This is a genomic window from Intestinibacillus massiliensis (assembly GCF_900155735.1).
In the GTDB taxonomy this organism is placed as follows: Bacteria; Bacillota; Clostridia; order Oscillospirales; family Butyricicoccaceae; genus Intestinibacillus; species Intestinibacillus massiliensis.
Genome location: NZ_LT707058.1, coordinates 8,755 through 55,884, shown reverse-complemented (window position 1 = coordinate 55,884; position 47,130 = coordinate 8,755). Strand labels below are relative to the sequence as shown.

40 protein-coding genes, 1 tRNA gene and 1 pseudogene are annotated in these 47,130 nt (G+C 61.4%); 15 read left to right on the top strand and 27 right to left on the bottom strand.

What is annotated here, in order from left to right:
- The first annotated feature begins 108 nt into the window (after positions 1-108).
- Both CZ203_RS07330 and CZ203_RS07325 read left to right on the top strand, forming a co-directional pair.
- Complete coding sequence (locus CZ203_RS07330) at positions 109-1,047, top strand: sugar phosphate isomerase/epimerase family protein (RefSeq protein ID WP_087065484.1); 939 nt, start codon at positions 109-111, stop codon at positions 1,045-1,047.
- 402 nt (positions 1,048-1,449) lie between these two features.
- Positions 1,450-2,496, top strand: a complete 1,047-nt coding sequence (locus CZ203_RS07325; protein WP_087065483.1) for a substrate-binding domain-containing protein — start codon at positions 1,450-1,452, stop codon at positions 2,494-2,496.
- Between the two features lie 110 nt (positions 2,497-2,606).
- Here the strand turns inward: CZ203_RS07325 and CZ203_RS07320 are convergent, their stop codons facing one another.
- Positions 2,607-3,455: an AraC family transcriptional regulator gene (locus CZ203_RS07320; protein ID WP_207651263.1), complete on the bottom strand. Its 849-nt coding sequence runs from the start codon at positions 3,453-3,455 to the stop codon at positions 2,607-2,609.
- A 150-nt stretch (positions 3,456-3,605) separates the two neighbouring features.
- Between CZ203_RS07320 and CZ203_RS07315 the strand changes: the two genes are divergently transcribed.
- Entirely contained in the window at positions 3,606-4,823 is a 1,218-nt protein-coding gene (locus CZ203_RS07315) for a uroporphyrinogen decarboxylase family protein (RefSeq protein ID WP_087065481.1), read from the top strand.
- A 279-nt stretch (positions 4,824-5,102) separates the two neighbouring features.
- Positions 5,103-6,128: a substrate-binding domain-containing protein gene (locus CZ203_RS07310; protein WP_087065296.1), complete on the top strand. Its 1,026-nt coding sequence runs from the start codon at positions 5,103-5,105 to the stop codon at positions 6,126-6,128.
- Positions 6,129-6,209: 81 nt separating this feature from the next.
- Here the strand turns inward: CZ203_RS07310 and CZ203_RS07305 are convergent, their stop codons facing one another.
- From CZ203_RS07305 to CZ203_RS07285, 5 genes are all read right to left on the bottom strand, one after another.
- Complete coding sequence (locus CZ203_RS07305; protein ID WP_087065480.1) at positions 6,210-6,569, bottom strand: VOC family protein; 360 nt, start codon at positions 6,567-6,569, stop codon at positions 6,210-6,212.
- Positions 6,570-6,842: 273 nt separating this feature from the next.
- Positions 6,843-7,853, bottom strand: a complete 1,011-nt coding sequence (iolG, locus tag CZ203_RS07300) for an inositol 2-dehydrogenase (protein WP_087065479.1) — start codon at positions 7,851-7,853, stop codon at positions 6,843-6,845.
- A gap of 48 nt (positions 7,854-7,901) precedes the next feature.
- Entirely contained in the window at positions 7,902-8,720 is an 819-nt protein-coding gene (locus tag CZ203_RS07295) for a sugar phosphate isomerase/epimerase family protein (protein WP_087065478.1), read from the bottom strand.
- A gap of 42 nt (positions 8,721-8,762) precedes the next feature.
- The gene (locus CZ203_RS07290) at positions 8,763-10,397 is read right to left on the bottom strand and encodes a solute:sodium symporter family transporter (protein ID WP_087065477.1); all 1,635 of its coding nucleotides are present in this window, start codon (positions 10,395-10,397) and stop codon (positions 8,763-8,765) included.
- A gap of 240 nt (positions 10,398-10,637) precedes the next feature.
- Positions 10,638-11,492, bottom strand: a complete 855-nt coding sequence (locus CZ203_RS07285; RefSeq protein ID WP_087065476.1) for a helix-turn-helix domain-containing protein — start codon at positions 11,490-11,492, stop codon at positions 10,638-10,640.
- Positions 11,493-11,689: 197 nt separating this feature from the next.
- Between CZ203_RS07285 and CZ203_RS07280 the strand changes: the two genes are divergently transcribed.
- The 3 genes from CZ203_RS07280 to CZ203_RS07265 all read left to right on the top strand — a co-directional run bounded on the left by CZ203_RS07280 (position 11,690) and on the right by CZ203_RS07265 (position 15,026).
- Positions 11,690-12,577, top strand: a complete 888-nt coding sequence (locus CZ203_RS07280; protein WP_087065475.1) for a helix-turn-helix domain-containing protein — start codon at positions 11,690-11,692, stop codon at positions 12,575-12,577.
- A gap of 346 nt (positions 12,578-12,923) precedes the next feature.
- Entirely contained in the window at positions 12,924-13,853 is a 930-nt protein-coding gene (locus tag CZ203_RS07270; RefSeq protein WP_087065473.1) for a sugar phosphate isomerase/epimerase family protein, read from the top strand.
- A gap of 39 nt (positions 13,854-13,892) precedes the next feature.
- Complete coding sequence (locus CZ203_RS07265) at positions 13,893-15,026, top strand: Gfo/Idh/MocA family protein (RefSeq protein ID WP_087065472.1); 1,134 nt, start codon at positions 13,893-13,895, stop codon at positions 15,024-15,026.
- 150 nt (positions 15,027-15,176) lie between these two features.
- Here the strand turns inward: CZ203_RS07265 and CZ203_RS07260 are convergent, their stop codons facing one another.
- The 6 genes from CZ203_RS07260 to spoVAC form a co-directional block, all read right to left on the bottom strand.
- Positions 15,177-15,599: a hypothetical protein gene (locus tag CZ203_RS07260; RefSeq protein ID WP_087065471.1), complete on the bottom strand. Its 423-nt coding sequence runs from the start codon at positions 15,597-15,599 to the stop codon at positions 15,177-15,179.
- Positions 15,600-15,912: 313 nt separating this feature from the next.
- Positions 15,913-15,999 (bottom strand) — tRNA-Leu (locus tag CZ203_RS07255).
- Between the two features lie 336 nt (positions 16,000-16,335).
- Positions 16,336-16,728 (bottom strand): thioesterase family protein, encoded by a 393-nt coding sequence (locus CZ203_RS07250; RefSeq protein WP_087065470.1) that lies wholly within the window; start codon positions 16,726-16,728, stop codon positions 16,336-16,338.
- Between the two features lie 89 nt (positions 16,729-16,817).
- Positions 16,818-17,174, bottom strand: a complete 357-nt coding sequence (gene spoVAE, locus CZ203_RS07245) for a stage V sporulation protein AE (protein ID WP_087065469.1) — start codon at positions 17,172-17,174, stop codon at positions 16,818-16,820.
- 4 nt (positions 17,175-17,178) lie between these two features.
- Positions 17,179-18,201 carry a stage V sporulation protein AD gene (locus CZ203_RS07240; RefSeq protein WP_087065468.1) on the bottom strand — a complete coding sequence of 341 codons (1,023 nt, stop codon included), beginning with the start codon at positions 18,199-18,201 and terminating at the stop codon, positions 17,179-17,181.
- Positions 18,202-18,231: 30 nt separating this feature from the next.
- A complete protein-coding gene (gene spoVAC, locus CZ203_RS07235; protein WP_087065467.1) occupies positions 18,232-18,675 on the bottom strand; it encodes a stage V sporulation protein AC in 444 nt (147 codons plus the stop codon).
- A gap of 179 nt (positions 18,676-18,854) precedes the next feature.
- Here spoVAC and CZ203_RS07230 point away from each other — a divergent pair, with 179 nt between their 5' ends.
- Positions 18,855-19,436 (top strand): ECF transporter S component, encoded by a 582-nt coding sequence (locus CZ203_RS07230; protein ID WP_159456413.1) that lies wholly within the window; start codon positions 18,855-18,857, stop codon positions 19,434-19,436.
- A gap of 100 nt (positions 19,437-19,536) precedes the next feature.
- On the opposite strand, the gene truA is transcribed toward CZ203_RS07230, so the two are convergent.
- The 5 genes from truA to CZ203_RS07205 form a co-directional block, all read right to left on the bottom strand.
- On the bottom strand, positions 19,537-20,274 hold the full coding sequence (gene truA / locus CZ203_RS07225; RefSeq protein ID WP_087065465.1) for a tRNA pseudouridine(38-40) synthase TruA: 738 nt from the start codon (positions 20,272-20,274) through the stop codon (positions 19,537-19,539).
- A gap of 165 nt (positions 20,275-20,439) precedes the next feature.
- Complete coding sequence (locus CZ203_RS07220) at positions 20,440-20,979, bottom strand: stage V sporulation T C-terminal domain-containing protein (RefSeq protein WP_087065464.1); 540 nt, start codon at positions 20,977-20,979, stop codon at positions 20,440-20,442.
- A 251-nt stretch (positions 20,980-21,230) separates the two neighbouring features.
- Positions 21,231-25,556 carry an InlB B-repeat-containing protein gene (locus CZ203_RS07215; protein WP_143436162.1) on the bottom strand — a complete coding sequence of 1,442 codons (4,326 nt, stop codon included), beginning with the start codon at positions 25,554-25,556 and terminating at the stop codon, positions 21,231-21,233.
- A 228-nt stretch (positions 25,557-25,784) separates the two neighbouring features.
- The gene (locus CZ203_RS07210; RefSeq protein WP_087065462.1) at positions 25,785-26,627 is read right to left on the bottom strand and encodes a patatin-like phospholipase family protein; all 843 of its coding nucleotides are present in this window, start codon (positions 26,625-26,627) and stop codon (positions 25,785-25,787) included.
- A 22-nt stretch (positions 26,628-26,649) separates the two neighbouring features.
- Positions 26,650-28,248, bottom strand: coding sequence for a ribonuclease R family protein (locus CZ203_RS07205; RefSeq protein ID WP_456236196.1), 1,599 nt, complete (start codon positions 28,246-28,248; stop codon positions 26,650-26,652).
- Here CZ203_RS07205 and CZ203_RS15610 point away from each other — a divergent pair.
- Both CZ203_RS15610 and CZ203_RS07195 read left to right on the top strand, forming a co-directional pair.
- Positions 28,144-28,680: a FeoB-associated Cys-rich membrane protein gene (locus CZ203_RS15610; protein WP_087065460.1), complete on the top strand. Its 537-nt coding sequence runs from the start codon at positions 28,144-28,146 to the stop codon at positions 28,678-28,680. The genes CZ203_RS07205 and CZ203_RS15610 overlap by 105 nt on opposite strands.
- On the top strand, positions 28,677-29,429 hold the full coding sequence (locus tag CZ203_RS07195) for an SDR family NAD(P)-dependent oxidoreductase (RefSeq protein ID WP_087065459.1): 753 nt from the start codon (positions 28,677-28,679) through the stop codon (positions 29,427-29,429). The genes CZ203_RS15610 and CZ203_RS07195 overlap by 4 nt, the downstream gene beginning before the upstream one ends.
- 55 nt (positions 29,430-29,484) lie before the next feature.
- Here the strand turns inward: CZ203_RS07195 and CZ203_RS07190 are convergent, their stop codons facing one another.
- From CZ203_RS07190 to CZ203_RS07175, 5 genes are all read right to left on the bottom strand, one after another.
- Entirely contained in the window at positions 29,485-30,393 is a 909-nt protein-coding gene (locus tag CZ203_RS07190; protein ID WP_143436160.1) for an asparaginase, read from the bottom strand.
- 27 nt (positions 30,394-30,420) lie between these two features.
- Positions 30,421-31,578 (bottom strand): iron-containing alcohol dehydrogenase, encoded by a 1,158-nt coding sequence (locus CZ203_RS07185; protein WP_087065457.1) that lies wholly within the window; start codon positions 31,576-31,578, stop codon positions 30,421-30,423.
- A 1,287-nt stretch (positions 31,579-32,865) separates the two neighbouring features.
- A complete protein-coding gene (locus CZ203_RS14915) occupies positions 32,866-33,039 on the bottom strand; it encodes a hypothetical protein (protein ID WP_200809451.1) in 174 nt (57 codons plus the stop codon).
- Between the two features lie 204 nt (positions 33,040-33,243).
- Positions 33,244-34,809, bottom strand: a complete 1,566-nt coding sequence (locus tag CZ203_RS07180) for a sensor histidine kinase (RefSeq protein WP_087065456.1) — start codon at positions 34,807-34,809, stop codon at positions 33,244-33,246.
- Entirely contained in the window at positions 34,806-35,489 is a 684-nt protein-coding gene (locus tag CZ203_RS07175) for a response regulator transcription factor (RefSeq protein ID WP_087065455.1), read from the bottom strand. The genes CZ203_RS07180 and CZ203_RS07175 overlap by 4 nt, the downstream gene beginning before the upstream one ends.
- Before the next feature lie 243 nt (positions 35,490-35,732).
- Between CZ203_RS07175 and CZ203_RS07170 the strand changes: the two genes are divergently transcribed.
- On the top strand, positions 35,733-36,233 hold the full coding sequence (locus CZ203_RS07170) for a DUF6530 family protein (RefSeq protein WP_087065454.1): 501 nt from the start codon (positions 35,733-35,735) through the stop codon (positions 36,231-36,233).
- Between the two features lie 74 nt (positions 36,234-36,307).
- Here CZ203_RS07170 and CZ203_RS07165 read toward each other — a convergent pair whose 3' ends face one another.
- On the bottom strand, positions 36,308-37,198 hold the full coding sequence (locus CZ203_RS07165; protein ID WP_159456411.1) for a DMT family transporter: 891 nt from the start codon (positions 37,196-37,198) through the stop codon (positions 36,308-36,310).
- 182 nt (positions 37,199-37,380) lie between these two features.
- On the opposite strand from CZ203_RS07165, the gene CZ203_RS07160 reads away from it, so the two are divergent.
- Positions 37,381-38,130: an N-acetyltransferase gene (locus CZ203_RS07160; RefSeq protein ID WP_087065452.1), complete on the top strand. Its 750-nt coding sequence runs from the start codon at positions 37,381-37,383 to the stop codon at positions 38,128-38,130.
- A gap of 410 nt (positions 38,131-38,540) precedes the next feature.
- Positions 38,541-39,917 (top strand): TrpB-like pyridoxal phosphate-dependent enzyme, encoded by a 1,377-nt coding sequence (locus CZ203_RS07155; protein WP_087065451.1) that lies wholly within the window; start codon positions 38,541-38,543, stop codon positions 39,915-39,917.
- A 157-nt stretch (positions 39,918-40,074) separates the two neighbouring features.
- Here the strand turns inward: CZ203_RS07155 and iolG (CZ203_RS07150) are convergent, their stop codons facing one another.
- Positions 40,075-41,100 (bottom strand): inositol 2-dehydrogenase, encoded by a 1,026-nt coding sequence (iolG, locus tag CZ203_RS07150; RefSeq protein ID WP_087065450.1) that lies wholly within the window; start codon positions 41,098-41,100, stop codon positions 40,075-40,077.
- 288 nt (positions 41,101-41,388) lie between these two features.
- Here iolG (CZ203_RS07150) and CZ203_RS07145 point away from each other — a divergent pair, with 288 nt between their 5' ends.
- Positions 41,389-42,414: a LacI family DNA-binding transcriptional regulator gene (locus CZ203_RS07145; RefSeq protein ID WP_087065449.1), complete on the top strand. Its 1,026-nt coding sequence runs from the start codon at positions 41,389-41,391 to the stop codon at positions 42,412-42,414.
- Between the two features lie 82 nt (positions 42,415-42,496).
- A complete protein-coding gene (locus tag CZ203_RS07140) occupies positions 42,497-44,071 on the top strand; it encodes an S-layer homology domain-containing protein (protein WP_087065448.1) in 1,575 nt (524 codons plus the stop codon).
- 60 nt (positions 44,072-44,131) lie between these two features.
- Here CZ203_RS07140 and CZ203_RS07135 read toward each other — a convergent pair whose 3' ends face one another.
- From CZ203_RS07135 to CZ203_RS14670, 3 genes and pseudogenes are all read right to left on the bottom strand, one after another.
- Positions 44,132-45,481 (bottom strand): copper amine oxidase N-terminal domain-containing protein, encoded by a 1,350-nt coding sequence (locus tag CZ203_RS07135; RefSeq protein WP_087065447.1) that lies wholly within the window; start codon positions 45,479-45,481, stop codon positions 44,132-44,134.
- 628 nt (positions 45,482-46,109) lie between these two features.
- Positions 46,110-46,847, bottom strand: a pseudogene (locus CZ203_RS07130) (P-loop NTPase); the annotation flags it as partial.
- Between the two features lie 101 nt (positions 46,848-46,948).
- Positions 46,949-47,130: hypothetical protein (locus tag CZ203_RS14670; protein WP_159456410.1), on the bottom strand; the 182-nt coding region annotated here is incomplete at its 5' end.

The window sequence follows — 47,130 nt, the reverse complement described above, 5'->3', positions numbered from 1 at the left end:
AAAAAAAACTCCCTCCCCCCCCTCCTTTTTTCTTCCCCCCCCGGGGGGGGGGGGCGCGGGGGGAGCGCCCCCCCGCCGCACCTAACCGATTTTTTGGAGGTAATATAGATGCAACTGGCTATCTGCACCGATGTATTCGCCGACCTGTCTTTCACGGACATGCTCGATAAGGTAAAGTCCCTCGGCATCGACGCGGTCGAGATGACCGCAGGCGGCTGGGGCGCGCGCAAGCACGTCGACACCGCCGCGCTGCTCGCCGACCCGGCCAAGCTCGAAGCCTTCCAGGGCGAGCTTGCAAAGCGCGGCATGCGCATTTCCGCGCTCAACACGTCCTGCAACCCGCTCTGGCCGTCCGCGACCGGCGAGGAGTATAAGAAATCCATGTACGACTGCGCCGTACTTGCCGGCAAGCTGGGCGTCAAGAAGCTCGTCGCCATGGCCGGCCTGCCCGCGGGCAACGAGACCGACACCACGCCGAACTGGATCACGTCCACCGTGTCCTGGCCGGACTTCATGGCGCCCGCCTACGAATACCAGTGGAAGGTCACGGTCGCTTTCTGGAAGGAATTTGCCGCGCACTGCAAGGCCTGCGGCGTAGAGCAGATCGCCATCGAGGAGTTCCCGGGCACCATGGTATGGAGCGCGGGGACCATGCTGAAGCTGCGCGACGCCGTCGGCCCGATGATCGGCATCAACCTCGACCCGTCCCACATGATGGTGCTGGGCGCCGACCCGATCGCCGCCGCCCGTGCGCTGCGCGGCTGCATCTTCCACGTGCACGGCAAGGACGCGCGCATCGAGCGCGGCCTGTCCGACGTGGACGGCATCCTGGAGCCGCGCCCGGTCACCGAATCGGCCGACCGCGTCTGGAACTACGTGGCCGTCGGCTGCGGCAAAGACCTGCAGTGGTGGAAGGAGTTCTTCTCCGTCGTCCATATGATGGGCTATGACGGCGACGTTTCCCTTGAGATGGAGGATCTGACCATGACGACCGAAGCGGGCGTCAACACCTCGATCGACGCGCTGCGCCAGACCATCAGCCAGTAAAACATGCTCTCTCCTTGCCCGCCGTAACCCGGCGCGGCAGCATCCATGGCCGCCCCCAAATGGGGGCGGCTGCCTTTTTATGCGGGAACACCCGCCGGGTACGGTACCCGGCGCAGGCGGGCGCAACTTTGTGGAAAAAACGGCGGGCGGAAAATAACGAAAAGATGCACAAATTCCGGCGCGGCGCATTGTGGATAACGATATTTTGCTGTACAATGAGCAAGATTTCTAAAAGACACAGCAAAAGAAATTATTTTAAAGCCCTTTCCGGCACGTTATGATAAAAGTACAAACACGGGACGGGAAATCCGATAAAACTGCGCAAAATGGCCGGAACGCAACATATTGGAGACGTTCGGATGGCACGTCCAAAACAGTGATGCTGGAAAGAGGAGAGCGATTATGAAAAAGAAGCTACTGGCAATGATCATCGCGGCAACCATGGCGTTTACCCTGTTCGGATGCGGCGGCCAGCCGTCCACCGATGACAATAACGCAGCGGGCGGCGCAGGCAGCGCCGCAGACGGCGCGGATACCGCGGACGGCGGCAAAATCAAGGTCGGCCTGGCGCTCGACAAGCGCGACCAGTTCACCACCTCGCTGGAATCCGCCGTGACCGCGAAGGCGGAAGAGCTCGGCGCGGACCTCCATGTCGTCGAGGCGAACAAGGACTTTGCAACCCAGCTTTCCCATGTGCAGACCTTCGCGGTCGACGGCTTTGACGCCGTCATCGTCAAGCTGATCAACACCGACGGCGCGCAGGAGATCATCAACGCGGCGGGTTCGATGCCGGTCGTATTCGTCAACATGAAGCCGGACGAAAGCCTGCTGGAGCAGGGCAAGAACATCTATGTCGGCTCCGACGAACACCTTGCGGGCGGCCTCCAGGCGCAGTACGTCGCAAACTATGCCAAGGCGCAGGGGCTTGACACCGTGCGCGCCGTCATCCTGACCGGCGAGCTGGGGCAGGACCCGACCGTTATCCGCACCCAGTCCTTCAAGGACAGCCTGACCGGCGAATACGGCCTGGGGCTCGACGTGGTCTACGAGGACACAGCCGAGTGGGACCGCGCCAAGGCGATGGACAAGTTCGTGCAGTTCATGGGCAGCGGCAAGGGGTACGACGTCGTGGTCTGCAATAACGACGATATGGCGCTCGGCGTGGTCGAAGCCATGAAGACCAGCGGCGACAAAAAGGTCGTGTGCCCGGTACTGGGCGTCGACGCGACCAACATCGGCTGCCAGTCCATCAAGGACGGCGAGCTTGCCTTTACGGTATACCAGTCCGCCAAGGGGCAAGGCGCCGCGGCGATTGAGAGCGCCATCTCCCTGGTCAAGGGCGAAAGCCTGCCCAAGATCGACAAGGGCACGGTAAATGACGACCAAACCATCATCTGGATCGACTTCGAGCCGGTCGACAAGGACAATGTCGACCAGTATATGGGGTAATCCTTCCTACTCTTCTTCTCTGGTGTGTCCCGACACACAAAAGCAGGGGGCCGGCACGCAGTAAAAGCGTGCCGGCCCCCTGCTTTTGCCTTCTCGCTTCCCCCCGGGGCTTACCACGGGCTTTCCCGGTAAGCCCCGGGGGAAAGCCCGACCTTTTCCGTAAAGGCGTTGGCGAACCCCGCCTCGCTCTGGTAGCCGACCGCAAACGCCACCTCGCGCACCGTGTACCCCGTGGTCTTGAGCAGGTATTTCGCAAGGTTGAAGCGCAGGTGTATCAGGTATCCGTACGGCGACATGCCGGTCTCCTTGCGGAACACGCGGGAAAAATGGAACCGGCTCATATGGACGGAATCGGCCAGCGCGTCCACGGAGATCGGGCGGTCGATATGCATCTTCATATATTCGATGGCGACCGCGACCGCCTGGTCGCTGCGGCTCGTGGGGGCGGCGGCGTGCTCGGGCGGGTAGGCGTAGTAGATCAGCTCGGTCAGCCGCAACGCCTGCCAGGCCATGGTGATCGGCTGTTCGTGGCGGTACGTGGTGACGAGGTTCTCCAGCCTGCGGTTGATGATGTCGCCGCCCGTGTGGCGCAGTACCGGGCCGTACAGCCGGATGATCTCCGCCACCATCGCGATCGCGGTATCCCCCAGGAAATGCGCCCAGATAAACTCCATGTGCTCGCCCGCCCAGAAATGGTGGTATTGGCGGCAGTCGAGCACGAGGATGCTCCCCGCCGGGGCCTCATAACGCTTGCCCCCATAAGTAAGGTGCATTACGCCCTCCCGGATGTAGGCGACCAGCCCATAGGCGTAATAGGCGCGGTCGATGCCGTAGCCCGCCACACAGTGGTAGTGCCCGCAAAGCATGACCGCGGGGTGCAGAGCAGGGTCGAACCGGGAATCCTGATGCCCGATGAAATACTCCGACCCCGGTAGCACGCCGGGTTCCCGGCAAACCATAACAATCACCGCCTTTTTCTTTATGATAGCACGATCCATATGTTTTTTGCAACAATTGAGCATTGGAAAAGCGGAAAGGCCAGGATATAATGGGTTCAACAAAAGGGCTTAAAAGTAATTAAAACGATTCGTTTTTGGAGGAAATATGCAATGAATGCTTTTGAACGTGAGGTTAAGACGCTTTCGTTTTCAAATGAGGGGCTCGACCGCGGCGTGGTCGAGGAGAGCATGTATCCTTGGGATAAGACGGTCGCCGCATGGGATGGGCAGGGGCTGAAGACCGGCTTCCTCGACAAGGTGCATTTCGCCACCCTGCCGACCGATAACCTTTACGCATACAACGCGCCCTACGAGCCGTGGGAAAACTACTATAACACCATGATGACCGAGCCGGTGTTCGAGCATGAAAGCCAGTTCGCCTTCGACCCGGTCAAGCGCATCTGCTTCCGCATCCCGTTCATCTCCTTTGAGGAGGAAATCCGGGAGGAAACCAGCAAATACACCATCCGCCGCGACCGTGACGGCTGGATCCGCAAATACCCCAAGGGCGGCGGCCTCGTCGAGGATATCCGCCCGGTCGTCACCGACGAGGCGGATTGGGAGGCGCTCAAGGCGCACGTCCGTGAGCAGATCAAGCTCCACCTGACGCCGGAAAACATGCACAAGGCGTTTGATAAATACGCGGAGGGCTGCAAACGGGGCGATTTCGTCGTCCGCCTGCGCCTGCAAGGCTTCTTCTGGTGCCCGCGCGACCTGTTCGGCATCGAGGAGCACCTGTACGCCTATTACGATTACCCGGAGGTCCTGAAGGACATCGGCCGTTTCCAGCTGGAAGTATACAAGGAACAGCTCGACGGCATCCTCAAGATCCTGACCCCGTCGCTCGTGTTCTTCGAGGAAGACTTCTCCGGCAAGAACGGCCCGATGATCTCGCCGGATACCTTCGACGAGTTCGTGGTGCCCTGCTACCAGGAAATCATCCCGTTCCTCAAGGCGCGCGGCGTCGCGAACGTATTCCTGGACACGGACGGCGATTTTACAAAAATGGTGCCCAATATGATGAAGGCCGGGCTGGACGGCATCCTGCCCGTGGACGTGAACGCGGGCGTGGACATCGTCGCGGTGCGCAAGGAGTTCCCGTCCCTCAAATTCTTCGGCGGCTTCAACAAGCTCGCGATCATCGACGGCAAGGAGGCCATCGAGGCCGAGATCAAGCGCCTTGAGCCGGTCATCCGGCAGGGCGGCTGCATCATCTGCACCGACCACCAGGCCGCGCCGCACACGCCGCTGGAAAACTACCGCTATTATGTGCAGCGCCTGCACGAGGTCATGTGCGAGTGGCGCGGCGAAAAAGCGCGTAAGGGCTGACAAATACCCGGGGCGGGCGGCACGGGGCAGGCCGGAACACGACTATGTTTATTTTGTACATAGAAAAANATTCCGTCGGCTTCGAACTGTACCCGGCAACCGACAGCGCGACTGCCGTCCAGGCGATCCGCGCCTGCTCGGAAGGTATCTGACCCTTTCCTATTTCTTCTCTTTCCTTCTTACTTGCCGCGATGGCCGGGCGCGCTGCAACGCGCGTCCCGGCTGTTTCGGCATCTGCCGCACACATAGGCTTCGGAAAACATATGGAGGTATTTACTTATGAAACGGAAAATCGCATTCGCGCTCGCACTGGCGCTATCCCTGGGGTTATTTGCAGGCTGCGGCGGGGGCACGCAGGCACAGGACGCCGCGCCGGCGGGTAACGGCGACAAGGCGGCGGCGCAGGACGGCGATGCGGGCGACGGCCACAAGCTGAAGGTCGGCCTGTCCATCTCCGCACGCGACCAGTGGGTCTCCAACATGGAGCAGGCGGCCATCGACAAGGCGGGCGAGCTGGGCGTGGACTTCTCTTCCTTTGACGCAAATACCGACCCGATCACCCAGATCAGCCATGTGCAGACCTGCGCGGCGGACGGCTATGACGCCATGGTCGTGCACATCGTCAACACCGACAACGCCCAGGAGATCCTGGACGCGGCGGGCGACATGAAGGTCGTCTTTGTCAACCGCGTCGTGGACGAAAACCTGTTCAAGGAAGGCCAGGTCGTCTATGTCGGCTCCAACGAGGAGGAGGCCGGCGGCTACCAGGGCGAATATATCGCCAAGAAACTCAAGGACGAGGGCAAGACCGAGGCGAACGTCGCCATCATGACCGGCACGCTGGGTATGCAGGCGATGGTGCTGCGCACCGATTCCGCCAAGAAGGCGCTCGAGGGTTCCGGCCTGGCGGTCAACTATGTGTTTGAGGACACCGGCGAGTGGGACCGCGCCAAGGCGATGGATAAGTTCACGCAGTTCCTGGGCTCCGGCAAGCCGGTCGACGCGGTCATCTGCAACAACGACGAGATGGCGCTCGGCGTGATCGAGGCGATGAAGACCTCCGGCGAGAAGAAGGTCGTCTGCCCGGTCGCGGGCATCGACGCGACCTCGGTCGCGCTGGAATCCATCGTCTCCGGCGACATGGCGTTCACCGTGTTCCAGAACGCGGTCGGCCAGGGCGGCGGCGCGGTCGAGGCGGCGGTCAAGCTTGCCAAGGGCGAGCCGTGCGAGCTTTACACCTGGATCCCGTTTGAGCCGGTCGATAAGGACAACGTTAACGACTATACCGGCGCAAACAAGAACTAAATCCCGGAATTGCAATGGGAAAAGGCCGGTGCGGCAGATGCCGCACCGGCCTTTTCTGCATGGTTGCGGGAAAGGGCGCGATCAGCGGTACTCGCGCACCTGCACGGAAACGCCGTCCGGGTCGTACGCGTAAAAATACCGCGCGTCCGGCTCGGGCTGGCGGATATCCGAGGGGTCCATCCCGGCAGATACCGCGCGCGCATGCGCGGCATCGAGTTCCCCCGTGCCAAAGCACAGGAACAGCCCCTTGCCCTCGAAGCACTGGCTACCCGGCATGGCGATCAGCTCGATCCGGGCGCCGCCCGCGGGGTCCTGCAGGTAGGCGACCTCGCCGGGGCCGGAAACAAAGCGTTCGCAGACCTTGAGCTGTACCAGGGTCTCATAAAAGCGGATGGATTCCTCCAGGTTTTTCACGCGGAGCGCCAGATGATGTATTTGCATTGTAAACACCTCAAAACCTTCAAAATACGGGCAGTCCCGCTTGCGTCTATCTTATCGGATCGCGTCGCGCCTGTCAAGCGGCCATGCATGCCCGGCGCTATACGGCGCCGCCGCCGAGGGGGCGCGCCCCGCGCGCATGGAAAAGGCGCCGGTTAAAACCGGCGCCTTTTCCGAAAGTTATGAGAGAAAGTTAAGAAAGGGGATCATTGTGAGAGGGGAACCATTTATTGTGAACCGTCAGGTCCTGCCGGCGGGGAGGCCGGCGGGATAAAGTCAGTTTTCCACTTCGGAAATCTTGACCGGGCGGCCTTCCTTGAGGGACTTGTTGGCCGCGGCGGCCATCAGGACGGGATACAGGCCGTCGAGGTCGGTGACCGGGGGCACCTTGTCGTTGACGACCGCGTCCGCGAACGCGCGCATCTCATTGATAAACGCCTGCGTGTAACGGTCCCACATGACCTTATAGGCCGTGCCGTAGTGCGTGCAGTCCGCGTTCGAGATGACGACGGTGCTCGGGATGTCGTTCTCATCCTGTACCGCGCCCTTGGAGCCGAAGACCTCGAGGCGCTGGTCGTAGCCATAAACCGCCTGGCGGCTGTTGTCGATCACGCCGATCGCGCCGTTTTCAAAGGTAAGGGTAACCAGGGCGGTGTCCACGTCGCCTTCCGCGCCGATCGCCGGGTCGACGAGCACGGCGCCCTTGGCGTACACCTCGGTGACCTCGCAGCCCGCCAGGAAGCGGATCATATCAAAATCGTGGATCATCATATCGTAGAAGATACCGCCGGAGCGCTTGACGTACTCGATGGAGGGCGGCTCGGGGTCGCGGGAGCTGATGCGCAGCAGGTGCGGCGTGCCGATCTCGCCGGCGCGCACGGCGTCGTATACCGCGCGGTGGTTGTGGTCAAAGCGGCGCACGAAGCCGATCTGCATCTTGACGCCCGCTTCCTTGACCGCCTTGAGCGCCATGCGGACGCGCGCCACGTCGTGGTCGACCGGCTTCTCGCAGAAGATGTGCTTGCCGGCCGCGGCGGCCTTGAGGATAAAGTCGGTGTGGGTGTCGGTGGAGGAGCAGATGAGCACCGCCTCGATCTCCGGGTCTGCAAAGGCCGCCTCCACGTCCTTCGTGATGACCGGGATGCCGAAGCTCTTGACAAATTCTTCGCCCTCCGGGGTGAAGAACGGGTCGGCGACGGTCTTGATCTCCATTTCGCGCACGCCTGCGCAGATGTTTTCGATGTGTACGCGGCCGATGCGGCCCGCGCCGATAACTGCTACTTTCATGGGTAATGTTCCTTTCGTTTATCGCTTTTGGGGGACGCGCCCCCGGGTTTAACCGATTGCCTTTTTGAGGATTTCGATATCCTGGCGCAGCAGGTCGTAGGGATTCTGCGCCTGCGCGCGCAGCGGGAGCTGGTCGTAATAGTTTTCCAGCAGGATGTAGCCGGAGAAGCCGTGCTGGTCAAGCCAGCGCATGGTGTCCCCGAAGCCGGAATCGCCGGTGCCGAGCAGGCCGCCGCTCATCGCGCCCGTGCCGTCCTTGACGTGGAGCTGGTTGCACATATAGGGGTACAGCCCCTCCAGGATATCCAGTTCGCGGTAGCCGCGGAACAGGTGATAGTTCTGGCTGTCGAAATAGAGGAAGAAGTTCTTCCGGCCGACCATTTCGTGCATCTTCTTGAACTCGTCCGGCGTCATGAGGTTTTCCCCCGCCACGCCGATGCCGTACGCGCCCGCCTCGTCGCAGAGGTACTGGAACGCGCGGGCGCTGTGCTCCATGTCCTCCTCGCTCTTGACCTCGCTCGCGGCAAAGCCGGGCACCTGGATAACCTGTACGCCGAGCGCCTTGGCCGTCCTGACCGCGCGCCGCAGCAGATCCCAGACGATGTCATATTCCTTCGTCCCCTTGCGGGCATGCATGGGGATGTTGTCAAAGTCGTTGAGCGCAATGGCGCAGTATTCCACGCCGTATTTCTGCTGCTCCGACAGGTAGACCTTCTGCAGCTCCGGCTGCGTGATCGGGTAATCGTTTTCGTACAGGCCGATCTTGAGGGAAAGCGCGTCCAGGCCTACCGCCGCCGCAATCTGCGTGGCGTACAGCCCCGCGCCGGGGAGCCCCCAGTCGCATGCGCCGATTTTAATGTCTTTCAAACCGTATTCCTCCTTGCTTGGATAAAGTCAGGCCGTGCGGCGTTACGCGCCGAGGCCGAGGGGCGAGAACGCCGCGTATACGACCAGTACGCCCACGACGACGATGCCGGCCGCGACCCAGCGGTATTTCCAGGGGGTCAGATCGACTGCATTTACGTCCTCCTGCACCCATGCCACCGCATGGTTCTTCGACTTGTTATAGCGGTCCATAATGAACATCGCCAGGATTTCCACCGGCAGGAGCACGGCGATCGCGTAAAGGTAGTGCACGCTGTTTGACATGAACATCAGGAACAGGCCGTAGACCACGATGTGGAACAGCAGTACAAACTTCGCCGCATATTTCGGCAGGTGCTTGAAGAAGAAGCCGCCGAACACCGCGGACAACACCGGCAGGCCGATCAGCATGACGAGGGAATCCAGGAAGGTCTTGAGGCCGGCCGGGAAAAAGTAGATCATCGGGCCGACGATAGTGGTCGCGACGGCAAAGATGACGCCGACCTTCTTGCCGACGGAGACCAGCTTCGCGTCGTTCGCTTCCTTGTCGATGAACTCCTTATAGATATCCATGGTGAACATGGTGTTGACCGAGTTCAGCACCGAGTTGAACGAGGACAGGATCGCGCCGAACATGACCGCGGCGAAGAAGCCCATCAGCGGCGCCGGGATAACCTGCGTCACGAGCTGCGGGTAGGCCTCGTCCATCATGGTGACCTGGTCGCCCTGTACCTGGAACAGCGCAAACGCGATGATGCCGGGCAGCGCGAGGTACATAAAGCCAAGGATTTTCATAAAGGCGCAGAACAGCGCGCCCTTCTGCGCTTCCTTCAGGTTCTTTGCGGCCAGCACACGCTGGATAAACGACTGGTGCGTGCACCAGGACTGGATGCAGAGGAAGGCCAGGCCGGTGAATACCGCAGGCCACGGTACGGCGGGGGGCATTGCGTCCGCCGGGGAGATGGAATTCAGCTTTTCCGGGAACTGCTCGGCCAGGAACTTAAAGCCGTCCGCAATGGCGAAGCCGTCGGAGCCCGTCGCATGGCCGAGCACGCTCAGCGCGAGGAACGGGATCATGAAGCCGCCGATGATCAGGCCGATGCCGTTGACAGTATCGGACACCGCGACCGCTTTCAGGCCGCCGAAGATCGCATAGATGGAGCCGACGACGCTGATGACAATGCACAGCACCACGACCGCCTGGAACTTCGAGATATGCAGGATGCTGGAAACGCCGAAGATATTTTCAAATACGAGGGAGCCGGAATACAGGATTACCGGGATCTGTACCACCAGGTACAGCACGATGTATGCGATGCTGAACCACAGCTTGGTGGTGCGGTTGTAGCGGATGCCGAGCATCTGCGGGATGGTTGCGATGCCGCTCTTGAGGTATTTGGGCGCGGCATAGAGGCCGAGCAGGATACAGGCGATCGCGGCCACGACTTCGAATGCCATCGGGCTCATGTTGGAAGCCCAGGTCTGGCCGTTTGTGCCTACCAGCTGCTCTGCTGAAATATTAGTTAACAGCAGGGAGCCTGCGATGACGAAGCCCGGCAGGCCACGCCCTGCGAGGAAGTAGCCGTCCGCCGTCGTCTGGTCGTCCCCCTTGGTTTTTGCATAAGAGATAACGGCAACTAAAATTGTGAAAAATACGAATGTTATGATCGTCCAAAGCATTAAGTACACCCTCTTTGTTCTCTTTTACGTATGTGCTGTAAATCGTTCATGAAAGATTACGTTCCCAATTATAGAGAGAAAACGTCGTAAAATGTTAGTGGATTATTGCGCGAATTCAGCCGGTAATCGGGACAAATTTCACGGGCATTTGTATTTTCTTGCGTTAGCATCCAAATTTCTATTGGCAAGCTTGTACAACAATAACAAAAGGGGACGCATCGTGTGCGTCCCCTTGGCGGGTTACCCCTCCGCCGGCCCCTTGCTGGCGCGGAAATGGCGGCGGTACTGTGTCGGCGTGGTGCCGATATAGCGTTTGAACATCGTGCTGAAATGGCAATTATCGGTGAACCCAAGCATTTCGCTGATCTCCCCGATCGGTATTTCCGTATTCATCAGCAGGTTTTGCGCCTCGCCGATTTTGCGGTGCAGGACGTAGCGCATCGGCGACAGGCCGACCTCGGCCTTGAAGATATGCGCCAGGTAATAGTGGCTCATGTGGAAATATTCGCCCAAATCCTGCAGGGAGAAGGATTCCGCGTAATGCTCGTCCAGGTAATCCGTGATAAAGTGGATCAGTTCCTCCGTGCGCCTGCGGTCGGGGTCTGCCGCCGCGTCCTGCTTGCGCACCTCCTGGTAGACGAGGTTCAGCAGGCCGTTGGCCAGCAGTTCACAGACCTGGTGGTTGTCCGGAGCCTGCCCATAGAGGGAATGGAGCGCCAATATCAGGTGCTCGATGGCTTCGCGCCCCTGGTTATAAAAATCCAGCACCGGGGGCGCGGAGGCGGCGGACAGGCAGTTCTGCGGCAGGCCGGGCACGGAAAGGTCGCGCAGCACGCAGCAGTAGCTCTGCATCGTATGCGCCAAAAACGAGGATTCGCCGTGCAGCGTGCCCGCGTTGCAGATGACGAGGTTGCCCGGGTGCAGCGCGTATTGCTGCCCGCCGACCCCGTAAAAGCCGCTGCCCTGCATCACATAGAACAGTTCAAGCGACGCATCGTGCTGATGGATCAGCTGGGGGTGCTGCTTGTGGTAATTCTCGTCGACAAAGTGCATATCCACGAACTTCGCCGAAAGAAGGGGAATGCGTTTTGACATGGTGCGCCTCCTCCCTGGCTGTAACGGTTACTATAAAAATAGCCCGGGGCTATGCCGGTTGTCAAGGGCGGGTTTGCCGCCGACCCGGCAAATACCGTATTGACAAACCGCGCGGCAGGCGTTAAATTGTCCTTACCATCCGGGCGCGCCCGCCCGAAAATACGCCGCGCGGCGGCCTTGTGAAAGGGGGACACATTATGATCCAGCACTTTATGGAGGGAGAGGTCTGCCCGCGGTTCTGCTCCCAGTCCAGGCCGCAGCTCTACTATATGGGCAAGATCCTGCCGGAACTCAGCAGCTACCCGCGCATCATGCATTCCCACGCGAACCATGTGGAAATCAGCATCATCTACAGCGGCACGAGCCGCTATATGATCCGCGACAACAAGCAGCTCATCCGGCCGGGCGACGTGATTATCTACAACAGCAACACCGTCCACGACGAACTTTCCAGCGCGGAAACCCAGATCGGCAGCTACTTCTTCGCCGTGGGCAACCTGGAACTGCCCGGCCTGCGCCCCAATGCGCTGATCCCGGACGATTGCGACCCGGTCTTCCACATCGGGAAGGACTTTGACAAGGTCATTGAGCTGTGCGAAAGCATGCTGGGCAACCTCGACCACCCGTGCGAATGGTCGAAATACATTACCCATTACCTGACGCAGGCGCTGCTCGAGATCATCTGGGGCGTCATCCATACGCCGGCGGAGCCGCAGGGGCGGCGCGGCAACTACTATCTGGGGCAGAAGATCAAGGAATACATCGACAAGCGCTACTGCGAGCCGCTCACCGTCAAGAAAATGTGCGAGGACCTGCGCCTCAGCGAGTCCTATGTTTCCCATGTGTTCAAGGACATGCTGGGGTATTCGCCCATGCAGTACATCCTGCGCCGCAAGATCGGGGAGGCGCAGACGCTGCTGATTTCCACGGATTACCCGATCTCACAGATCGCCCGCATGGTCGGGTTCGACGCGCAGAGCCATTTTAACCAGCGGTTCAGCAAATATGTCGGCATTTCGCCGAGCCAGTTCCGCAAAAACTACAAGGAAAAGGGGGCCGGGCGCAAGCCCAGCCCCAAGGGGTGACACAGGGGATGCCCGCTTGCCGCAACGGCAGGCGGGCATTTTTGATCGCCGCCCGGCAGGCCAAAAAAGCAGAAATGCGAAAAAACCCTATCGTGACAATGTATAGCGGGCGCGGCGCCAAAATATTCATAAATAAACCTTTTTGGCTTGCCTGTTCCAAATTACGCGCTGAACCCCACCCGAACCCCGCATTTTCCCGCAAATCCCGGTCGAAATCCGTTTTGTTTAAAATGCCGCAAAATTGAGCGGGTTTATAGAAGCGGAAAACCGGGAAATCAGCGATAATACCATTAAGAAAAGTCAATTGGCCGATTGTAACCTTGCGACAAAAAGGAGTTAATTGCAAATGGGAATTAATATTTGCGGCGCGCCCTGCTGCTGGGGCGTGGACGACATCACGAACCCGAACCTGCCTTCGTGGCAGCGCGTCATGCGCGAAGCGCACGAGGCGGGCTACCGCGCCATCGAGCTCGGGCCGAACGGCTGGATCCCGACCGACGACATCGAGGGCGTGACGGCCGAGCTGAACAAGAACAGCCTGTCCATCGTCGCGGGCACGATCTTCGACGACGTGCTGTCTGACGAAAACTACGAGAAGCTGCTCACCCAGGTGGACGGCATTTGCTCGCTGATCACGAAGCTCCCGCCGCTGCCGCGCGAGGACGGCCAGCGCTGGCCGACGCCGTATATGACGGTCATGGACTGGGGGCACGACGAGCGCGACTACGCCGCCGGCCACCCCGAACGCGCGCCGCGCCTGGACGAAAAGGGCTGGGAGAAGCTGATTAGCCACTTCAAGGGGCTGTGCGAGCGCGCGAAGAGCTACGGCGTGCGCCCCGTGCTGCACCCGCACTGCGGCGGCTACATCGAGTTCGGCGACGAGATTGACCGCCTCGCGGCGGAAATCCCGAACGAACTGGCCGGTTTTGTGCTGGACACTGGCCATTTGCAGTACGCCGGCCTCGACCCGGTCGAGTGGCTGCGCAAGTACAAGGACCGCCTGGATTACGTGCACTTCAAGGACATCGACCCCAAGGTCTACGACGAGGTCATGGCCGAGCACATCCGCTTCTTTGAGGGCTGCGCGAAGGGCTCCATGTGCCCCATCGGGCAGGGCATGATCGATTACCGCGCGGTCGCTCAGGTACTGGACGAGATCGGCTACAACGGTTACATCACCATCGAGCAGGAATGCGACCCCCGCAACGTGGAAAACAGCCTGGCGAACGTCAAGGCCAGCGTGGATTTCCTCAAGGGGATCGGGTATAAAATTTAACTTTTTCAAACGTATTTTACAATAGGAAGGAACAAGATTATGAAACAGGTAAAAATTGGCCTGATCGGCGCAAACTGGATGGGCAGCTTCCACTCCATCGGCATGACGAACGTGCGTCAGGCTTACCACGACGTGGAGCCGGTATTTGAAATCGTCGCCGACGTAAACGAGAACGCCGCCAAGCTGGCCGCCGAGCGCTTCGGCTACAAGAAGGTCTCCACCGACTGGCACGACGTGGTAAACGACCCCGCGGTCGACCTCGTCATCATCGCGACCCCGAACTTCACCCATGCCGAGATCACCATCGCGGCGGCCGCGGCGGGCAAGCACATCCTGTGCGAGAAGCCGATGGCCAATACCCTTGCCGACGGCAAGGCGATGGTCGCCGCGGTTGAGGAGGCGGGCGTCAAGACCCTTGTCGACTTTATTTACACCAAATGCCCGGCGAACATCCTGGCCAAGGAGCTGATGGATGCGGGCAAGCTGGGCGATTTCGTCACCTTCCGCGGCGAGTTCGACTGCTCCTACTGCGCCGACCCGAACACCCCGGCGACCTGGCGGCAGCTTGCCGCGACCGCCGGCACCGGCGCGCTGGGCGACCTGACCGCGCACATCGTCAGCCTGTCCGACATGATCGTCGGCAAGAAGATCGTCGAAGTGTTCGCAAGCTGGGATACCCCCTACAAGCAGCGCCCGGACGCACGCGACCCCTCCAAGACGCTCGATATCGATACGGACGACCAGATCTATGTCATCGTCAAGTATGAGGACGGCCGCCTGGGCTCCATGTCCTCCAGCCGCGTGTCGGTTGCCCGCCCTGTCAGCCTTGCCTATGAGATCCAGGGCAGCAAGGGCTCTGTCAAGTTCGAGATGACCCGCATTAACGAGCTGCTGTACTACTCGAACGACTGCGACCCCAAGGAGCGCGGCTACAAGATCATCAAGGGCAACACCCGCAACGGCGACTACCTGAACTTCTGCGGCACGGACGAGCAGGGCATCGCCTATAACGAGATTATGTCCATCCAGGCGCACGACATCCTGACCGCGATCACCGAGGACCGCAAGGTCGATATCGATATCGCCTACGGCCAATATGTCGACACCGTGCTCGAAGCAATGGCAGTATCGGCCAAGGAAGGCCGCTGGGTCAAGGTTTCCGAATTGCAGTAATTCTATCCGTCCATATCTGTGGGAGGGGCAGCGCCCCTCCTGCAATTTACCCCCTTCATCTTCTTACCAGGGCGCGTCCATACCGGGACGCGCCCCTTTTTGCGCAAAAAATCCCCCCGCAGCCGAAAAACGGCGCAGGGGGATGCCTTTTTAGGAAACGCCCGCCGCCCAGCAAAGCAGGAGCAAGGGGAGGGTGAGCACGGCGCAGGGGACGGCGGCCAGCCAGACGGCCATGGCGCGGCGCAACACCCGCGCCCATGGTTTTTCGCGCGGGAGCCGCGTCAGGATGTACCATCCCTTTGCCGTGCCCCACCAGAACATAGACCGCTTGATTTCGTCCCAAAGTTGCTGGTCATGAAGCCTGATTTGCGCGGAAACATAGCGGTAAAGCCTCCAATCAATGACAGACACGCACAAAAACACTAGGAATAGCGGAAGCAGGACCGGCAGCCGTACATCCGGGGCGTGTGCGGCAAAATAAAACAGCAGCCCTACCGCCATGGATAACACGAGCGCCGGGAGATAAACCGGCGCATTCCGCCGCAGGAAGTTGATAGCCCTCATGTTCCGCATATACCTATCCTCCCAGTCCCACAGGACGCGCCGCCCCGCGCTGAAAACAGTGGAACACCCCATCGGACGGCGCCCACCGAAAGCGAAGAAACACCCCATCCGGCTTAGAAGCCTCGCCGTACGGCGGGGATCCGTGCCAAAAGGGGGAGCCCCGCCTTGCCACAGCCGGGTCATCCCGATATCCGCATCCCGTCGTCCCCCTCGGGGCGGAGCCCAGCGCAGCGGGTCCGCCCCGAAAGCGAAGAAACACCCCGTCCGGCTTAGAAGCCTCGCCGCCCGGCGGGGATTCGTGCCAAAAGGGGTGTTTCTGAGCTGGTGCCGCCAGCCGGAATCGAACCGGCACGTGGTCGCCCACGAGGGATTTTAAGTCCCTTGCGTCTACCAGTTCCGCCATGGCGGCATATAATGCTTAGCTGTTTTATTATATCAATTCCGTATGCCCATGTCAAATAAATCTATTTTACAACCTGCGCCCGGCAGGGGGCGGGGAGGCCATGGCGCGCCCCGCGCCGCAAGGGTTGACGGAAATGCGCAATATTATGCTATGAAACAGCAAGCTTTCGCATTGCTTCCCACGCCCGCCCCTGTATAATGGAACCTGTATCCCAATGGGGCGGGGCCGCATAGCGGCGTGCCCGTAAAGGTAATCCCCTCATTATTTTTCCCCTTTTCATTTCCTCACGCACACAAAAACGCCCGGCGTCCCGCCCTCACGGGACGCCGGGCGTTTGCATTTTTATCCCAGCTTATCCTGCGCCTTCTGCTCGAAGCGCCCGAGCGAGACCACGGCACGCTCGTGCGTGCCCTGGCCGATCAGCCCCGCCTCATCGTAGGCCGCGACGCGGAAGGTCAGCATCTTGCCGTTCGGGCTGACCGCGGTCAGCTCGGTCTCAAAGCGTACCTTCATGCCCGCCGGGGTGGCCGCCTCATGGGTCACGTCCATGTGCGTGCCCACAGAGGTCTTGCCTTCGCCGACGAAGGGCTGCACGCTCTCCGCCGCCGTGCCCTCCAGCCCCGCGATCATCATCGGGGTCGCGTATACGCGCACCAGGCCGCTGCCCACGCTGCTGGCGAGCATCGCCTCGGTAACCGTAATTTCCTTTGTGCCCTTGATACCGGTTTCTATCATACTGCCGTCGTCCTTTCCCAATGGGTGGTCAATATTTCCGGTACCATCATACCGCGCGCCGGGCGGGCTTGTCAACTGCGGCGCGGGGGTCAGGACTTGCTTTTTGGCTTAAAGACCAGCGCGACCAGGAAGCCGAACACGACCGCCGCCGCGATGCCGCCCGCCGCGCCGGTCACGCCGCCGGTCAGCACGCCGATCAGGCCGCTCTGCGCGATGCCCTCGATCACGCCCTTGGCGAGCGAATAGCCGAAGCCGAGCAGGGGCACGGTCGCGCCCGCGCCGCCCCAGTCGACGATGGGCTGGTACAGCCCGAAGCCCGTCAGCACCACGCCCAGCACCACATAGGTCACAAGGATGCGCGCCGGGGTCAGCTTGGTCTTGTCGATCAGGATCTGGGACAGGCCGCAGATAATTGCGCCCGTGATAAACGCCCGTAAATATTCCATCGCCTTAGCCCTCCTGCCGTTCGAGCACGACCGCATGGCACACGCCCGCAATATTTTGCCCCTGCTGCACGGAGACCGGGCTCATCATCGCGCCCGTGCCGGCGAACAGCACGCGGCGCAGGCGGCCTTCCTCCAGGTCGCGCAGGATGCTGCCGCACAGCACGCAGGCCGAGCAGCCGCAGCCGGAACCGCCCGCATGGACGTCCTGGTCGGGGGAGAAGAGCAGCAGGCCGCAATCGGAATACACCGGGCGGATGTCCACGCCGTCCTGCTTGAACAGCTCGATGAGCAGGTCCGCGCCCACGCCCGCGAGGTCGCCGGTCAGCACCATATCGTAATCGCCCGGTTCCGTCGCCGTATCGCGGAAGTAATCGGACAGCGTGCGGTAGGCGGCGGGCGCCATCGCCGCGCCCATATTGTTCGCGTCCTTGACGCCGAGGTCGACCATCTGGCCGACCGCCCCGCCCGTCACCGCGACCCGGCCGCGTTCCGGCTTCGCCGCGATCACGGCCGCGCCGGACGCCGTGGCCGTCCACTGCGCGGTCGGGGTGCGCTGGCCGCCGTAAGCCAGCGGGAAGCGGTACTGCCGCTCTGCGGAGCAGAAATGCGACGAGGCCGCGCAGGCCAGCTCGTCCGCAAAGCCGCCGTCCACCAGGCAGGCGCCGAGCAGCAGCCCCTGCGCCATGGTCGAGCACGCGCCGTACAGCCCTAGGAACGGCACGTTGGAATCGCTCGAGGCAAAGGCCGAGCCGATGCACTGGTTCAGCAGGTCGCCCGCGAGGATCATATTCAGCTCGCGCACCTCGCGCCCGGCCTTGCGCGCCGCCAGCTCGATGCAACGGCGCTGCATTTCGCTTTCCGCCTTTTCCCAGGTCGGCTGGTCAAAATGGTCGTCCTCGGCCACATAGTCGAAGGTGCCGCGCAGCGGGCCCTCGCCTTCCTTTTTACCGACGACCGCCGCATGCCCCGCAATGCGCGGGGCGTTGCGGAAACGCAGGGCACGCGCGCCCATACGGTTTACTGCCATAAAAAATCCCCTCCTTTTGCGTTGTCCCGCCTACGCCAGGTGGAACACATAGACAACCAGCCCGTAAACGACCGATGCGGAAATACCATACACCAGCACCGGCCCGGCAATGGTAAACATCTTCGCCGCCATGCCGAGCACCAGGCCTTCGCTCTTGAACTCGAGCGCCGGGGCAACCACGGCGTTGGAAAACCCGGTGATCGGCACGATCGTGCCCGCGCCCGCGTGCTTGGCCAGCTTGTCGTACCAGCCCAGGCCGGTCAGCAGCGCGCCGAGGAAGATCAGCGTGATACTGGTTGCGGTGGCCGCGTCCTTTTCCGGCAGCCCCGCCATTTTATACAGGTTGAGGATGCCCTGCCCCGCGGTGCAGATCAGGCCGCCGATCACCGCGGCCCACAGGATATCCTTTAAAATCGGTGAATTCGGCGACTTTTGCTTGAGCAGCGCGTCATATTCATCCTTTGACACATGCATGGGATTCCCTCCGTTTTCCGTTTTGGTATAGCATCCCCATGCCGCCCGTTTTTATGCGCCCTTGCATCCCGGCAAACTGGCATGATAAAATTATTGCAAATTGGCGGTTTTCAGGATGCCACTTTAGCGGTATGATAAACGCATTCCAAAAAAAGCGATCAACGGGGGAACCTACTACCATGAAAAACGCACGGAAAATCACACTTTACGACATCATCATCGTCGCCCTGATGGCGGCGATCGTCTTCGCGGTCACCATGTTCCTATCCATCCGCATCCCGACGCCGACGGGCACGACCATGATCAAGCTGGCCAACGCCTTCTGCCTGCTCGCGGGCATCCTGTTCGGCGGGTGGCGCGGCGGGCTGGCCGCCGGCCTGGGTTCGATGTTTTTCGACTTTATGACGCCGGAATACATCCCGGAAGCGTGGCTGACCTTTATCCGCTTCTTCCTGATGGCGTTCGTCTGCGGGCAGGTCGCGCACGCGGGCGGCGCGCTGGGCAAGCGTCACACGCGCAACCTGGTTGCGGCCATCATCGCCTCGGTTGTGTCGAGCGTCTTTTACATCGGCAAGAACGTCGCGGTGCTCCTGCTCGCGGGCAGCGCGCTTACGCCGGCGCTCATCGCCCAAGCGCCCAAGGTGGCGACCTCGGCCGTCAATATCGTCGTGGCCGTCGTTGTGGCGATGGCGCTCGCGCCGGTGCTGCGCCGCGCGCTCGACTCGATCCATTTTTACGACCGCTTCGGGCTGCGCGCCTAATGCGGCGACGGCATACGCCGCGCGTCCCAGTCCCGCGCAGACGCGCATTCCCAACTGCAAAAAAGGGGAGAGGGTACAACCTCTTCCCCTTTTTTATGCTTTAATACTGCACTTCCTCCAGGATCAGCCCCTGCGGCGGCATGGTCATGCCCGCGCGCTGCCGGTCAAGGCTATCCAAAATGCCCGGCATATCCTCCGGGGCGCGCCGCCCCATGCCGGCCTCGACGAGCGTGCCCGTCAGGATGCGCACCATGTTGTACAAAAAGCCGTTGCCGTAAAAATCCAGCCGCACTTCGTCGCCGTCCTGGCGGACACCGATTTCATAAACCGTGCGCACGGTAGACTTTTTGTAACGCTTGTTCGAGCAGAACGCGCGGAAATCATGCGTGCCGGTCAGGAACGCCGCCGCGCGGCGCATCGCCGCCAGGTCGAGCGGCCCCGGCCAGGGCGTGACGTAGCGCCGCTCGAACACATTCGGCGTTTCACCGACCCACAGCCGGTACGCATAGCGCTTGGCCTTGGCGTTCAGCCGCGCGTGGAAGCGCGGGTCGGCGGTTTCGCAGGACAGCACGGCGATATCGCCCGGCAGGTATTGGTTGCAGTAATCGCGGATGCCGGCCGGGGGGAGCGTGGTATCGAGCCTGAAGCTCGCCACCTGCGCCCGCGCATGCACGCCCGCGTCCGTCCGCCCCGCGGCATGGATCTCGACCGTGTGCCCGGCCATTTCCCCGAGCACGCGCTCCAGCCTGCCCTGTATCGTATTGCCGGTGTTGCCCTGGCGCTGCCAGCCGTCGTAACGCCCGCCGTCATACTGGATGACCAGCTTGTAATTCTCCATCGGTATCCTCCTGGTTTTTCTTCATGATACCGGAATTTGGGGGATTTGTAAAGTTATTGGGCACTTCAAAAGGGCGCGCCCAGGTGTTCTTTTTCCGCACATCCATCCTGGCAACGCATAAGGAAAGGGGGCAGGCGGTTGCCTGTCCCCTTGTTTGCACCCGGGTTACATCGTCATCTGCCGGCTGAGGAAGCTTGCCGCGGTCTGGCTCAGTTTGGTTTCGACCTCGTTGGCCTCGGTGCCCGCGTCCTCCGACAAAAACGCCACGCAGCCCGATACGTCGCCCTCGGTGATGATCGGTGCGGCCACGATCACATGGTACGGGTCGTTGCCCGACATGCTGACCGATTGGTCGGAGCCGTGGTGCTCGTAAATATGGCGCTGCTCCATAAGCGCTTCAAAGTCCGCGCCGATGGTCTTTTCAAATACGTCCTTCTTCGCGCCGCCCGCCGCGGCGATCACCGCGTCACGGTCGCAAATCGCGCAGCTCAGCCCCGCGGTGCGCGACAGCGCCTCCGCCAGCTCGCCCACAAAGGAACCCAGCTCGCCCATCGGGGAATACTTTTTAAATATAACCTCGCCGTCGCGGTCTGTGTAAATCTCCAGCGGGTCGCCCTCGCGGATCCGCATCGTACGGCGGATCTCCTTCGGGATCACGACACGACCAAGGTCGTCGATCCTACGGACTATACCAGTTGCTTTCATATCCGGTAACCTCCATTTTACTTTGGTATTTCCAGTTGCAATATTGGTATTATCTCTTTGTAAAGCGGAAAATATGTAAGCACATGGGCTGTAAATAAAATGAAATGCATTTCCTGGGAAATTTACGCAGCGCGGACGTCCCGGCGGGACGTTCAACAACCTCCGGGCATAGGGAAAGGCGGCGCCAAACGGCGCCGCCTTTCCATTCCTGACAGCTTCGCAAGCCCTTGATCAGGGGGTGCACATACTTTTTAGCCCTTCTTGCGGCGGAGTACCAAGCCGATGCCTGCGCCGGAAAGTACGAGCAGGATTGCCAGCAGGGAGATCGGCGCGTTGTCGCCCGTTGCCGGGACGCCGCTGCCCTTAGCCGCCTTGCTGCCTGCGCCGGAACCCGAAGCGGTTGCCGGTGCGTCTGCCAGCGGCACGCTGCCGTCGTCGATGGTAACTTCACTGCCGGTATCCGCCGGGCCTTCCGCCAGCGGGGTCTCGTTATCGTTGATTACGACATCGTTCGTCGGGGTGTTATTGTTGGTCGGGCGCTTATTGGAGGTGCTGCCGCTGCCGCTGGGGCCGCCACCGCCGCCCTGGTTGTCATCGTCATAGGTGTAATTGACCAACAGGACGTTCGGCTCAGCCGCTTCGCGCGCCTCGATCGTGATATACACCGGTGCGCCTGCACGGTAGCCGGTCGGCTGCTGTGCGTTGACCCAATCCGCGGATCTTACGTCCTCAGTGACCAGCTCGTACGTGAGCGTCTGGCCCAAGGGTGCGTAGAACACCGTGCCGTATTCGCCCAGGTCGCTGCCCAGCGTCTGGTTGCGGTACCTGATGACGTACGGGTACAGGCGATCGTAATACAGGGTGACGTCCTCGGTCTTATCCTCGAAGGACACCGTTGCCGCCGTTGCGCGGACCGCTTCAAAGCCCTGCGCGCTGACCGCGAGGCTCATAACCTGTACCGGGGACGCGCCCTCGGTGACGGTAATCTGGGTATCCTGGTACTGGCTCAGCGCGTCGTATTGCGCCGCGTCCGTTTCGGACTGGAACCTGTGGTGTACAGTAACCAAACGGGTACCGGGGTTGGGCGTGCCTTCCTCAACGAAGAACGCCTTATACGTAACGTCCTCCTCCGCTCTAAACGTCGTGCCCAGGTCTACCTTTTCGTACGTCTCCTGTTCTTCCACCATGACCAGCTTGCCCCAGTGGGAGAACTTAAAGCCGGCGTTTGCGTTCGTGGTCGGGACGTTGACGATATCGCCCTTCCCGTGGTTTTCCGCGATGATGGCCGCACCGCCGGAGCCCAGCGTGCCGTTATCATCGGTGGTGAACTTCACAAATACCTTGTCGCCCTGGCCGCCGTCCGGCACAAAGATCGCGGTATAGGTGATGTTTTCGGTGGCTTCCACTTCTTCACCCAGCCCATCGAGAACCGGGAAATCATTTACTTCCCAATGCGAGAACTTGTAGCCCTGTACCGGCGTGGTCGACGGTACCTTGACCATCGTCCCCTTGGACACCGGATAGGAAACAATCGCGTTGTTGCCGTCCAGCCAGCCATAGTCGTTCGTATCGAACGTAACGGTTACCTGGTCGCCAACCGGCGGGACGCTGTTCTTGGAATAATTGATCGTGATAACCGCGCCGTCCAGGCCGGTCAGGTCGAGATGGCCGCCTGCCGGGATCGTCCGATCCTCGATCTTGCCGCCCTCGGGCTGCACGGAAACCGTGTAGCCCTCGTAGGAATAGGCAAAATCCTTGTCATCGATAAACTGCTTGATGCTGCTTTCGGTCACGGCGTCGCTATCCTGGCGGAGTGTCAACACGCCGTTTTCGCCAAAGCCCTTTTCGAGGACGGGCGTATCGTCGCCGTACTTGTGGAACAGCATGACTTCCGCAGTCTTGTCTACCGGCTCGCCGCCGCCAGCCTTCTTGAAGTGTGCGGTATAGATGACGGTGGTCGTATTCCTGCCGACCGTCAGCGTATCCAGCTTGTCGATATGCTTGTCGATCGAGAAGTACGGCCATACGCTCATGGTTTCGAGCTTTGCCCAGTGCGAGAATTCATAGCCGTCCTTTGCAACCGGCGTGGGGACGTCGACCGACGTGCCGCGCTCAACCAGGTCGCTCATGAGGTGCCACTGGTAGCCGTCCATATCCTGCAGCTTGCCGTGCCCATCGGTCGAGAACGTCACGAGGGCGTACTTCGGCAGCGGTTTGCACTCGGGCTTATAGCTGAGGTAGATCGAAACATGCTTGACGTCCGTCAGGTCAAGGCTTTCGCCCTTGCCAAGCTCAACGATCTTGTGGATACCGTTGTCATAGATTGCGAGGACCGAATAGCCCTTATACGCATAATCCTTCTTTGCCTTTGCAAGGCTCTCGATCCACTGTGCGGTGATGTCCTTGCTGTCGCGGGAAATTTCCTTATCCGACCAGTCCGGATCCGGCACCCCAAAGCTGAACGCGCCGTAACGGTGGTATACGCTCACCGTAGCGGTTTTGCCGCCGGGGACAGGTTCGTCGCCATTTTTCCACTCGGCGTGGAAACGGGCGTCCTTGTCAAAGGTTGCCTTCAGGATTTCATCGCTGGTCCACTTCTTACCCTGATTGTCCGGCTTGCCATCCTTGCGCCAGCCGTCAAAAACCTTGCCTTTGCGGGTCGGCTCGGGCAGGGTGGCCAGTCTAAAGGAGGCCGCAAGGCTCTTGCCGGATTCCAGCGTGTAAATCAGGCGGTTTTTTCCGTCTGCCGTTGCGTACGGGTGGTCATCGCCAAATACGCCGCTGTCTGCGTGCAGCTCTACCGTGATGCTGCCCGCGGGCTTGACGACCGCTTCCACCTTCTCGCTCTTTACGGAAGCGTCGAACGAGCCGGAGCCGTACTTCGCCTCATATTTGTACTTGACGCTTGCGCTGTTGTAAATAGTGCTGTTTACGTCCTTTTGATCGACGGTATAGGTGTAGGTCAGGGTAACCGGGAGCTTTTTATAGGCAAACTTCGCGGTGTTGCCGTAAACCCAAACGCCCTTCGGCGCCGTCAGTATGCCCTTGCCCTTGCCGGCCATGTCGTCGGTCAGGGTAATTTCCGTAAAGCTGATATCGCTGCTGTCGCCACTGGGCTTATTGACGGTGATCGTGTATTCGATCTGGTCGCCCGGCCACAGGGTGGCGGTGTCTACCGTATTGCCCTCGCGGGTAACCTTGGTGATGGACTTATTGACGTCCAGACGGTACGGCTGCGCCTTGATGTCGAGTTCCGTGCGCAGGTAGTCATGGTTTGCGCCCATGCCCCACAGCCAGCCGCCGTCGCGGGAATAGTAGAAGCCGACCGTGCAGCCCATGTCCTTGGCTGCCGCAATCGTCTTTTGCGGGTGCTTGTTGCCCTCAAGTTCATTCACCTTCATGTTTTCCAGCTTTTCAAACTGGTTGCCGACCGTGCCCGCTACGCTCGTTACCGCGTAGCCTTCGTCCGGCTTGACAAAGAACATGACGCTGTGGCCTTCAAAACTGCCAAAGTTCAGGGTCTCGGGGTTTGCAACCTCCTGGAGTGCGCCGCCGTCAAAGCTGTAGTACAGCGTGGCGTTTTCCAGCGTGCGGATGTCCACATAGTTCTTGGTTAAGACATCCGTCTCGATGCTTTCAAAGCTTCCCAGAAGCTTCTTAAATCTCCAGGATTCGGCGGTCGCGGTCAGAGTTTTATTCGCGTCGTCGTCGCGGACTTCATAGGTTTCGTAATAGGTTTCCGTCTTACCTTTTGTAAAAATTCTTGCCGCCCCTGCAAGCTGTTCGGCCTTATGGCCGCCATTATTTACATAGAGGTAGGTGCCCACTGCATCCGTATAGCTACGGTTGTTGGTAACCGTAATCTCATACTGGATCTTATCGCCCGGGCGGACGGCTGCGCCTGCCGGCAGCTTTTTGCCCTCACGGGTAATCTTATTGATGACCATGTCAACCGACATATGCGGCCCCTTATCCTCCAGGATGTAATTAAATACTTCCTGCGGGGGCGCCTTCGGGATTTCCGTGGGGTCTATAATGGTATTTTCGGTCTTGTCGGTCTCGGGGTTGCCGGTCTCGGGGTTCCCGGTCTCAGGGTTCCCGGTCTCAGGATTGCCGGTCTCGGGGTTCCCGGTCTCGGGGTTCCCGGTCTCGGGGTTCCCGGTCTCGGGATTGCCGGTCTCGGGGTTCCCGGTCTCGGGATTGCCGGTCTCGGGGTTCCCGGTCTCGGGATTGCCGGTCTCGGGGTTGCCGGTCTCAGGATTGCCAGTCTCGGGGTTCCCGGTCTCAGGATTGCCAGTCTCGGGGTTCCCGGTCTCAGGATTGCCGGTCTCGGGGTTCCCGGTCTCGGGATTGCCGGTCTCAGGGTTCCCGGTCTCGGGATTGCCGGTCTCAGGGTTCCCGGTTTCGGGGTTGCCAGTCACGCTGTTGCCGGTGTCGGTACCGGCGCTGTGGTCGGAGTCTGAAACGGACGGGGCTGAACCCTCAGATCCATTATCCGTTGCGAAAACTGCCGTCGATAAGATCGAGAGCAGCATTGCAGCTGAAATAACCGCTGCTAGCGTCCTTTTTAATTTCATCTCGTCGCCTCCCTTTAAAAGCTTTGCTGTCAGGTTTATCATTTAGGATTGGCTTTATTATATAAGGCGGCAGTTACATCCGGGTTACATTTGGTCACTTTGTCAAAAAAATTTTAAATTATTTTATTTTCAGGGGCGTGCGCAATAACTCATGGTGGTGCGCAAAAAAACAGGGGGCGTGCGGCCTTGCGGCCGACGCCCCCTGTTTGGCTGTGATTGTGCCCTTTGTTATGTAAACAGCGCCTGGATGTCGCCCAGACGCGCCTGTACCATGCCGTACCCCTCCTGATAGGCCGCATCCAGCTTGGCAATATCGCTTTCGAAGCTTTCCACCGGATGCGCCGGCCGCAGCAGCACGGCGTCCTCCGGGTGGTGTTTCGCCAGCTGGTTACAAAAGCATACCGTATCGTTATAGCGTTTGTGCCGGGTGAGCAGCACCTCCGGCAGGGCGGGGAAGCGGTGCCGCAGGCCGCGCGCCGCCCACTTCGTACCGGCGGACAGCGTTTTACGGTAGTCCGCTGTGCGGGTGAGCACGATGAGGTTTTTTTCGCTGCCGTCCGCGATCGCCTTGCGGATCGGGATCGGGTCGGACAGGCCGCCGTCGTAATATGGCGTGCCGCCGACCGTGATCGCCGGGAAAAAGAACGGGATCGCGCAGGTGGCGCGCAGCATGGTGCACTTTTCATCCAGCGCCCGCCCGTCGAGGTATTCCGGTCGGCCAGTCAGCGCGTTGGTCACGCCGACGCGCACCCGCCCCGGGTAGGCGAGGTAAGCCTCCCAGTCGAACGGGGACAGGCGGTTCGGGATTTCGTCGTAAATAAAGTCCAGCCCGAACATGCTGCCGCATTTCAGGTAGTTTGCGTAGCCCATATAGCGGGGGTCGTTGCGGTAACGCCGCAGGATATCAATATTGCGCCCCTTCTGCCGGGATACGTAGGAAACGCCGTTCGTAATGCCGGCGGAAACGCCGATCACATAATCAAACATCAGCCCGTGCTCGAGCAGCGCGTCCATCACGCCGCAGGAGAACACCGGGCGGAAGGTCCCGCCTTCCAGAATCAGCCCGGGCATGTCGCCCCTCCCATCCCGCCGGTCATACCGGCGTAAAATCAATCTGCCCGGTCACGTTGGACGCGGCCACGAGCTGTACCCGCATCGGCGAGCCGATACCGTACCGCTTGCCGGTGCGCACGCCGATGAGCAGCAGATGGTCGGGATCGAACTCGTACGCGTCGCCCTCGAGCGCCTCGATGCGCACCAGGCCCTCCGCCGTGTTGGGCAGCGCCACAAACAGGCCGAAGGAGGTCACGCCGGAAACCGTCGCGTCGAACGCCTGCCCGATGAACTGCGACATATAGTCGGCAAGGTACAGCTTGTCGATATCGCGCTCCGCCGTATCCGCCGCCATCTCGCGGGAGGTGGCCTGCGCCGCGGCTTCGCCGCAGAACATCGCGTCGGCCTTCGCGAACTCCTGCCCGGAAACCGCCTTGTACAGCATCCGGTGCGCCACCAGGTCCGGGTAGCGCCGGATTGGGGAGGTGAAATGCAGGTAATACTTGGCCTTCAGGCCGTAGTGGCCGATGCACTCGTCCGAATACCGTGCGCGGGCGAGGGAACGCAGCAGCAGCGTGGGCAGCACGCGCTGGTCGGGCTTGCCCTTCGCGCCGTCGATCACGGCCTGGAGCTGGCGGGTGTCCTCGGGCTTCGAGGCGTCCACGCGGTAGCCGAATTGGCGCGCGAGCGCCGCGAACGCGCCCAGCTTATCCGGGTCGGGGTTTTCGTGCACCCGGTACACGGTCGGGTAGCCGCGCTTTTCCATATATTCCGCAACCGACTCGTTGGCCAGCAGCATAAATTCCTCGATCAGCTTTTCCGCGTCGCCGCGCGGCCTGGCCTCGACGCCGCAGGCATGCCCGCCCCCGTCGACCAGGATCTCCGGCTCCGGGATGTCGAGGTCGAGCGCGCCGCGCTCCAGCCGGCGGCTGCGCAGCGCCTTGGCCAGCGCGTCCATGCGGCCCAGCGTTTCCGCGAGCGGCGCGTACTGCTGGCGGAGCGCCGGGTCGCCCGCCAGGATGGCGTTGACCTTCTTATAGGTCATGCGCGCCTTGGAGCGGATGACGGATTTTGCGAACTTGACGCCGTGGCGGCGGCCGTCCTTATCCACCTCTATCAGCGCGGAAAAGGCCAGGCGCTCCACGTCGGGGTTGAGCGAGCAGATGCCGTTGGACAGCGCGAACGGCAGCATGGGCACCACATGCCCCGGGTAATAGACCGAGGTGCCGCGCCGGTAGGCCTCCGCGTCGAGCGGGGAAGCCATGGTCACATAATGCGACACGTCCGCGATGTGCACGCCGAGCCGCATGCGGCCGTTTTCCAGCAGGTCGAGCGAGACCGCGTCATCAAAATCCTTGGCGTCGTCGCCGTCGATCGTGAAGATGANGTCGCTTACGCGGATCAGCACGCGGTCGCCCTGCCATGCGCCGCCGGACGCGCCGGGCGCAATGAAGATATCCGCGCCGCCCTCCTCCGGGGTGACAAACGCAAAGCTGCGGCCCGTCGCCTGGAAAGAGCCGGCCAGGCAGCCGAAATGGCCGGCCTGCCCGTATTTATTCTTTTTGTTGCGTACGATCTTGCCATCGTCCAGCAGCCTTTGCAGCGCCTGGGCGACGGCGCGGCGGGACGCGCCTGGCATGCGTTTACATACCTCGTCCCCGCGCATCGGGTTGCTGAGCAACGCGTATATCTGCCGGTCCAGCTCTTCCATCGCGTAAGCCTCCTTTTGGGGTTTGTATTTCTGTGGATAGTATACCAGATTTTTGGGCAATTTAATAGGGTGATTGAAATTAAATTACCAAACAGGCAAAGCCCGCGGTGTTTGACAACAGGCATGTGCGCGGTGTATCATCAGGTTAATGGACAAGGCAAATTTCGCGCCCGCAGCGGGGCGGGGATGGGGCTGCTTATGATAGATTGCTTGATTATCGCGATATTATTACTGCTTGTGACCGCCGCGGCCCGTTATTTATGGAAACAGCATAAAAACGGGGGCTGCTGCGGGGGCTGCGCGGGCTGCCCGCGGCGGGGCAAATGCCCCCCGGCGGGGCGGAAAGGGGGACCAAAATGAAAGCATTGATTACTGGGGCAAGTTCCGGCCTGGGGCGCGACATGGCGCGCGAGCTGGCCGCGCGGGGGTACGACCTGATCCTGGTCGCGCGGCGGGAAGATCGGCTGCGCCTGCTGGCGGCCGAGCTGCCCGTGCGCACCGAAATCATCTGCGCCGACCTGGCGGACGCCGGCGCGGTGTACGACCTTCACGCGCGCGTGCGCGGGGAGGACGTGGCGGCCGTGGTCAACAACGCGGGCTTCGGCTTGTTCGGCGCGTTCAGCGAGACCGACCTCGACGCGGAGCTGCGCATGCTGGACGTCAACTGCCGCGCGGTGCACATCCTGACCAAGCTGTTCCTGCGCGATTTCAAGGCGCAAAACCGCGGGTGTATCCTCAATGTCGCCTCCTCGGCGGGCTTTATGGCCGGGCCGCTCATGGCGACCTACTACGCCACCAAAAACTATGTCCTGCGGCTGACGCAGGCCATCCGCGAGGAGGTGCGCCAGGCGGGCAGCGCGGTCAAGGTCAGCGCGCTGTGCCCGGGGCCGGTCAATACGGAGTTCAACCAGGTGGCGCATGTGCGCTTCGCCAGCCGCGGGCTGGACAGCCGCCGCGTGGCGGCCTACGCCGTCGACGGGATGCTGCGCGGCCGCGGCGTGATGGTGCCCGGCGCGGAGATGAAGGCGGTGCTCGCCCTGCGGCGGTTTGCGCCGGAAACGCTCGTCACGCGCATCGCCTACCACATCCAGCACCGCAAGAACGGGTAACAAAAATCCCCCTGCCACGGCGGCAGGGGGATTTTTTACGGTATTGGGCGGGCGGTCACAGCTCCCCGCACATGACCGCGGCAAGCGCGTCCTCGGTGGTGCGGTCGCCGAGGCAGACCGCGCCCATGGCCTCCGCGCGGCGGCCAACCTTATATTTATGTAAGTCCGCGCCGCCCGACAGGCACTGCGTGGTCAGATATACGCGGGTGCCGCTCAGGATGAGCTTCTGCACGACCTTTTCCAGGCGCGTGGGCACGCCGCCCGAGCCAAAGCCCTCGATGATGACCTTGTTATAGCGGCCGAGGAAGTCGATGATGGTCGGGTCGAGGTCGGGCGTCAGCTTCATGAGCACGACGCTCGCGTCGACATTTTCAACAAATTCCGGCTCGCCCCCGCGCTCGGGGCGGTGGTTGATGATGACCTTGCCCATATTGTTGATGATGCCGTCCGCCGGGGCGTTGATCGAGCGGAACGCGCTGATCCCGCGGCTGTCCACCTTGGCGATCCGGGTGCCGCGGATCACCTGCCCATGCACGACCGCGGCCACGCCCGGGTAGTCCTCGCAGGCGACGCGGAACGCGCCGAGCAGGTTGCCTTCCGCGTCGGACTCCTCCGCGCCCATCGGGCGCTGCGCGCCGGTCAGGATCACGGGCTTCCCGAACGCGCGCAGCACATGGCTGAACAGCGCGGCGGTATAGGCGAGCGTGTCCGTGCCGTGCGTGATGACAAAGCCGTCGTACCCGTCGCGGTTGTCCCAGATGACGCGCGCGATGCGCAGGCGGTGCTCCGCCGTCATATCGGTGGAATCGACGCTCATGGGGTTGAGCACCGTGACCTTGCAGATGTGCTTCAGCTCCGGGATAAATTCGAGCAGCTCCTCGCCGGTGAGCGCGGGCGCAAGGCCGTGCCCGGTCTGGCGGCAGGCGATCGTGCCGCCTGTCGCCAGCATCAGAATATGTTTCAATGCGGTTTAGTCCCTTCTTTAATAGGTTTAGCGGTAGCTCCGCTGCATGATGCCGGCCACATCCTCGCGGGTGACCTGCTTGCGGTCGAGCCGGAAGAGGTTGCCCATGGTATGCAGGGCGTTGTCGGCATATTTGAGGAAGTCGCCGTCCGCGCCGATACCGTACTCGCTCATCTTGAGGCCGTCGACGTGGCAGGCCGCCTGCAGCGCCGCGAGCGCTTCGACAAAGTCCATCGGGTCCTTTGCGTCGGCCTTGCCCAGCGCGCGCGCCATTTCGATAAAGCGCTCCGCGCAGGCGTCCGCGAATACCTTATAGTATTCCAGCGAGATCATGATCAGTCCTGCGCCGTGCGGCAGGTCAGGGTGCAGCGCGCTCATCGCGTGCTCGATCGCGTGCTCGGACGTGCAGGAGGACAGCGTCTCGACGAAGCCGGACAGCGTGTTCGCCAGCGCGATGTCCGCGCGCGCGTCCATGTTGCCGCCGTTGTTGACCGCCTCGGCCAGGCTCTTGCCGACCAGCCGGATGCTCTCGAGCGCGAACATATCGCTCATCGGGCTGGCGATCGACGCGAGGTAGCCCTCCGTCGCGTGGAACAGCGCGTCAAAGCCCTGGTACGCCGTCATCTTCGGGGGCACGGAGACCATGAACTCCGGGTCGACGATGGACAGGGTGGGGAAGGTGCCGTCGTAGCCGAAGCCGATCTTTTCCTCCCCGTTCGTCACGACCGTCCAGGGGTCGGCCTCGGTGCCGGTGCCCGCCGTGGTCGTGATCGCGACGACCGGCAGCGGGTCGTTCGGGACGGGCTTGCCCTTGCCGGAGCCGCCCGCGACATAGTCCCAATACGCGCCCCCGTTCGTGGCCATGACCGCGGCGGCCTTGGCCGTATCGATCGAGGAGCCGCCGCCCAGGCCGACGATAAAGTCGCAGCCCTCCGCCCGGCAGATCGCCGCGCAGTCGTCCACGTTTTCCAGCGTGGGGTTGGGGTGCACCTTGCCGTAGACGACGCTGTCCGCGCCGCCCTCCTGCAGCAGGGCGCGGACCTTGTCCACGTAGCCCAGGCGGGTGGTCGAGCTGCCGCCCGTCACCAGCAGGGCCTTTTTGCCAGGCAAATGGCCGCGCGCCAGCTTTTTGACGCTGCCCGGCCCGAAGAAAATGCGCGACGGCATATAATAACTGAATTTCATGGGAGGTTCCTCCTGTCATAAAGCTTCAAAAATCACCAGTACTTTTATTATAGCAAACTTAAACGACTTTTAAAAGCTTATTTTAACAAATTTACACGCTGTTTTTTGTACTCTTTTTTGAATTTTCCACTTGACATATAGTGCACAAAATGATATTATAATCTCACAAAGAAACTGTAGGAGTTCACAAAAGAAGAGCGCCATACAGATTCGCACGAAAGGAGTGAGTCCCATGATCTCAGAGCAGGAGCACTTCCAGGAGGCAGGGCTCGCTGGCCAGCTGTAGCGTACCGTCCCTTACATCATTCGCGGAGCGGATGTAGACCCGCCCGCATTCCCAATACTTTAATCTTACATAGAATAGTAAACGGAAAGTGAGTGAGCAAGTGGCCTTACAAAACAGCAAAACCCCGCAAGGTTCACCCATTCGTTCCAAGGCGTGTCCCACAGAATAAAGCAATACGGCAAACCCCAGGGGTGATTCCCCCTTCGATCTGAATCGAAAATGTTATTCCGTAATTGCGGCTGCGAAACAAGGCGGGAACGAACAAAAGCGAAAGCACAGGCAAATACCCGGCACCTTAGCTTGTATCCCCAAAGGCAACAGCAAAAACGTCTGACAGGATGGCTCATAATTTACCAGACAATATCCAAGTGCGGGCACAAAACCCCAACGCGTTTGAAACTTTCATCTACCATTCAAACTTTTCAAAGCTGATGCGGCGGTAATAACCGCCTCTAATCCCACCGAAAAGCCGATGATGGCGCATGAATGGCAACACAGCGGAAAGGTTCCAGTCCAACAGTGAAACGCCCGGAAAAATCATCAGCCGGCAACAGACGATACCCAAACCGCCATAAGGGCAAGCAAAGCAGCCAAACGTCCGTAAAAAAAAGAGCCGTTCCGAATGGTTCGAGGAAGGATTTCCTATCCGGGAGTGCATCCAAAGCGGAGCAGGGAAAAGGTTCCTAACCTGAGGGCATTGCAAAAAAGGGATTGCGGATTCCAAAATCCGAACGCCTGAAAAAAATGTGGCGATTCGCCGATGGGCGTGCCGATGGGCAAAAGGATCGGCCAGGGCAATGTAGGCAAACGGACAAAAGCGCATTCGCAGCAAAATTCTAACAAAGACGATATGCCAGTGAACCGGCAGTCCTGCTGATGGAAGTGGAATAAGCTCAGATCAAACTGAAAAGGAAGTACTGAATGAAAAAACTGCATAATGAAGTAGGTTAAGCGCCCTATCCGGTGGAGATAGGGCGCTTGATGGTTTTTATGCACGTTTTTTAGGATGCCGCCCCGGCCTGCAGCAGCCCGTCTCGCACCAGCGTGCCCAGGTTGGACAGATGCGACGCGATTTCCTGCCCCGCGCCCATGACGGCCTGCGCGACGAGGGCGCCTGCAATCACGATGGCGGCCGCGATTATGATTTTCCCGATCAGATCTTGGTATTCCTTCATTCCTGTATCCCCCTGTGTGTTTTTACCAGTTTAACAGGGCAAAGCATACCTGTCAATCCTTTCTTTGCGCGGGCGCAATGGCTTTGAAAATCGGGAGGGAGCCCCATGCCGGCGCTCTCAGAGCCGGCCGGCGGCCTGGCTGGCCCCGCCTGCCGGAGAATTGCATAAAAAAGCCCCGGGATAGCATCCCGGGGCTTTTCCTATTTATCCACACAAGGGGCTGTGCGCCTCGTCCGGCACGCGGAACCAGAACCGCACGCCGCCTTCGACATTTTCAGCGCCGCACGCGCCGCCGTGCGCGTCCGCAATCGCCCGGACGATCGACAGGCCGATGCCCGTGCCGCCCGATTCGCGCGAGCGCGCCTTGTCGGTGCGGTAGAATTTTTCGAAGATCATGGCCAGGTCGCCCTCCGCGATGTGTTCGCCCTCGTTCATGACGGCGAGCGTGACCGCGCCGTCCGGCTCCCGCTGCGCGGACAGTACGATTTTGCCGCCCTGCGGCGTGTAGCGGATCGCATTGGATACGAAATTGGTCACTACCTGCTCCATCATGCCGTAATCGGCATACATGGCCTCGTGCGTCTGCCCATACTCGATGGACTGCCCGCGCTCCCCGCGCAGCACGGCGGTCTTTTCGGCCATCGAGCGGCACAGCGCGTACAGGTCGACGTCCGTAGGCTCGGGTACCTCGCGCCCCAGCTCGAGCTTGGACAGGCTGAGTAGCTGCATCACCAGATGGTTCATGCGCTGTGCCTCGTCCACGATCGTATCGCAGTAAAACTCGCGGTCGGCCTCGTTGTCCGTCACGCCGACGCGCAAGCCCTCGGCGTAGCCCTGGATGAGGGCGATCGGGGTCTTGAGCTCATGCGACACGTTGACGATGAACTCCCGGCGCATCGCGTCGATGCGCTCCTTTTCGTCCACCTCGCGCGCCAGGCTCTCGTTGGTGTTTTGCAGCGCGGTAATCGCCTGCTCCAGGTGTTCGCTCAGGCGGTTGATGCTTTCGCCGAGCCGCCCGATCTCGTCGTCCGCCTTGCCCTTGTACTTTTTGGAAAAATCAAGCCCGGCCATGGCGGTGGCGATCTCCTCCATCCGGATGAGGGGGCGGGAGAACTGCCGGGAGATGAAATAAGCGAGCACGATGCAGACGCATAGCGTCAGCACGCCGGTGATGAGCAGGAACGTCAGGTTAAAGGACGAATTCTGCTCCATATAGGACATCGGCACGCGCGCGATCAGCATCTCCTTCCCATCCAGCAGCATACCCGCAAGGCACAGGAACCCGCCGCGGGGCCCCTGGCCGTCCGGCAGGACAGTGGCGTCCGCCGTTTCCGCGCGCGCCTGGCGGCTGTCCGGTACCGTAACGTAGGTGTAGCCCTGGGCGCGCATCTCGTTCAGGTTCTGCTCGGTCAGCGTCGCGCCCTCCAGCGGGAAATCATACAGCCGGATGGCATAGCTGCCGCCGATCCAGCTTGTGCGCGGGGGCTGTTCGCGGAAGATGGAATCGTATTTGATCCCGCCGGTGGGGGACAGGATGGACAGGCGCACGCCGGTGCTGTTTTCGAGCTGTTCCAGCTGGGCGGAGACCTCGTCCACCGTGCCGTCGTACTGGGCGTTTACGCTGCGGTAAATTTCCGCGAGCGCCCCGCGCCGTTCGTACAGGTAATAATCGTCGTAGAAAAAGACGTTTAAAACGGTCAGGATGCTGATAAACGCGAAAGCGATCGCCACGATGATGGCAAAAAACTTGATTTTAATCGAGTGTTTCATACCGCGGCCTCAAACCGGTAGCCGTAGCCGCGCACGGTTGCGATCATGCTGCCGCACGCGCCGAGCTTGGCGCGCAGCTTCTTGACGTGGGTGTCCACGGTGCGCAGGTCGCCAAAATAGTCGTAGCCCCACACCGCGTTCAGGATGCTTTCGCGCGAAAGGGCGATATTCTTATTGTTCTTGAAATAGATCAGCAGCTCGTATTCCTTAGGGGTCAGCTCGGCGGGCGCGCCGCTGACCAGCACCTCGCGCCGCATCTCATCGATCGTGAGCGCGCCGAAGGTACCGACCGTGCGCTCCTCCTTGCCGTGCCGCGACAGCAGCGTCTTGACGCGCGCGGCCAGCACCAGCGGCGAAAACGGCTTGGTTACATAATCGTCCGCGCCCTGCTCAAGGCCGAACACCTCGTCCACATCCTCCGCGCGCGCGGTCAGCATCATCACCGGCATATGGCCGCCCTCCTCGGTGCCCCGGATGTGGCGCAGCACGGTAAATCCGTCCGCCCCGGGCATCATGACGTCCAGGATCACCAGGTCAAAGCGGGCGCGCTGGTGGTCGATCAGTTCCATCGCCTGCGTGCCGTCCGCGGCCTCTACCACCGTGTGCCCGTCCCGTCTCAGAAAATCAATGACCAGGCGGCGGATGCGCGCCTCGTCGTCTGCCAGCAAAATCGTTCCCATCGTATCTCCTCCCTCTGGGCTCCGGCTGTCCCTTTGGGAACAGTGTACCACAGTTTTGTTATTTATGACAATCATACCCCTCCAATTTGTCGGTTTTGTGTCCGGACGTTGATGAATGTGTGGAGGGGCGCGCAGGGCGCGCTTTTTTTCGCGCCCACGGTTGACAGGGGCGGCGCGCCGTGTTATCCTTTAATCAGTAGTTTAGTAATTTAGTAAATACAAAAAGGGAAGGAGGGGGAACGGATGAGGATCCCCACGACGCTCAAGCACAAGCCCGTCATTGTGGCGGAGAATTACGAAAACATCGACGGCCGCAGCGCCTACCATTCCGAGGCAAAGGGGCTTTCGCTCGGCCTGGCGCAGTGGAACGACCGCGGCAAGGTCGATATTTCGGCCAAGGTCTGGCGCTACACGGGCGAAAAATGGTCGCGCCAGTCCGAGGAGCTGCCCATGCACCGCGTGGTAGACCTTGCGATCCTGCTGTGCCGCGCGAAGCAGTATTTCCGCGACGCGTACCGCTATCCCAAGCTGTACGACCCGGAACAGCCGCAGATCGGCCGCGTCGGCCTGCAGGGCGACGCAATGACGGTCGAGGTGTGCACGGATAACCCGATGATCGACGAGGATATCAAGCTGTTTTACGACGCGCTGGCGGAAAACGACGAATTCCTGTCCGAACGCCTGCGCGTGCTCGGCGCGCTGCTGCAGGAACTGGACTATGTGCCCCGGCGCCGCGAGGGCTGATATCCACAGGCTGTGGATATCCCCGGGGCGCCCGCGCAAACAAAAGAGGGACGGATAACCGTCCCTCTTTTCCGTTATATCCCGCGCATCTGGCGCTTTTTGTCGCTCAGCGTGCCGAATACCACGCCCGAGGCGATCAGCGCCGCGCCGAGCACCAGCCCCGGCCCCACCGGCTCGTGCAGGAACAGCACCCCGCCGAGCACGGAGGTGAGCGGCATCACCGGGTAAAACAGGCAGCACGACCCCGCCTCCAGCATGGAGAGCGCACGGTTCCAGCAGATATGCCCGAGCACCGTGCCGACCAGCCCCAGGAACAGCAGGCCGGACACGATCCCGGGCGACCATGCAACCGGCGGCGCGGTGGCGGCCGCGTGCACGACAAACGGCGACGCCATCCCCAGGCCGAGCGCAAGGCCGTACAGCGTGATGCGCAGGGGGTCGTATTTCTGCGTCATGCGGCGCATGAGCACGCTCATGATCGCCCAGGTCAGCATGGCGGTCACGGCGCACACGATGCCGAGCGGCCGGAACGCGCCGCCCGTGCCGCCGACGACGCAGTACACGCCCGCGAGCGACACCGCCACGCTGGCCGCCTTTGCCCAAGTCAGCCGCTCCTTCAGGATCAGCGCGGCGAACACCATGATAAAGACCGGGTTGATCGAATTGATCAGCGACGAAACCGAGGCGTTGGTCAGCTTCGTACCCAAAAACTGCGCGTTCATGGACACAAAATAGCCGGTAAACGCGATCAGAAGCATCCATTTATAGTCCGCCCTGTCCATTTTCCGGTGCGCCCGGCCGCGCAGCAGCAGCCAGAGCAGCGCAATCGCGATGGCGTACCGGATGCCGGTCACCAGCATGGGCGGCACGGCCGCCATCACGTATTTGCCGACCACGTAGGTCGCGCCCCAGCAAAACAGCGCCAGGAAGGCATAGAAATATCCGCTTGCCCCGCCCTTTTTCATGCAAAAATCCCCCCGGTATCGATCTCTATTGCCCAGTATAGCACCGCCCGGGGGCGCGTGCAAGGGGAAAGGCCGCCATTGCATCGGGACGCAAAACCCGGTATAATAGGCAGCAAGAAAGGGGTTCCCCCGCCACCGGGCAAAGGCGCGCGGGCAAAACCCGGATTGGGGTGAAGCGCGCCATGGAGGCCGATTTTATCAACTTGACCGCAGAAAACCTTGCCGGCGAGCACCTATGCTGCATCATCCGCAGCAAAAAGGCCCATCCGGGCGTGGAAGCGAAGCGCCAATGGCTCGCAGAACGGCTGCCGGAAGGGCATGTGTTCCGCAAGCTCAACGCAAAGGCCACGGTCTTTATCGAATATGCCCCCCTGGAAACCGCCTGGGTGCCCATCGTCGGCGACAACTATGATTACCTCTATTGCTTGTGGGTTTCCAGCGGCTGCAAGGGGAAGGGGTACGGCAAGGCGCTGCTGGAATACTGCCTGGCGGACGCCAGGGCGCGCGGGAAGTCCGGCGTCTGTATGCTTGGCGCCAAAAAGCAAAAGTCTTGGCTGTCCGACCAGACGTTTGCAAAGAAATACGGCTTCGAGGTTGTCGATACGGCCGGGGACGGTTACGAATTGCTCGCGCTTTCTTTTGACGGGACCGTGCCGGCGTTTGCGCCGAGCGCCAAAACCCAGGAAATTGAAAGCAAAATCCTGACCGTTTATTACAGCATGCAGTGCCCCTATGTCCATCGGGCGCTCGGACAGGTAAAAGGGTATTGCGAAGCAAACGGCGTCCCCGCCGCGTTCCACCCCGTGGATACGCTGGAAAAGGCCAAGGCGCTGCCCTGCGTCTTTAACAACTGGGGCGTGTTTTACAAGGGGAAGTTTGAGACCGTAAACCTTTTGGACGCCGCGGCCTTGCAGCGGCTGCTCAAAAAATAACCCGGCGCAGCACGCCCCGCCAGGCAGCGGCGCGCTGGTTTTCCCTTGACAAACCGCGGAAAGGCGCATATAATGGCTATAATTAAAGGTAAAACCGATGATGGAGAGTAGTAACCCGGATTTTCCCCCTTTTCAGAGAGCCGCGGCATGGTGGGAGCGCGGCGGGGTATGCCGCGGCAAATGGGCTCCGGAGGGCGCGGCGAACGGGCGGCAGCCCCAGTAGCCAAGACGGGGGACCCCGCCCGTTACCAGGGGGGCGCGCATTTCAGGATGCGCGGCAGAGCGGGCGTGCACAGGCGCGCCAATCCGGGTGGCACCGCAGAGGCTTACGGCTTTTGTCCCAGAACAGTTTTTATGTTTGGGACAGGAGCCTTTTTTTCTGTCCCGCCGACAAAAAGGAGAGATGACCTATGGCAAAGATCCCCCACCGCCTGTACCTGACCGAAGAGCAGATGCCGAAGCAGTGGTACAACCTGCGCGCCGACATGAAGGAGCAGCCCGACCCGCTGCTGAACCCCGGCACGCTGCAGCCCATCACCGAGCCGGAGCTTTACCCGATTTTCTGCGAGGCGCTCGCGCACCAGGAGCTGGACAGCACCGAGCGCTACGTCGACATCCCGGAAGAAGTCCAGGAGATGTACAAGGTATACCGCCCCTCGCCGCTGATCCGCGCCTACAACCTGGAAAAGGCGCTCGACACCCCGGCGAAGATTTACTATAAGTTCGAGGGCAACAACACCTCGGGCAGCCACAAGCTCAATTCCGCCATTGCGCAGGCCTACTATGCCAAGGCGCAGGGCGTCACCCGCCTGACGACCGAAACCGGCGCGGGGCAGTGGGGCACGGCGCTCTCCGAGGCCTGCTCCTATTTCGGCCTCGACCTCGACGTGTTCATGGTCAAGGTTTCCTACGAGCAGAAGCCCTTCCGCAAGGCGGTCATGCAGGTCTTTGACGCGAACGTCACCCCGTCGCCGTCCATGACGACCGAAATCGGCCGCAAGATCCTCGAGGAGAACCCCGGCACGGGCGGTTCGCTCGGCTGCGCGATCTCCGAGGCGGTCGAAAAGGCCACGACCTCGGAAAACTGCCGCTACGTGCTCGGCTCCGTCCTGAACCAGGTGCTGCTGCACCAGTCCATCATCGGCCTGGAGAGCAAGATCGCCATGGAGCAGCTCGGCGAGTACCCGGACGTCGTCATCGGCTGCGCCGGCGGCGGCTCCAACCTCGGCGGCCTGATCGCGCCGTTCATGCAGGATAAGCTGCTCGGGCGCGCAAACCCGCGCATCGTCGCGGTCGAGCCGGCCTCGTGCCCGTCCCTGACCCGCGGCCGCTACGCATACGACTTCTGCGACACCGGCAAGGTCACCCCGATGGCGCGCATGTACACGCTCGGCTCCGGCTTCATGCCCGCCCCGAACCACGCGGGCGGCCTGCGCTACCACGGCATGAGCCCGATCCTGTCCAAGCTGTACCACGACGGCTATATGGAGGCCGTCTCGGTCACACAGACCGACGTGTTCGACGCGGCCGTGCAGTTTGCCAAGAAGGAAACCATCCTGCCCGCGCCCGAGTCCGCGCACGCCATCCGCGCCGCGATCGACGAGGCGCTGCGCTGCAAGGAATCCGGCGAGGCCAAGACCATCCTCTTCGGCCTGACCGGCACCGGCTATTTCGATATGACCGCCTACAACGCCTACCTTGACGGCTCGATGAAAAACCACATCCCGGACGACGCGGAGCTGCAGCGCGGCTTCGACACGCTGCCGGACATCCCGCAGAACAAGTAAAATGAAAGACGGACGGCCCTTTGGCCGTCCGTCTTTTTATGCGTGCAGGGGAGGCGTATATGGCGCGGGCAAGTAACCCCGTAACATCCGCCAAACCCATCAAAAAGGGCGTATCCTAATAGGATACGCCCTTGTCTGGCAATGTAAGTGCTAAAAATTACTGGGGGACCTTGACCCAAGCGCCGCCGTTACGGCAGGACTCGGTCGCGGCAGCCGCCATCAGGACCGGGCGGAGGCCGTCGATCGCGCCGACGACGACCGGCTTGTCGTTCACGATGGAATCGACGAACGCCTTAACCTGCTCGATGAACGCGGTGTTGTAGCGCTCCAGGAAGAACCACAGCGGCTTCTCGGAGTGCGCGCCGTCCTTGGTGACGATGGTCGTGTTGTTGATCAGGTCGTTGCCGTCGGACGCCATGCCCTTGGAGCCAAAGGCCTCGACGCGCTGGTCGTAGCCATAGACCGCCTGGCGGGAGTTGTTGATGACCGCGATGCAGCCGTTCGCCATCTTCATGGTGACGACAGCGGTGTCGACGTCCGGGATGCCGGACTCTTCCTGCAGCTTCGGGTTGACGAGGCAGGAACCGACCGCGGAAACCTCCAGGGCCTCGGAACCGGTCACATAACGGACCATGTCGAAGTCATGGATCATCATATCATAGAAGATACCGCCGGAAACCGCAACATAGGAAGCCGGGGGCGGCTCCGGGTCACGGGAGGAAACGATAACGATATGCGGATCGCCGATCGTACCGTTCTTGACAGCGTCCGCAACCGCCTTGTGGTTGTGGTCGAAGCGGCGGTTAAAGCCGACCTGGAACTTGACGCCCTTTTCCTCGACAGCCTTCATGACCGCCTTGATCTTGTCGACGTCATAGTCGACCGGCTTCTCGCAGAATACGTGCTTGCCCGCGTTGACCGCAGCCAGGGAGATCAGGGAGTGGGTGTCGGTGGAGGAACAGACGAAAACGACGTCTACGTCCGGGTTGTTGACAACATCCATGAAGTCCGCGGAAACGTTGGTCAGGCCGCGCTGTGCGCACCACTCGCGTGCGCCGGACTTGTCGATCATGGGGTCAGCAACTGCGATGACCTCCACGCCGGGGACCGCGTTGATCAGATTGTCGATGTGCAGCTTGCCGATACGGCCGCAGCCGACGACGCCGATGCGAAGATTTGCCATTGGTATCGACTCCTTTTTTATACTTTTCTCATAATTTTTACGACCGCCTGGCGGCCGTTATCTCAATATCATCATTATAGAACTTCCCCAAATACAATACAAGCGTGTTTTTCAATTTTGTCCACATGACCAAAACACTGGAAAATCCTTTGTTAGGAGTGCCCAAAAATTCGGACGTTTTTTGTCAAACCTGACCGTGCAATGTGCATTTTCCAAAAGGCACGATTACCCATTGCGGGATGCCCCCATTTCTGGTAGGATATACGGGACAGGAAAGGGGGCGCGCGCATGGCAAAAATGACGGCGCAGCGCATCGCGGAAGCCTGCGGCGTTTCCCGCGGGACGGTCGACCGCGTGGTCAACGGCCGGGGCGGGGTCGCGCCCGAGGTGCGCGAGCGCATCCAGCGCATGGTGGACGAGACCGGCTACCGCACCCCGGCTATGAAACGGCAGGCCGGGGGGCGCGTGCGCATCGGCTTCGTCATCCCGCGCTGGGATATGAAATACTACACCGCGCGCATGCGGCAGGGGGTCAAGTCCGCCCTGCGGCGCATCGGCACGGGCGATTTCGAGGTGCTGATCGAGGAGATGCACGGCCGCTCCGTCCAGGAATACATGCAGTGCATCGCGCGTCTGCGCGCGCAGGGCGTGCACGGGCTGGTGCTGAACACGAGCGACGTGCTGCCCATGCAGGAGGAGATCGACCGCCTGGCCGCCGAAGGTATCCCGGTGGTCACCTGCAATTCCGACGTGCCCGGCAGCCGGCGGCTGTGCCATATCGGGCAGGACCTGCGCCGCAGCGGGCGCATCGCCGCCGGGCTGATGGCGCGCCTGGCCGGGCGCGGCGACATCCTGATCGTCACCGGCAACAGCGAGTTCACCGCCCACCGCGGCCGTGTGGACGGCTTCTGCGGCCGCCTGGCCGAATTGGGGGTCGAGCGCGGCCGCTGGCAGCTCATCGAATGCATCGAGCGCTACGACCTGACATATGACGGCGTGCTCGACGCGCTGCGCGCAAACCCGCGCCTGCGCGGCATCTATATGGCCAACGAGAGCGTGCACGGCTGTGTCGACGCGCTCGCCCGCGTCCGGCCGCCGTACCCGGTGCACGTGGTCTGCAACGACCTGACGCCTTGGGCGCGCGATTACCTGCTTGGCGGGCAGGTCGATTTTGTGATCGACCAGGATTTTGCCGGGCAGGGCGAGCGCGCCGTCCTCGTGCTGTACGACCTGTTCTGCCGGGGGCGCAAGCCGGCGCACGACGTCGTGTTCGTGCAGACGAGCGTCATCACCCGGGAGATGGCCGAGGGATGAAGGCGCCCCCAAAAACTTTTTTCCCAGGCCTGTTGTGTTTTAGGGTTTTATTTCGTCTAATAAATTAACGGAGGTGTTCCCCATGAAGAAAGAAATCTGCGCGGCGGCGCTGGCCGCGTGCCTGCTTGCCAGCCCCGCGCTCGCCGCGTCCGCGCCGTCGGACTGGGCAAAAAACGACCTGGAGCGCGCGGTGTCGTCCGGGCTGGTGCCGTCCGCCCTGGTAGGCGAGTGGCAGCGGCCGATCACCCGCGCCGAGTTCTGCGCGCTGGCGCAGCAGCTTGCAAAGTCCCAGAAAAACGGCTTCGCGCTGCCCAAGGAAAACCCCTTTACCGACACGGACGATGAAAACGTCCTGCGCCTGTCGGCGGCGGGCATCGTCAGCGGCAAGAGCGAGGGCATCTTCGCGCCAAACGACCCGCTGACCCGCCAGGAGGCCGCGACCATGCTGTACCGCATGACGAATACCTCGGTATTCCCGGCCTCCTACGCCGACCAGCGCGAGCAGTACGCCTTTGCCGACCTCGAGCAGATCAACCACTGGGCGGACGACGGCGTGGCCTTCTGCTACCGCACCGGCGTGATGTCGGGCGTGGGCGAAAACCGCTTCGACCCGGAGGGCGTGTACACGGTCGAGCAGGCGGTCATCACCGCGCTGCGGATGCAGGCCTACGCGGCTTCCCAGCAGCCCACCCCGCTCACGATGGAGGCCGCCGGCGTGCCGATGCTGTACGCCAACAACCCGGAGATCCTCGACCCGCGCAAGTTTGAAAAATACGGCATCTACACCGCCAAGACCACCATGCCCGTGGGCGAGCCGATCGATGCGGAATACTACCACTGGAGCTACATGGGCTCGTATCAGCCGATGATCCTGGGCGTCGCCGTGACGAACAACGGCAAGCGCACCGCGCAGGTGACCATCGACAAGCGCGGCGTTGGCCTGGGGCAGAACTCCATGGAGGTTTCCCGCGAATGCTATGAGCAGTTCTACGAAAGCGGGCCGCAGGAGGAGCCGGCCTCCATAAAGCCCGGCGAGACCAAGCTCGTCGTCAAGGACACCCTGCCGGGCGGCACGATGATCAACGCGCGCGTCCAGCTTACCGCCCAGTCCGACGGGCTGAGCATGAAGCTCGTCGCGCTCAAGCAGGAGGTCGCGAGCGAGTTCCTGGACGCGCTGCCGCGCGGCATCGACGACGGCGCGGGGCGCACCGCGGGGCGCTTCAACTTCTCCGAGCGCAACGTCCCGGTGGACGCGTCGGCCGTCCAGTACTTCACGCTGTGCGGCAACACGGCCGCGCTGTGGAAGCTCAACCCGGGCGAGTACCCGCAGGAGCGCAACGCCGACCCTCTCGCGGTCAAGGACACCGGCACCGCGCCGTTTACCTACTTCCTCAACGGCAACTTCGCCACGACGTATAACCTCAAATTTAAAAACGCCGCGGGCAAGACGCTTCTGATCCGCCCGAACGACCCGACCGTCGCGGACAAGCGCGCGCTTTACCTCATGTGGACGGAGGAGCGCGGCTGGTACAGCGCCGAGGCTTCGGTCAAAAAGCCGCATGAGATTGAGCTGACGGGCGACGACGAAGTGCGTTTCCTGCTGCTCGGCGGCAACTACGGCAACGTCGGCTTCCGCGTGATGGACACGCCGGAATAAACCATTCAAAAAGCCCCCCTGCCAATGGCAGGGGGGCTTTTTTCCCCTAAAACAGGGCGGTTACGGCACGATTTTGCCTTCCGGCGTGAGCACAAGCCCCTCGCCCGAAGGCGCATGGGTGATCTCGCCGGACAGCGTGGCCTCGTAGGCCGCCGCATGGATTGCGGCCGTCACGGCCGTATGCCCGTCCGCGCCCTGTTCCACACTGCACTCATACACGGCCTGCCCGTCCTCGACCTGGCGGGTCTCGCTCGTGGCGGACAGCACCTTTTCGCCCGATACCTGGAGCAGCAGCTTTGCGGACGTGCCGTCCTCCGTGCCGGACGCGGCCTGCAGCGCGTCGCCGAGCGGCAGGAACACGCCGTCGCCATACAGCTGCGCCTGCCCGTCAAATACCTTCCGCACCGCGGCTACGCCGTCCTCCGCCTGGGAGGACAGGCCGACGTTCTGCGCCAGCCCGGCGACATAGGCCACAAAGTCGTGGTTTGCCATGCCGCGCAGCATGGCGGCGTTCAGTCGGCCGTTCGACAAGAGGCCGAGCGCGCGGTCGAGCGACAGGCGCACCCACGCGCCCGCGGGGATGTTTTCACTGGTCAGCGCGGCGCTGCGCAGGTAGAAGGCGTCGGCCGAAAGATCGAGGATGCAGTTGAAGCTCACGTCCCGCATGGAGAGCAGGAGGTTTGCAAGGCCGCTGTCCACCGCGTCCCTGTCTGTCTCGAGCGCCGCGGAAAGCGCGGCGGTATCCGCCTGGAAGCGGACGTTCAGGCTGCCGCCGTCCGTGCCCCACAGCCCGTGGAAGGCGGCCTGTACCGGCACCTGGATCTCTCCGGCCGCGCCCTTCAGCGTCAGGCCGAGCGCAAGGCTGCCGTCGACCGACTGCGTGCCTTCGGGCACGGCAAAGGTGAGGTAGCGGTCCATGACGATAAACTTATCCGCGTAGCCTTCCTTGAGCTTGTCCACATCGACGACCAGGACGGTCTGCGCCCCCGCGTCCCAGCCGACGTTCGCGCCGAACGCCTGCGCGGCAAAGCGCACGGGCACCAGCGTGTTGCCGTTTGACAGGAAGGGGGCGGCGTCGGTCTGCAAGGTGCGGGTACGGCCGCCCTCCGTGACGCTGACCGCCGGGTTGCCGAGCACAAACTTGACCGAAACGCCGTCCCGTTCGGCGGACACGGCCGCGGTCGCCTCGTCCCAGCCGACCTGCGCGCCCATGGCTTCAAAGATCGCGCGGAACGGCACGTAAGTACGCCCGTCCTTTAAGACCGGCTCCCCGCCCTCGGCGAAGGCGACCGCCCGCCCGTCCAGCACGACGGAAACCGGCTTGTCCGCCGCAAGCACGGACGGCGCGGCGCACACGGCCAGGAGCGCCGCAAGCGCGGCGGCAATTGCGCGTTTCAAATAGCTTTTCATACTGTCCCTCTTTTCCGGTATACCGCTGCGCGGCGCCGGGCGCCTGCCCCCGCGCCGCCGTTTTGTTCCAGCGTACCATACCTATCCTTAAAAAACAATGCGGATTGTGTACATTGCGCCTAAAATCTTTGGTTTTTTGTTACAGACCTTTCACAAATTGTTCACAACTTTTGCAGCCCGATGGGCTATACTATAACCATCAGCTGAAGAGCTGATACAGTAAAAGGTATGTCGGTATCTTTTCATTTCTCTTTTACCCCCCTAAGTTTTACAAACCGCAAAAGGACGTCCCTCCCCCGGATGTCCTTTTGCACGTTCCGGGGACAATTTGCCGCCGGGACAAATTTTCTACCCTCTTACTACCGGAAAAGCCGCGGCCCTGCTTTGCAGGCCGCGGCTTTTCCATGCCCACAGGGCGACGATAAAAACCAGGGGGCGGGCGCCGTGCGGCGTCAGACCTCCGGGATGTGCTTTTTGACCGCTTCCGGGATCGGCATGCCCGCGCCGCAGCCCGCGCACTTGGCGCAATCGTGCATGCACTGCATGGGGTCGTTTTCGTCCATCTCGATCTCGACCTGGAGGATCGAGGGGTCGCCCTGCGCCTCTCCCGCGAGATACCTTGTAATCGCCGTGNGGCGAGCGCCGGGTCGAGCGGCAGCTTGGCCAGCACGGGCAGGCCGTACTGCGCGGCGGCCTCGTCCACATGGCTCTCGCCGAACACCTGGATGCGCTTGCCGCAGTCCGGGCACGCGAGATAGCTGTAGTTTTCAATGACGCCCAGGATCGGCACGTTCATCATCTGCGCCATCTTGACCGCCTTGCCGACAATCATGCCGACAAGGTCCTGCGGCGAGGTCAGCACCAGGATGCCGTCCACGGGCAGGGACTGGAAGACGGTCAGCGGCACATCGCCCGTGCCGGGGGGCATGTCGACGAACATATAGTCGACGTCCTGCCAGATCACGTCCTGCCAGAACTGCTGGACGGTCTGGGCGAGGATCGGCCCGCGGTAGATGACCGGGTCGTCCTCATTATCGAGCAGGAGGTTGATCGACACCACGTCGACCCCGCCCTCCGTGCGCGCGGGGATGATGCCGTTTTCGGCCGCGTGCAGCTTGCCGTGCAGGCCGAACGCCTTGGGGATGGACGGGCCGGTGATGTCCGCGTCCAGGATGGCGGCGTGCTTGCCGTGCCGCGTGAGCGCGACTGCGAGCATCGAGGTCGCCAGCGATTTGCCTACGCCGCCCTTGCCGGACACCACGCCGATCACGCGGCGGATGGTGGATTCCTCGTGCGGCGGCTTGAGGAAGCTCTTCGGATCGTTGCAATTCGAGGAGCAAGATTCACAGTTATGGGAACATCCCATGTTACACAACTCCCTTATGGATCAAAATTCAGCCGATACACGTAGTATACCGCAAAAACGGTAAAATAGCAATCCACCCGCGGCTTTTCACGCGGGCGCGCTCAGCGCTGCCCCAGGCGCTCCTTGAGCTCCTCCAGCGCGCGGCCGAACTTGCGGGAAGCCGCGCTCGGATGGGCGCGCACGAGCCACTTGCTGGTGCGGCGCATACGGCGCAGGCGGTCCTCGTAGGCCGCCGTGGCCGCGTCGGCCGCGTCCTGCAGACGGCGGCGGCGGTCTTCGGCGG

Excerpts from the sequence above, each read along its gene's own strand:
- CZ203_RS07160 (WP_087065452.1), top strand. The coding sequence starts at position 37,381 with ATGGAGGCCGATTTTATCAACTTGACCGCAGAAAACCTTGCCGGCGAG.
- CZ203_RS07215 (WP_143436162.1), bottom strand. The coding sequence starts at position 25,556 with ATGAAATTAAAAAGGACGCTAGCAGCGGTTATTTCAGCTGCAATGCTG.
- CZ203_RS07315 (WP_087065481.1), top strand. The coding sequence starts at position 3,606 with ATGAATGCTTTTGAACGTGAGGTTAAGACGCTTTCGTTTTCAAATGAG.
- CZ203_RS07260 (WP_087065471.1), bottom strand. The coding sequence starts at position 15,599 with ATGCGGAACATGAGGGCTATCAACTTCCTGCGGCGGAATGCGCCGGTT.
- CZ203_RS07250 (WP_087065470.1), bottom strand. The coding sequence starts at position 16,728 with ATGATAGAAACCGGTATCAAGGGCACAAAGGAAATTACGGTTACCGAG.
- CZ203_RS07170 (WP_087065454.1), top strand. The coding sequence starts at position 35,733 with ATGAGGATCCCCACGACGCTCAAGCACAAGCCCGTCATTGTGGCGGAG.
- CZ203_RS07220 (WP_087065464.1), bottom strand. The coding sequence starts at position 20,979 with ATGAAAGCAACTGGTATAGTCCGTAGGATCGACGACCTTGGTCGTGTC.
- spoVAC (WP_087065467.1), bottom strand. The coding sequence starts at position 18,675 with ATGCATGTGTCAAAGGATGAATATGACGCGCTGCTCAAGCAAAAGTCG.
- CZ203_RS07185 (WP_087065457.1), bottom strand. The coding sequence starts at position 31,578 with ATGAAATTCAGTTATTATATGCCGTCGCGCATTTTCTTCGGGCCGGGC.
- CZ203_RS07155 (WP_087065451.1), top strand. The coding sequence starts at position 38,541 with ATGGCAAAGATCCCCCACCGCCTGTACCTGACCGAAGAGCAGATGCCG.
- CZ203_RS07175 (WP_087065455.1), bottom strand. The coding sequence starts at position 35,489 with ATGGGAACGATTTTGCTGGCAGACGACGAGGCGCGCATCCGCCGCCTG.
- CZ203_RS07140 (WP_087065448.1), top strand. The coding sequence starts at position 42,497 with ATGAAGAAAGAAATCTGCGCGGCGGCGCTGGCCGCGTGCCTGCTTGCC.
- CZ203_RS14915 (WP_200809451.1), bottom strand. The coding sequence starts at position 33,039 with ATGAAGGAATACCAAGATCTGATCGGGAAAATCATAATCGCGGCCGCC.
- CZ203_RS07310 (WP_087065296.1), top strand. The coding sequence starts at position 5,103 with ATGAAACGGAAAATCGCATTCGCGCTCGCACTGGCGCTATCCCTGGGG.
- CZ203_RS07280 (WP_087065475.1), top strand. The coding sequence starts at position 11,690 with ATGATCCAGCACTTTATGGAGGGAGAGGTCTGCCCGCGGTTCTGCTCC.
- iolG (WP_087065450.1), bottom strand. The coding sequence starts at position 41,100 with ATGGCAAATCTTCGCATCGGCGTCGTCGGCTGCGGCCGTATCGGCAAG.
- CZ203_RS07135 (WP_087065447.1), bottom strand. The coding sequence starts at position 45,481 with ATGAAAAGCTATTTGAAACGCGCAATTGCCGCCGCGCTTGCGGCGCTC.
- CZ203_RS15610 (WP_087065460.1), top strand. The coding sequence starts at position 28,144 with ATGGCCGGCCTGCCCGTATTTATTCTTTTTGTTGCGTACGATCTTGCC.
- CZ203_RS07240 (WP_087065468.1), bottom strand. The coding sequence starts at position 18,201 with ATGGCAGTAAACCGTATGGGCGCGCGTGCCCTGCGTTTCCGCAACGCC.
- CZ203_RS07180 (WP_087065456.1), bottom strand. The coding sequence starts at position 34,809 with ATGAAACACTCGATTAAAATCAAGTTTTTTGCCATCATCGTGGCGATC.
- truA (WP_087065465.1), bottom strand. The coding sequence starts at position 20,274 with ATGGAGAATTACAAGCTGGTCATCCAGTATGACGGCGGGCGTTACGAC.
- CZ203_RS07290 (WP_087065477.1), bottom strand. The coding sequence starts at position 10,397 with ATGCTTTGGACGATCATAACATTCGTATTTTTCACAATTTTAGTTGCC.
- CZ203_RS07230 (WP_159456413.1), top strand. The coding sequence starts at position 18,855 with ATGAAAAACGCACGGAAAATCACACTTTACGACATCATCATCGTCGCC.
- iolG (WP_087065479.1), bottom strand. The coding sequence starts at position 7,853 with ATGAAAGTAGCAGTTATCGGCGCGGGCCGCATCGGCCGCGTACACATC.
- CZ203_RS07210 (WP_087065462.1), bottom strand. The coding sequence starts at position 26,627 with ATGCCCGGGCTGATTCTGGAAGGCGGGACCTTCCGCCCGGTGTTCTCC.
- CZ203_RS07320 (WP_207651263.1), bottom strand. The coding sequence starts at position 3,455 with ATGGTTTGCCGGGAACCCGGCGTGCTACCGGGGTCGGAGTATTTCATC.
- CZ203_RS07165 (WP_159456411.1), bottom strand. The coding sequence starts at position 37,198 with ATGAAAAAGGGCGGGGCAAGCGGATATTTCTATGCCTTCCTGGCGCTG.
- CZ203_RS07265 (WP_087065472.1), top strand. The coding sequence starts at position 13,893 with ATGAAACAGGTAAAAATTGGCCTGATCGGCGCAAACTGGATGGGCAGC.
- CZ203_RS07330 (WP_087065484.1), top strand. The coding sequence starts at position 109 with ATGCAACTGGCTATCTGCACCGATGTATTCGCCGACCTGTCTTTCACG.
- CZ203_RS07145 (WP_087065449.1), top strand. The coding sequence starts at position 41,389 with ATGGCAAAAATGACGGCGCAGCGCATCGCGGAAGCCTGCGGCGTTTCC.
- CZ203_RS07285 (WP_087065476.1), bottom strand. The coding sequence starts at position 11,492 with ATGTCAAAACGCATTCCCCTTCTTTCGGCGAAGTTCGTGGATATGCAC.
- CZ203_RS07325 (WP_087065483.1), top strand. The coding sequence starts at position 1,450 with ATGAAAAAGAAGCTACTGGCAATGATCATCGCGGCAACCATGGCGTTT.
- CZ203_RS07305 (WP_087065480.1), bottom strand. The coding sequence starts at position 6,569 with ATGCAAATACATCATCTGGCGCTCCGCGTGAAAAACCTGGAGGAATCC.
- spoVAE (WP_087065469.1), bottom strand. The coding sequence starts at position 17,174 with ATGGAATATTTACGGGCGTTTATCACGGGCGCAATTATCTGCGGCCTG.
- CZ203_RS07270 (WP_087065473.1), top strand. The coding sequence starts at position 12,924 with ATGGGAATTAATATTTGCGGCGCGCCCTGCTGCTGGGGCGTGGACGAC.
- CZ203_RS07195 (WP_087065459.1), top strand. The coding sequence starts at position 28,677 with ATGAAAGCATTGATTACTGGGGCAAGTTCCGGCCTGGGGCGCGACATG.